The sequence below is a fragment of the Streptomyces sp. NPDC089915 genome, from assembly GCF_040684675.1.
Taxonomy (GTDB): Bacteria; Actinomycetota; Actinomycetes; order Streptomycetales; family Streptomycetaceae; genus Streptomyces.
Genome location: NZ_JBFBGN010000042.1, coordinates 1 through 52,465, shown reverse-complemented (window position 1 = coordinate 52,465; position 52,465 = coordinate 1). Strand labels below are relative to the sequence as shown.

The following is a 52,465-nucleotide window of genomic DNA, read 5'->3' as shown; positions in this document are numbered from 1 at the left end:
GGCGCCGCTGTGGGCGGCCGCCGGCCGGAGGTCCTCAGGACCCCTTCGTCTCGCTCCCGCGCGGGCGGGCGGTACGGGGTTCCGTCCGCTCGCGGGGGCCGTCTCCCGGTGCCTCGCCGACCCGGTGCTCGTCGTCGGGGCGGCCGGGCGGTGGCGGAGCCGAAGGGGCCCCGTCCCGGGTCAGGCGCAGCTGATGCCCACACAGACCGTGTTGAGGAGGGTCAGGATGCCGACGCAGGCGCAGGTGTCGGCGAAGGCGCCGTCGGCGCCGACCGGGTCGGTCTCGGGAAGGGCGTGCAGGTCGGCCAGCAGTTCGAAGTCGCGGGTCTCCATGGCTTTCTCCTTCTCTGTGAGGTGGCGGCAGGTTCCCTGCCGTCAGCCCGGCTGCTGGATGGTCCAGTGCCGGGAGTCCGTGTGGCGGGTCCTCAGCAGGAACGCGAGGATGCCCGCACTGCCGTCGCTCCAGCTCGTCGAGACGTCCCCGTACTCGGTGGGGAAGACGACGTGGCCGTCGCGGTGGGCCCGTTCGGTCGCGATGAGGCGGGCCAGGTCCTCGGCCATCGCGTGGTAGGCGGGGTCGGCGGTGGCCGAGGCCAGGTCGAGGAGGAAGTCCCCGTTGCCCGCGAGCCCGTGGCACTGGGCGAGGGGGGCGCGGGAGGCGCGCTCCACGACGGCCCGGGCGGCACCGCGGGCGAGTTCGCCGTAGCGGTCGTCCCCGGTGGCCTGCCAGAGCCGGAGCAGGAAGGTGCCGATGCCCGCCGCGCCGTGGCACCAGTACGGGGCCGTCGGCGGGTCGCCGGCCTGCGTCGGCCACTGGGCCGCGCCGCCGACCCGGACCGCCGCCGCCACCAGTTCCTCACCGGCCGACACGGCCAGGTCGAGGTACTCGGCGCGGTCCGTGACGGCGGCGGCTTCGAGCAGGAAGTATCCGATGCCGGACGTCCCGTGGGCGAAGCCGAGGTAGCGTTTGCCGGCCTCGGAGGCGAGGGCGGATTCCGCCGGGACGGGCCAGCTGACGCCGGAGGGCGCGGGCCGTGCCGCGGCGGCCAGCCGGTCGGCGGCCTCGGTGACGAGTCCGGCGAACCGGGGGTCTCCGGTGCGGTGCCACAGGTGGGCGGCGGCCAGTCCGCTGCCGGCCTGGCCGTGGGTGATGTCGTGGCTGAGCGTGGGTTCCTGCGGGGCCAGGGCCAGGGCCGTCGCGTGGTCCGCGAGGGCGCGGTCCTCGACGGCGCGTGCGGCCTCGTACAGGGCCCAGGCGGTCCCCCGTCCGCCGAAGTGCAGGCCGGGCCGGATGGAGCGGGTGTCCGTCCGGTCGGCGATCCAGCGGCCCGCGGTGGATATCGCCTCGGGGAGGCGGGGGTCGTCGGTGAGGCGGTGGTAGCGGGTCAGGACGGCGAGTACGCCGGCCGCGCCCTGCTGGACCGTACAGGGGTCCGCCTCCCCCGCCTTGGTGGACACGGGCCACAGCCGCGGCGCGTCCTTCGGGGTCATCGAGTCGAGGAGGTGGTCGACGATGCCCGCCACCGCGGCCCGCGTCGCGTCGGGCGGCGGCGGGGCGGCGGCGGGGCGCGGCGTGCTCACGCGCACGGTGGTGCGCAGGGCCGCGCGGGCGGTGGCCGGGTCCCAGCGGTCGGCCGGGTCGTCCCTCATCAGTCCGAGGATCATCTCGGGCAGGCCGTCGGGCAGGGGGAACGCGGCGCCGGCGGCGGCCAGCCATTCGGCGAGCCGCTGGTCGGCGGTGCGGCCGGCGGGGCGTTCGGGCAGCTGGTGGGGCACCTTGCCCATGAGGACGAGACACACGGCGGCGCCGAGGCTGTAGTAGTCGGCCGTCGGGGAGACGGGGGCGTCCGCCAGGCGTTCGGGCGCGCTGAACCCGGGGGTGCCGACGGTCGTGGGCAGGGCGGTGTCGCCCTTGAGGACGGCGAGTTCGAGGTCGATGAGGCGCAGTTCGCCGTCCGGGCGGACCATGATGTTGCCGGGGGTGAAGTCCCTGAGGACGCAGCCGTGCGCGTGGGCCGCGGCCAGGAGGTCGATCAGGCGGCCCGCCTGGGTGAGGGCGTCGGCGCGGTAGCGTTCGGCGCCGACGTCGCGGAAGTGCTCGGCGACCCAGGTGCGCAGGGGTATCCCCGGTATCTCCTCCTGGGCGAGGAACAGGTGTCCGGCGTGGTCGAACACGGCGAGGGGTTCCGGGGCCAGGCCGGTGCCGCCGAGTTCCTCCAGGGCTCTGGCCTCGGCGCGCAGCCAGTCGCGGACGTCGCGGCCCGTGGCGTCGGTCTCCACGTGCGGGCGGGCCTCCTTGATGACCACCGGCGCGCCCGTGGTGACGTCCGTGCCCCGGTAGACGCCGCCCTTGTTGGTGTGCCGGATCGCCTCCCGGACCGAGAAGCGGCCGCCGAGCAGGACCGGTTCCTTCGCCGCCTCCCGCGCGGGGCGCGGGGCCGGCACCGACGCGGGGAAGGGGCTGACCGCCCAGGCCGGGGGCGCGTACTGCCCGGCGCGTACGTCCTCGACGGGGTTGCCGTCGGGGTCCTCGACGTACCAGACGAGCAGTCCCTCGTCGGAGAGCCTGCGCCGGCCGACGAAGGCGCCGTAGCGGTAGTGGACCAGGCTGTTCGCGGCGTAGGGCTGGTCCGAGAGGATCCGGGGACCGGGCAGTCCGGCCGTGGCCGTGTGCAGTGCGAGCGCGATCCGGGCCGCGTCGGTGTCGGAGCCGGGGTAGACGGTGATGAACTTGCCGGAGTTGCCCCGGGGCGTGGCACGGGAGTTGAGTGCGCTCACCTGGTCCAGGGAGCGGGCGAACTTGAAGACCGACCCGTCCCGCAGCAGCACGCCGAGGGCCTGCGTGAGGACGGCCGGCGCGGAGGCGGCCGTCGCCGAGACGTGGAGTTTCCAGCCCTGCTCGGGCAGGGTCGCCGACGGGGGCGTGAGGCGGCACCACATGTCGTCCGTGTCGGTGGTCCAACGCGCGCCCTGGCCCGTGGAGTCCAGGGCCTGTCGGAGGAGTTCTTCGAGGTCGACTTCGGTTGCGTGGCTCGTCATGCCCGTCCCTCTCAACGGCGAGGACCGCTGGTTGGAATATGCCTTCGGTAAGGAAAAACGTACAGCCGGCGCCCGGTCGACGTCACTGGATTCGGCGAGCGCACGGTGTTGTTGGAAGTCCGGATGGTGTCAACCGGCGCGGAAAGGAAGCGCGGGGATGGTGCGCGCGGTGGTAATTCACCGGCGGTCGTTCGGAATTGCGCCTGCAGGGACTCCTGAGAAAGGAAGCAATCCGATTTCGATGGGAGTCGAGGGGTCTGGGCGAACGGTTCGGCGTTCGTGTTTCGCGAGGGACGCTATCAGCGCCTCGCTCACGCCCCACAGCCTTCCCGGTACATCGGCCGCGGTAAAGAGTTCGATTCCGCCAAGGGGCCAACCGGCTGCGTACGCGCCGTTCGGGGCCCCGTCATGATTCTCGATCAGTCGGCTGAGCTGCGTAACGCCGAAGACGCTGAAACGTCAAGGAAACGCGCGACGGCCCCGGAATCGGCTCAAACCTGCGAGCGAGCCGCTCCGGGGCCGCCTGCGGGGGTCAGCGGGGACCGGACAGGCCGGTGCGCTCCAGCGCGCGCAGCACCGCCGCGCGGTCCCCGGCCGTGTACGCGTCCGCGTCCGCGTAGACGTCGTCGAGGACCGCCTCGATCTCGGAGGCGGTGACGCGGTAGGCCTCCGCCGCCTCCAACAGCCGCAGCGCGCGCTCACGGGGCACGCCCCGGTCGGCGTTGACCAGCAGGTCCACGGCCTCCGCGCGCACCGCGTAGCGGCTCATCCCGCAGTCGAGGCCGTCGTCGTCCAGCCCCTGCGGGTAGGGCGCGCGGGCCCAGGCGCCGTCCTCGTACCAGTAGACGCAGCCGAGTTCCCAGCCTTCCAGGAGGTCCCGCAGCCGCTCGAACGGCAGCCAGTCGGGCGCCTGCGCCAGCATGTCGATCGCGGGCTTGTGCCACTTGACGGCGCTGGACTCGTCCTCGCCGTAGAGCGCGTAGCGGCCCCCGCCCATCGGCGCGAGGGTCCACCAGGTGCAGCCGCTGTCGTCGAGGTGGAGTCCCTCGTCGTCGATCCAGGCACCGCTGCGGTGCACGAAGGGCGTGTTCTCCCCCTTCTCACTGGCCTCGAGTACGGCGGTCAGGGCCCAGCGGGCCCAGAGCAGTTCGGCCGCCGGCAGGTCCTCGGGCCGGCCCGGCCTCTCGATCTCCATGTACTGCCGCTCCCTCGTTCCGTGTTCCGTGCCCCGCCATGATCGCAGGGCGGGCCGTCCGCCGCGGAATCCCGCGTCACCGGTCCCGCGGCGGGGCCGGGTCCAGGGCCCTGGTGAGGTGGCGGCGCAGGAGCGGCCCGAGCCCGCGGTCCACCTGGCGGTTCAGTACGGCGGCCAGCAGCAGGGAGAAGAGGAGGCCGGCGGCGACGCAGGGCAGCAGGCCGAGGGACGGGAGGGCCTTCAGGACGCCGCGGCTGACGGGTACGCCCACGCTCTGGTGGACCAGGTAGAAGGGGTAGGTCAGCGCACCGGCGTAGACGAGGGGCCGCCAGGAGAGGTGGCGCAGCCGGCTGAGTGCGGCCAGGGCGAGCAGGACGAGGAAGCCGGTGAGGACGCTCGCACTGAGCACCCAGTTGGACGTGGGGTGCGTGGCCACCCGGTCGTCGAGGACGGTCAGGGTGTAGCACCAGGCGAAGCCGGTCAGCAGCCACAGCAGCAGGTTGGGGCCGAAGCGGTGCATCAGGTGGCAGGCGATGCCCGCCACGAAGAGTCCGGCGTACTGGCTCAGCAGGATCTCGTCGAGGACGGCGGAGTCCAGTTCGCGGCCGACGGACGCCAGGACCAGCCAGAGGAACCCGAAGGCGACGACGCGCAGATAAGTCAGGCCGATGAGCAGCAGAGCGGCCATGAGGAGGTAGAAGCGGGCCTCCACCCAGAGGGTCCAGGCGACGCCGGCGGTGAAGTCCACGCCCAGCGGGCCGGGGATCATCGTCAGGTTGCCGAGGGTGGTGCGCAGGTCCGTGGGTGCCCCGGACCGCTGTCCGGCGAGCACGGTGACGGTGCCCATGGCGACGACGATCAGCACGACCGCCCAGTAGAGCGGGAACAGGCGGGCGATGCGGGAGACGGCGAACTGCGCCGGGGTGCGTCCCCAGCAGCTCATGCAGATGACGAAGCCGCTGATGAGGAAGAACGCCTCGACCCCGAGCCAGCCGTAGCCGCTGACGGCGTGGAGCAGCGGGGCGGCCTGCGGCAGGTCGTGGTGTTCGCCCCAGAAGCGGGGGGTGGGGGTGCCCAGGTAGTGGTAGGCCGCCACCGCGATGGCGGCGAGCAGCCGCAGCCCGTCGATCGCGGCGAGGCGCCCGCCGCCGTCCGGAGCGTCCGCCGACCGCGCTCTCGCGGACCGGCCGGGGCGGAGCGTGGTACGGGCGGCTTCGCGCAGTGCGGACTCGGGCATGGGAGCTCCTGTGGCGGGGCGGACACGGACAGCGGTCCGCCGGTTGGGGAAGGAGGAGGGCACACCGCTCCGGGCCACCGGGCGGCGGGCGCGGGGCGGGGTTAGGCGCCCCCCGGCTACGGGACGGCGGTCAGGGCCGGTTCAGGTGGCTCGGTACCGGGCGGGGGTAGTGCCCCCCCGGCTACCCGCCGGCGGTCAGGCCGGGTTCGGGGTGTCGGGGCCGTTTCCGCGGCGGATGCGCAGGGCCACGGCCGTCACGACGACGGCGCCGGCGGTGGTGAGGACCTCCTCGGTGCCCACCCAGCCCGAGAAGTACAGCGTGCCCAGCAGGGGCGCGGAGGCGAAGGCGAGCGCGGCCGTGCTGCGGATCTCCGCGAAGGCCTGACGGCCCGCCAGGACGAGGGCGGCGACGAGCGGGACGCCGAACCGCCAGGGCAGGACGAGCCCGATGCCGAGCGGGTCGGTCACGACCATGAGGGCCACCAGCAGGACGGCCCAGGCCACCAGGGCGAGCACGCCCGCCCGGCTCCGCACCCGGCGGGCCGGCCGCAGGTCCGGCGGGCAGGCCAACGGGAGGGCCGCGATGAGGACGGGCGCACACAGGAAGCCGATGATGTCCCACCGCAGTTCGGGCGACAGGTGCCAGATCGGCAGGAGGAAGCTCACCGAGGCGGCCGCGGCCCCGGCGGTCGCGCAGAGCACGCCGGGTACGTAGGAGCGCCCGGCCAGCGCGACGACCGCCCCGATCAGGGTCAGCAGGTAGCCGCCGTTCATCAGGCTGACGAGCGGGGCCGCGTTGCCGGCGGTCCCGGCGATGCGCATGACGTACCAGTCGCCGGCGGTGCCGATGAGGTTGAAGGCGGCGTACGCGGCGGTCGTGGCCAGGGCGAAGGGGGCGGCGCTCGCGGAGAGCCGCCCGCCGGCGTGGGCGGAGCCGAGGCCGAGGCGCAGCCGCAGGGCGTGCGCGACGATGTCGGCGGCCTCGCGGAGGCGGGCGCGCGGGCCCGCCTCCACGGTCGCCTCGCGGTAGGCCTCGGCTATCTCGTCGCCGAACGCGCGCCGGAAGCCGGGCGGGTACAGCCGCAGGAGTACGGGGTTCACGCGGTGGCCGCCTTGCCGGCCGCGCCCAGCCGCCGGGTCGCCTCGCGCGCGGTGGCCGCGATCCGCTCGGCCTCGGCGGCGAGGGCCGCCCGCCCGGGGGAGGTCAGGGTGTAGGTGCGCCGCAGCCGGCTGTCGACGACCTCCTCGCGGTGGACCTCGATCAGCCCCTGCTGCAACAGGCGTTCCAGCGCGCCGTACAGCGTGCCGGTCCGCATCTTGACCCGCCCGCCGGAGATGGCCTCCACCTCGCGCGCGATCGCGTAGCCGTGACGTGGTTCGTCCGCGAGCGCGGTGAGGAGGAGCAGGGTCGGTTCCTGCATCGCACGATCACTCATGTGATCACTATATGTCAGTCACCGGCATATGTAGCCAGGGGGAGGTGACGGCCCCTCACACCAGCCTTCGCCTCACCTCGCTCTTGAGCACCTTGCCCACCCTCGAGCGCGGCAGGTCCGGCCAGATCTCCACCTGCTTGGGCGCCTTGACGGAGCCGAGGCGCTCCTTGCCGAAGGCGATGACCCCGGCCCCCTCCAGCGCGGCGCCCGGGCGGAGTTGGAGGACCGCCGTCACGCGTTCGCCCCACCGGTCGTCGGGCAGGCCCACCACCGCGCAGTCGGCGATGGCGGGGTGTTCCATCAGGGCCTGCTCGACCTCGGCCGAGTACACGTTGAACCCACCGGTGATGATCATGTCCTTGGCCCGGTCGACGACGTGCAGGAACCCCTCCTCGTCCAGGAACCCGATGTCGCCGGTGTGGTGCCAGCCGAACCGGGAGGCCTCGGCGGTGGCCGCGGGGTCCTTGTAGTAGCCGGCCATCACCAGGGAGCCGCGCACCACGATCTCCCCGCGCTCCCCCGCCGCCACCGTGCGGCCGTCCTCGCCCATGACGGCCACGGTGACCAGCGGGCCGGGCCGGCCCGCCGCCGAGAGCCTGTGGGCCAGGACCCTGCCGTCCGGGTCCACGTGGTCGCGCGGGTGCATCGTCGCGATCATCATCGGAGCCTCGGTCTGCCCGAAGAGCTGCCCCAGCACGGGCCCCATCAGCCCGATGGCCTCCTCCAGCCGGGTCGGGGACATCGGCGCCGCCCCGTACCAGAGGCACTGGAGCGATGAGTAGTCCGTGGTCGCGGCCCGCTCGTGGTCGAGGAGCGCGTAGATGACGGTCGGCGGGAGGAAGGTGTGGGTGACGCGCTCGCTCCCGATCAGCCGCAGGAACTCCCCTACATCGGGTGTGCTCATGACGAGGATCCGCCCGCCGAGGGCGAGGACGGGGAAGCACAGCACCCCGGCGGCGTGGGTGAGGGGCGTGAGCGCGAGATACGTCGGGCGGCCCTCGAAGGGGTAGCCGATCAGGGTGAGCGCGGTCATGGCCTCCAGGTTCCCGGCGGTGAGCATCACCCCCTTGGGCTCCCCGGTCGTCCCGCCCGTGCCGACGAGCATCGCCAGGCCCTCCGGCAGGGGCCGGGCGGCGTCCGCGTCCGGCCCGTCCGCCGTCCACCGCTCCAGCGACGGGTACCCCTCGACGCTGTCGTCCAGGCACACGAAGACGGTCACCTTCGGCAGGTGCGGGGCCATCTCGGCGACCTGCTCGGCGTACGCGGGGTGGAAGACCAGGCAGCGGCAGTCGAAGAGGTCGAGCAGCTGCCGGGTCTCGGCGGCCGTACCGCGCGGGTTGACGGGACACCAGACGGCGCCGCGCCGGGCGATGCCGAACATCGTCGCGAACGCGGTGACGTCGTTGTGGGAGAGGATCGCGACGGATTCGCCGGGCGCGACGCCGGAGCGGGCCAGCGCCCCGGCGACCGCGTACGAGTGGTCCTGGACCTCCGCGTAGGTCATGGTGCGACCGGGCCCGGCCAGGCACACCGCGCCGGCGCCCAGCGAGGCGCCCTTGTCCAGGTGGTCGACGGGGGACATCACGCGTGGGCCGTGACGATCGGGTCCATCACCAGGCCGAAGTTCTTGAGCACGCCGAGCAGTTCGCGGTACCCGAACGCCTGGCAGGCCGAGGCGAACCCGGCCCGGCGCGGCGGCTGCTGGAGGAGCGAGTAGGCGGCGTACGCCTGGAGGAGGCCGGTCTGCTTGTAGTTGGAGTTGCCGTGCAGCGCCACGTGGACGCGGCCGAGCGGGCCGGAGGCGTACACGGAGTCGATGGAGGTGTTGGTGCGGGGGTTCTCGCGGGGCGGCATGTCGGCCTGGAGCCCGGAGGCGATCTCGGAGAGGGCCGCCTCCTGGGCCTCGGGGTCCAGGGGGCGGATCCGCTCCTCGAACATGGCGGTGGTGGCGATCACCCCGTCCATCACGGCGCGGTCCATGACCCCGCCGGTGACGGTGCAGGTCGCCACGCGCGGGTCGTCCTTGAACCAGACGGGGTGCAGGGTGCCGCCCCAGGGCACGGTCAGGGCGGTGCCGTGCCGCCCGGGGACGACGCACTCGCGGGTGGCCTGGTGGTCCCAGGCGACGTACTCGTTGTCGACGAGGTGGTACCAGTCGGCCTTGAGGATCGTGAAGATGGTCTGTGTGGAGGCGTACGTGGGAAAGCCCTTCCACAGCACCAGCATGTCGAGGGTGTCCAGGCCGGGGCCGGCCTCCAGGGCCACGTTCGCCGCGATCTCGCCGGTGGTGTACATCTGCGCGATGCCGGGAGAGAGCAGGAGCCCGGCGTCGGCGAAGCGCCGGCCGTACTCCCGCCGCGCGAGCAGCGTCCAGTCCTGCTCGCCGGTGGTGTCCAGGAAGTGGCAGCCGGCGCGCAGCGCGGCCTCCGCGGTGTCGGGGCCGTACTTGATGAAGGGGCCCACGGTGGAGCAGACGACCCGGGCGCCGCTGAACAGGGCGGTGAGCGAGTCGACGTCGTGGGAGACCTCGGCCACCTCGTAGTCGGCCGTCTCGATGCCGGGGATCCGCTCGACGACCTCCCGGACCTTCTTGGCGTCACGGCCGGCCGCGATGAAGGGGACGCGGTACTCGCGCAGGTACTCGCAGATCAGTCGGCCGGTGTACCCGGAGGCGCCGTAGACGACGACGGGCCTCTTGGCGGGGCCGGTCCGGCCCGGCCGGCTCTCGGCCGTCTCGGTCGCCTCGTTCACGTCGTTCATGTCGGTGCTCTCGTCCACTCGGGTGCCGGCGGTCAGGTGGGTGGTGTTCTGCGTCATCGCGGTGCTCACATGCCCATCCCGCCGTCGACCGGCAGGCCGGCGCCGTTGACGAACCGGGAGGCGTCCGAGGCCAGGAAGACCACGGCGTCGGCCATGTCCGCCACCTCGCCGAGGCGCCCCGAGGGGGTGAGCGCCACGACGGCCCCGACGGCGGCCTCGGGCCCGTCGAACAGGCCGAGCCCGGAGGTCTCGACGGCCAGCTTGACGCCCATGTCGGTGGCGACCAGCCCCGGGTAGACGCAGTTGACGCGCACGCCGTAGCCGAGGCGGCCGGACTCGGCGGCGGCGACGCGGGTGAGCCGGTCGACGGCGGACTTGGTGGCGGAGTACCCGGCGATGCCGGGGAAGGCGATGGTCGCGGCGACGGAGGCCACGTTGACGATCACCCCGCCGTCACCGCCGGCCGGGCCGCCGCGGCGCATCGCGCGCAGGCCGTGCTTGATGCCGAGCATGGTGCCGATGACGTTGACGTCGAGCATCCGGCGGATCTCGTCCGGGTCGGTGTCGACGAGGAGCTGGGTCACCTCGACACCGGCGTTGTTGACGACCACGTCCAGGCCGCCGAGCTCCGCGGTCGTGTGCGCGACGGCCGCCGCCCACTCCTCGTCGCGGGTCACGTCCAGTGCGGTGGCGGCCACGCGTGCCCCGGTGTCCGCGGCGATCTCGGCGGCGGTGCGCTCGACGGCGTCCTTCAGGACGTCGCCGAGCATCACGGACGCCCCCGCCGCCGCCATCGCCCGCGCCATGCCGGCGCCCAGCCCTCGCGCCGCCCCGGTGACGAGTACGCGCCGGCCCGTCAGATCCAACTGCCCCATGATGCCTGTCCCTTCACGTCGGAAGTGATGCGCGGCACAACGTAGGACCGGTTTTGGACGATCGTCAAGAGATTGTTGGACGCTCGTCCAGATTTTCTTGGACGCTTGTCAAGACGGCGGTGTTGGCTAAACTGCGACCTCACAGTGCCCATGCGGAGGGGGAAGCGGCACGATGGCCGTTGCCGACCGGCAGGGCGAGCGCATCACGCGCCGTCAGGTCGACAAGTTCGAGGAGCGGCGCCGCGAACTGGCCGGCGCCGCGCTGCAGACGCTCTCCGAGCTGGGGTACGCGCGCACCAGCCTGCGCGAGATCGCCCAGAACTCCTCGTTCTCGCACGGCGTGCTGCACTACTACTTCCGCGACAAGGTCGACCTGATCACCTACTGCGTACGGCAGTACAAGGCCGACTGCGTCCGCCGCTACGACCGGATCGTCACCGACAGCGACACCGCCGGGGACCTGCGGGCGGGCTTCACGGCGGGGCTCGCCGAGACGCTGGTGGAGGACGCCGCCGTGCACCGGCTCTGGTACGACCTGCGCTCCCAGGCGCTGTTCGAGGAGTCGTTCCGCGCGGACGTCCTGGAGATCGACGCGACGCTCCAGGACATGATCTGGCGGATCGTCACCCGCTACGCGGAACTCTCCGACGCACGGGTCTCCCCCTCACCGGCCGCGACGTACGCGATGCTGGACGGCCTCTTCCAGCAGCAGCTTCTGCACCACCTGGCGGGGGACGAGGAGGCCCGCACCCGACTCGCCCACGACGCGGGAACCCTGCTGGCCCTGGCGGTGCCGGAGGGCGGCTGAGACCGGGGCCGGGTGAGGGGCCGGCGCTCCCGCCCCTCCCGGCCACGGCCGTACGGGGTGGGCTACTCGACGAAGAACGAGTCGTGCCGGACGAAGAACTCCGTCCGCTCCTCGTCCGAGGCGTCCGCGAGGGCGGCGAGGCCCTCGAAGTACGCCTCGCGCGGAGCACCCGGGGCGAAGATCATCAGCATCTCGGCCGGGGCGTCGGAGTCGTTGCGGAAGGCGTGCAGGCCGCCCTGCGGCACGAAGAGGAAGTCGCCCTTCTCCGCGTCGACCCAGTCCTTCCCGTCGAACACCCGGACGGTGCCGTCGAGGATGAAGAAGGACTCCGACATGGCCTTGTGGAAGTGCGGCTTGGGACCGCCGGCGTGCGCGCTCATCTCCACCCGGTAGAGGCCGTACTCGCCCCGCGTGGACTCCTTGGTGGCCAGGTAGTGGATCGCGTCGCCACCGGCGGTCCCGAGCTCGGGCGGAGTCCCGGCGGTCCGGAAGACTGCGCTGGCCTCCCCCTCCTCGCGGTGGTACACCTGCTCCGGATACTGCGGATACGACATGGGGTTCCTCCCCCGCTCCGTAACGCCCGCCGGACGGCGGACACCTTGATCAACACCGCCCGCCACCCGGTATTCCTACGCCCGGCGACGGCTAGGGGGCGGGGAGGAACTCCGCTACGAGGGTGGCGAGTTCCTCCGGGGTGAGGATGCGGATGCCCAGTTCCTCGGCCTTGGTGCGCTTCGAGCCCGCCTTCTCGCCCGCCACCAGGAGGGTCGTGCGCTTGGACACCGACGACGAGGCCTTGCCGCCGGCCCGTTCGATCAGCTCGTTCATCTCGTTCCGGGACAGCTCCGCGAGGGGGCCCGTCATCGAGCCGGTCACCACGACGGCCTCGCCGGCCAGCGGGCCGCCCGTCGCCGCGGCCGGGGTCTCGGCGTCGGCCGGGGCGGCCACCGGCTTCTGCGGGTCGGTGATCTGCGTGCCGACCCGCTGGGCCTGGAGCTTGTCGAGGAGCGGGGCGAGTTCGACGAGTTCGGCCGCGATGACGCGGGCCTTCTCGGTGCCGATGCCGTCGACCTCCGCCAGCGCGTCCGCGTCGGCGGCCCGGATCGCCGCCATGGAGCCGAAGTACGCGGCGATACGGCGGGACATCGTGCGCCCGGTGCCGCGGACGCCGAGGGCGCAGAACACGCGGTTCAGCGCGGCCCCGCGGGCGGTCTCGATCGCGGCCAGGAGGTTGGCGGCGCTGGTCTCGCCCATCCGCTCCAGGGCGAGGAGCTGCTCGCGGGTGAGGGTGAACAGGTCCGCGATGTCCTTGACCAGGCCCGCCTCCACCAGCTGGATCGCCCGCGTGCCGCCGAGGCCCTCGATGTCGAGCTGGTCCCGGCCGGCCGCGTAGATCACCGAGGCGACGGCCTGGCAGCTCCGGCCGCGCACGCACCGCCACCGCTGCTCCGAGGTGTCGATCGCGTCGCCGCAGCGGGGACACGCCTCGGGGAAGACGATCGGGCTCTCGGCGCCGGTGCGCTGGTCGGCGAGCGGTGCCTCGACCCGGGGGATGACGTCGCCGGCCCGGTAGACGAACACCTGGTCGCCGACCATGAGCCCGCGGCGGGTGATGTCGGACGGGTTGTGCAGCGTGGCGTAGGTGACCGTCACCCCGTCGATGACCACGGGCTCCAGGACGGCGCGCGGGGCGATGATCCCGGTCCGGCCGACGTTCCACTCGACCGCCAGCAGACGCGTCACCTTGTGCTCCGCCGCCAGCTTGCGGGCCACCGCCCATCTCGGGGCGCGCGAGCCGTTGCCGGCCTGCCGCTGGTCCTCGGCGTCGTCGGCCTTGACGACGACGCCGTCGATCCCGAAGGGCAGTTCACCGCGCAGGCCCGCGATCACGTCGATGCGCTCCTGTGCCTGCTCCAGGGTCTCGCACCGCATCGGGGCGGCGGCCGTGCTCGCGGCCGTGTTCGCGCCGAGCGCGGCCAGCCGCTCCAGCAGGGCGAGGTGGCCGAGGCCGTCCGGGCCGATCGCGCTGTAGGCGAAGAAGGTGAGCTCGATCCGGTACGGGCGGTCCTTGGCCCGCAGGGTGCCGGCCGCGCCGCTGCGCGGGTGCGCGAAGGGCGCGGCCTCGTGGGCGAGCCGGATCCGGTTGGCCTCCTCGAACTGGGCGGTCGTCAGGAGCACCTCGCCGCGCAGCTCGATGTCGACCGGTTCGGTGAGTACCGGGGGCAGACCGAGGACGGCGTCGGCGGCGTGGGTGATGTCCTCGCCGGCCAGGCCGTCACCGCGGGTGAGGAGCCGGACGAGCTTTCCGGCCTGGTAGCGGGCGGCCACCGCGAGGCCGTCGAGCTTGGGCTCCACGCACCATCCGGCCACGGGGCGCCCCAGACGCCGTTCCAGTCCGGCGGCCCACTCGGCGAGCTCGTCGGCGTCGAAGACGTTGTCGAGGGAGAGCATCGCCGCCGAGTGCGGCACGTCGCCCTGCACGGCCCCGCCCGCCACCTTGCCGGTGGGCGACTCGGCCAGCACCTCGTCGGGGTGGGCCTCCTCGTAGGCCGCGATGGCGCGGAGCAGCCCGTCGTACTCGTCGTCGCCGAGCGGGGTGGTCCCGTCTCCGTAGTACGCGGCCGACGCCGCCAGGGCGGTGGTCACGGCCTCGGCGTAGGCGGCGGGAGAGAGCGTCGGGGCACTGTTTTCGGTCATGAAGGTCATCATGCTGCCCGGCACTGACAACGCGGCCGCCTGCCGCGCCCCGTCCCGCCCCGGCACGCGTCCGGGCCTTGGGGAGCCGCCCGGGCATCCGTCGTGACCTGCGAAGACGTCGCCCGTCCGCGATGTGGCACGTTCCCGCCGCCGGGCTTGGAGGGGGGTACTGTCGTCCGGTCACGGACGGCAGTCGGCCGTCCGTCCAACCCAGGGGAACCGACATGACTGATCTGAACTCGCTGCGGGCGAGCCTGGCGTCGGGCGGGCACGAGTTCGCCGACACCCTGGCCTTCATCGCCGCGCACTACGAGTACCGGCCGCAGGCGTTCCGCAACGGGGCGCTGGAGAACGCCGCGGGCGAGAACGAGGGTTCCTGCAAGACCCTGGGTCTGGCCCTGCTGGAGGGCCTGAGCGACCAGGAGGCGCTGCTGGCCTTCGGCGAGCACTACCGCAAGGTGGTGGCGACGCCGGAGGACACCGACCACGGCAACATCCGCAACCTCGTGGCCCACGGCCTGGCCGGTGTGAGCTTCGCCGGACAGCCGCTGGTCCGCAAGGGCTGAACAGCCCCCTTCGGGGTGACGCCGGTCCTTCCCCCGCGCGTGCCGGCCGGGATGCGGCGGGTGGGCGTGGTGGGGTGGGCCGGCGGGGCGGGGTGGTGGTTCTCGGTCGGGTGGAGGCGCCGGTGGACGTCACGCGCAGGCGGCTGCTGAGCGCCCTTTCCGCCGCCGGCGTCGCGCCCGTCCTGCCGGGGCGGACCGAGGCTTCCGCGGCGGGTGCGGACGCCCCGTGCGCACGGCTGCTGGCCAATCTGGCCGGCCTGCTCGCCGGCACCGCCGCCTCCAACCGCCGTCCCGAGACCCGCGGGCTGCTCGACGGTTTCGCCCGGGCGGCGCGGCGCGATCTCGCCGCCATGGACGGGGCCCGGGGCCCGGAACTGTTCGCCGGGCTGCCGCTGGGGGATTCCGAGGCGCGGCTGGAGGAGTCGTACCGCAGGCTCTTCGGGATCGCCCTGGCCACCCGCGTGCCCGGCCGCCGGGAGTTCGCGGCCCCGTCCGAGGCGGCGGCCGTACGGCTGCGCGTGCTCGACGGGCTCGTCCGCCTGTACGAAGAACACTACGGCGAGCGGGCCCGGCCCAGCTACGGCAACTGGTTCACGTGGGAGATCGGCATCCCCCGGCACGCCGGCCGGACCCTGGCCCTGCTCGCCCCGGAGGCCGCCGCACACCGCCCCGGGCTGCCGGCGGCGTACGTCGCGGCGATGGACCGGCGGCTGGAGCACGGCGTCGGCGGCGACGTGGACCTGGACTCGCGGTTCCACACCGCCGCCAACCTCGCCGACATCACCACCAACCGCATGGTGCAGGGCGCCCTCCTCGGCGACCCCGCCCGGATCCGCAAGGCCGTCGCCGACCAGCTGACGGTGTTCGCGCCCCTCGACCCGTACGCCCCGAGGCACGGCGTCACCGACGGCTTCCACCGCGACGGTTCGTTCGTGCAGCACGGTTCCGTCGCCTCCACCGGCTCCTACGGCACGGCGCTGCTCACCCGTGTCGTGGAGGCGCTGGGGCTCCTCGACGGGACGGGCCTGGGGCCGGGTCCGGAGGCGGTGGCGACGGTGGCGGGCTGGATCCGGGACGGCTTCGCCCCGCTGGTCTTCGAGGGGTGGCTCACGGAGACCGTCACGGGCCGGGCCCTCACCCGGCCCCAGGGCGGCTACGCCACCACCCGCGTACTGTGCGAGGCCGTGCTGGGACTGTCCGCCCTCGCCTCGGGCGCCCCGGCGCAGGCGCTCCGGGCCTACGCCAAGCATCTGGGCGCCTCCTGCCGGGTCGACGGCGACCCGGCCGCCTTCGCCTCGCCCCTCGCCTTCGCCCGATACGCCGGCCTCCTCGCCGACCCCTCGGTGCGGGCGGCGGACCTGGCGCCCAGGCGCGGCAGCTTCGCCTTCAACGCCATGGACCGCACCGTCCACCGCCGCCCCGGCCACGCCTTCGTGCTGGCCCGCAGCTCGACGAGGACCAGCAAGTACGAGTACCTCAACGGCGAGAACCTCATGCCGTGGTTCCAGGGTGACGGGGCGCACCGCCTGTACCTGTCCGGCGAGGACCAGGGCCCCGGCCACGGCCTCGGCCACTACGCCACCGTCTCCCCCTACGGCCTGCCCGGGGTGAGCGCCCCGGTGGAGCGGCGGCGGACGGTGCCCGAGCTGTACGGCGGGGCCCTGTACTACGACGACCCCTCGCACGCCCTGGCGTTCACGGCCTCCTCCGCGTCGCAGAACGCCTACGTGTACTTCCCGCGCGGCACCGCGGCCTGGTCGGGCGGGACGGTGCTCGGCGCGTACGGGGTGGCGGGACTGGTGCAGAGCGACGACGCGGCGTTCCGGGACCGGGCGCTGCTGCCGTCCGGCTTCGCCGTGTACCGCGACGCGACGTCGACGAAGTCGTGGTTCCTGTTCGACGAGGAGATCGTGGTGCTGGCGGCGGACGTCGGGGACCGCGCCGGGCGGGCGGTGACGACGACGGTCGACGCCCGCACGGCGGATCCGGCCGACCGGATCCTCCTCACCGGCGCCACCCGCGACGGCCGCCCTTACGGGGGACCGGCGGCGGGGCCGGCCGCGTGCGACCTGCGCTGGCTGCGGCACGCGAACCCGGCCCGGGGCACGGCGGTCGGCTACCTGTTCCTGGACTCGCCGCCCGTACGGGTCACCCTGGGCCCGGTCACCGGCAGCCCGCGGACCCTGCGCCTGGCGAACCCGGACGGCCCGGTCACCCGCCGGGTGTTCACGGCGGCCTTCGATGTTCCGGCGGGCGCGCCGCCGCTGTGCGCGGCGTGGGCGCTGGTGCCGAACGCGGACGAGGACCGCATGCGCGGCTACGGGAGGCGGGGCGGGCCCCTCCGGGTCCTGGCCAACACCGCCCGCCTCCAGGCGGTGGCGCACACCGGCCTCGGGCTGCTCGCCGCCAACTGCTTCGCCCCCGGAGCGCACGGGACCGCCGCCCTGCGCCTGGACGGACCGGCCTCGGTCATCGTCGCGTACCGGCCGGCGGACGCGGAGCCGGGCACCGTACGGGTCGCGGTGTCCGACCCGACCACCGAGCGGGCCGCCGTGCGCCTGCTGCTGCCGGGCCGGTGGCTGCGGCCGGTGGGCGGGGACCCGCGGGTGCGCGTCCGCCCGGCCCGGACGGGCACCCGCCTGGAGGTGGACACCCGCCGGGCCTACGGCCGGACCTTCACCGTCACCCTCCGGCCCGGCGGGCGCCCCTGAGGTGCCGCCCGGCCCATGCCCGCACCCCGAACGGTCGCCCCGACGGCCCCGCGGGGGCGGCGGCGGGAGACGGCCACCCCGGTCAGGCACAGCAGACCGCCCAGCAGGGTCAGCCAGGCCGGCACCTCGCCGAGGAGGACCCAGCTCAGGGCGACGACGACGGCCGGTACGGCGTAGGTGGTCGCGCCCAGCCTCCCGGCGGGCATCCGCGCGAGGGCGTAGGTCCAGGCGGTGAAGGCGAGGGCGGTCGGCACCACGCCCAGGTAGACCATGTTCAGGGTCGCGGGGAGCGGGGCCCGGGGGATCTCGGCGACCAGCCGCCCGGTGAAGGGCAGGCACGCCACGGCTCCGGTGAGGCAGCTGAAGGTGGTGATCTGCAGGGGCGTCCCGAACGAGAGCGCGGGCTTCTGCGCGACGACGCCCGTCACGTACGCGACCGCCGCGAGCAGGCACAGGGCCACCCCGAGCAGGGAGGTCGCGCCGTCGCCGCCGGAGGACATGGACAGGCCGACGACCACGGCCCCGGCGAAGGAGACGGCCATGCCCGTGAGCAGTCCCGGCGGCAGGGCCTCGCCGAGCAGGCGCGCCGCGAGGAGCGCCATCAGGATCGGTCCGGTGTTCACGAGCAGGGAGGCGGTGCCGGCGTCGACGAGGCGCTCGCCCCAGTTCAGCGCGACGGTGTAGCCGGCGAACCAGACGAGTCCGGAGACCAGGATGCCGCGCCGGGCGCCGCGCGGGGGCAGGCCCTCGCGGCGCAGGAGGAGGAGCGTCACGAGGGTCAGCGAGGCGGCGAGCAGCCTGCCGAGGGCGAGGGCCCCGGGCGAGTAGGCGGCTCCCGCGCTGCGGATGGAGACGAAGGCGGACGCCCAGGCGAGCACCGTGAAGCAGACGGCGCCGCCGGTGAGGAGGCCGGGCGGCAGGGCACGCTGAGGTGTCTTCATGGCTCCGACCCTACACCCAACACTTCGGCATTCGCCGAAGTATTTCGCCTGCAACTTCGCGGGGTGAGGCCCTCCGCTAGCCCCAGGCCCGCGCAGTGAGCCCCAGCAGCTCCCCGAAGGCCGCCTCCCCCGCCTCCGTCACCAGCAGCCCCCGGCCGCCGCCCTCCGGGCGGGCCACCCACCCCTCGCCCAGGGCCCGCGCGCACAGCCGTGCCCCGACGAGGCCGCCCAGGTGGCGGCGGCGCTCGGTCCAGTCCAGGCAGGAGCTCACGAGCGGCCGCCGGCCCGCGGCGGCCGCGTCGACGCCCGCCCGGCGGCACCAGTCGAGTCCGGCGCCGGTCAGCTCGAAGACCGCGTCCGTGCGCAGCAGCCCCCGTTCCCCCATCGCGTCCGTGACCGCCATGCCGAGCCGGCCCGCGAAGTGGTCGTAGCAGGTGCGGGCCCGGGCCAGCGGATCGGGCGCGGCCACCACCGGCACGGTGTGCGCCGCGTCCCGGCCCGGGACGGCGTAGGAGGCCAGTTCGTCCACCAGGCGGGCGGTGGCGGCGTCGGCGATGCGCACGTAGCTGTGGCGCCCCTGCCGTTCCGTCACGCAGATCCCCGCGTCGAGGAGCCGGGTCAGGTGCCCGCTGACGGTGGAGGGGGCGACCCCGGTGATCCGGGCCAGCTCGCCGGCGGTCCAGGCGCGGCCCTCCAGCAGGGTCATGCAGATGGCGGCCCGGGTCTCGTCGGCCAGGGCCGCGGCCAGCGAGGCGAGCCGGGCGGCGGGAGCCGGGGAATCCGCCGGTCCGGGTGCGGAGGTGTGATCCATGCTTCCAGAGTGCCTCATCATTTCGGCATCTGGCGAATGATCGGTACCCGGGCTTCACCACGGATTCGCCGAGTTTCACGGTCTACGTCAAGGGCGCGCCGGCCTACGACACCTACAGCTACACGGGTACGCCCAACCAGCCGTCGGACACCGGACTGCACGCGTCGCCGGCCGCGAGCGGGCGTCCGGCGACGATCAGCCACTACCTGGTCTGCGGGAAGCCGGCCTCCTCCGTCGTGCCTCCCGGGTCGTGCGAGGCGTCGGGGCCGCTCTCCGCGTACGTCCACGGCACCGACGTCACCGCGTACGTCCCCAAGGGCGCGTGCACCAGGCCGCAGTTCTTCGAACACCCCGTGACGACGGACGGGGAACTCGACTCGGCCGCCGAGGACTGCTCCACCGGGATCATCCTGGCCCCCGCGGAGTTCAGCGGCCTCGGCGGCGTCGGTGGCGCAGGGAACCCACACCGGTGTGATCACCGGCGAGTTCGGCGGGGACGCCCTGACGGCCGTGGCCCTGCCGACGGCCTCGGGCGCCGGAGCGACCCCGGCCATCGGCAACTGGGTCACCTGCGAGACCGGCGGCGGGTTCCAGATGGGACTGGACCCGCACACGCTGATCGCGTACCAGTCCCCCAACGGCGGGCACGCCATCGCCCTCATGGTCAATGACGGGGCGACCCGGATGGTCGCGGTGGACCTGACCAGGATGCTCGACGGCACGACGGTCCCGGCGACGGGCAACGTCCGCGACGGCGGGACCCTTCCCGCGACCGTCCAGACCTTCATCGCCCTGCCGTGACCGGCGCGGGATGGACCGTCCGGGCGAGCCGAGGAGACCGTGGGGACGTGCGACCCCCACGGTCTCGTCTTCTTTTCACCGCCCGGCCGGTGCATCCGCCGGAGGGGACCGGACGGAAGGGTCCGTGTCAGTCGACCTGACGCCGCCGGCACCGTCAGGTGAGTGCCCGGCGGCCGATCGCCCGGGAGTGGCCCATGACCGTCGCCGTCGTCCTGTTCACGTCCGATCTGCGGGTGCACGACCACCCGCCGCTGCGCGCCGCGCTGGAGGGCGGCGGGGAGGTCGTGCCGCTGTTCGTGCGCGACCCGGCCGTGGACCGGGCCGGCTTCGCCGCGCCCAACCGGCTGGCCTTCCTCGCCGACTGCCTCGCCGACCTGCACGCGTCCCTGCGCTCCCTCGGCGGCCGGCTCGTCCTGCGCACGGGCGGGACGGTGGCCGAGGTGTGCCGGGTGGTGCGGGAGACCGACGCCTCCGAGGTGCACGTGGCGGCCGGGTACTCGGCGTTCGCCCGGGCCCGGGAGACCCGGCTGCGGCGCGCGCTGGAGGCGCAGGGGTGCCGGCTGCGCGTCCACGACGCCGTGAACACGGTGGTACCCCCGGGCGCGGTCGCGCCCCAGGGATCCGGCCACTTCTCCGTCTTCACCCCCTACTTCAGGCGCTGGAGCGACGAACCGCCGCGCACTCCCTGGCCCGCTCCCCGGGCGCTGCGGGTCCCGTCCGGGCTGGGGTCGCAGGACGTCCCGAGCCGCTCGGAGGTGTCCGGTGTGTCGGCGGGGCTGGCCACCGGGGGTGAGGGGCAGGGGCGCGCGGCCCTGCGGTCCTGGCTGTCGGAGCACGTCGGGAGCTACGAGGAGCGGCACGACGACCTGGCGGGGGACGTCACCTCCCGGCTCTCGGCGCACCTGCACTTCGGCACGCTGTCGGCGTCCGAGGTGGTGTTCCGCGCCCGCGGCCACCAGGGGCCCGGCGCCTCGGCGTTCGTCCGCCAGGTGTGCTGGCGGGACTTCCACCAGCAGGTGCTCGCCGCCCGTCCCGAGAGCGCGCTGGAGGACTACCGCCCGCGCGGTGACCGGTGGCGGCGCGGCAAGGAGGCGGAGGAGGACCTGCAGGCCTGGCGGGAGGGCAGAACGGGGTACCCGGTGGTCGACGCGGCCATGCGCCAGCTCGCCCACGAGGGGTGGATGCACAACCGCGGCCGGCTCATCACCGCCTCCTTCCTGGCCAAGACCCTCTACGTCGACTGGCGTGAGGGCGCCCGCCACTTCCTGGACCTGCTGGTGGACGGCGACGTGGCGAACAACCAGCTCAACTGGCAGTGGGTGGCCGGCACCGGGACGGACTCCCGGCCCAACCGGGTCCTCAACCCGGTCCTGCAGGGCCGCCGTTACGACCCGGACGGGGCGTACGTCCGGCGCTGGGTGCCCGAGCTCGCCGGGCTCCGCGGCGCGGCGGTCCACGAACCCTGGCGCCTGACCGGGCTGGAGCGGGCGGCCTACGACTACCCGGATCCGCTGATCACCCTCGCGGACGGGCTGGCCCGCTTCCGGTCGGCCCGGCAGGGCGACTGATCCGCCGGGCCCGGCGAATCGCTGCGCGAACGCTGCGAGTTGATGCGCCCGCCGCGGGCCCCTGAAGCTGATCGCGTCGCGTTCCGCCCGGCTCCGCCGGGGCGCGGCGCACCGAGGGGGAGTTCCATGGCAGCGCCGACGCAGGGTGGCGTCTCCGACGCGGCGATCGCCTCGCTGCTCGTCGAGGACGACGAGCGGTGGCTCCCGCTCGCCCACCGGCGCTGGAGCCCCCTCGTCCACGCGCACGCCTGCCGCGCCCTGGGCGACTGGCGGGAGGCGGAGGACGTCGCCCAGCAGGTGTTCGTGGCGGCGTGGCGCGGGCGGTCCGGGTTCCGCCCGGACCGCGGCACGCTGCCGGCCTGGCTCCTGGGGATCGCCCGGCGCAAGACGGCGGACGCGCTCAGCGCGCGGACCCGGCGCAGGCAGGCCGTGGCCGGCGCGGCCGCCCTCGCGGCGCGGGACACGGCCGAGGGGCCCGAGCGGGCCGTCGAGCGGCTCGTGGTCGCCCGTGAGCTCTCCCTCCTGCCCCCGGTCCAGCGCGAGGTGCTGGCCCTGACCTATTACGCGGACCTCACCCAGGTCCAGATCGCCGCCCGCACCGGGATGCCGCTGGGCACGGTCAAGAGCCACGCCCGCCGGGGCATGCGCAGCCTGAGGCAGCGCGCGGCCGCCGCCACCGGGGAGGTCTCCGGTCACGCGTAGCGGGCGGCGATCAGCTCCAGGGCCTCGCGCAGCCCGTGGGGGCGGCTGAGGCCCGCGGTCACGGCCCGTGCGGTCCAGCCGGGGCCCGCGAGCAGGACCAGGGGCGTGGTCCGCGCGCCCCTGAGGCCGAAGGCGGTGGCCGCCGTGTGCCGGGCCAGGGCGCCGTCCGCGGTCGCACGGGACTGGGACCACAGCACGACCGCCGCCGGACCCGACCGGCGCACCGCCGCCTCCAGGGCCTCGGCGGGCACCGCCGCGCCGAACATCCGGGCCGGCAGGCCGCGTTCGGCGAGCGCCGCCGCCAGCGCCTCCAGCGCGAGCGTGTGCTGCTCCCCCGGCAGGCAGGCCAGCACCACCGGCGCCGCCCCGCTCGCCCCGGCGGGCGGGGCGGCGACCGCCGCCCGCCTGAGCGCGGTCGACACGTGCCAGGACAGCAGGTGCTCCACCGCCACGAACCGGTCGTCGGTGGCCTGCCAGGTGCGGCCCACCGCGTGGAGCGTCGGCACCATCACCTCCTCCCAGGCGGCCACCAGCCCCCGGGCCTGCACCGCCTCCCGCAGCAGGGCCTCCATCGCGGGGCCGTCGAGCCGTACGGCCGCCCGCGCCAGCCCCCGGGACTCCCGGCGGACCCCGCCGAGGGCCGGCCCGCCGCCCGGAACCGGCATCTCGCCCGGAGGCACGGCGGGTACGTCCGCGCCGGCGCGGGGGCGGGAGGCCAGGGCGGTCCGGGCCGCTTCGGCGGGCGGGACGCCCGAGGAGGTGAGCCGGCACATCTCCTCCAGCATCGCCACGTCCTGCGGCCCCCACCGCCGGTGCCGGCCGTCCTCGCGCACGGCGGGACCGATCCCGTAGCGCTGCTCCCAGGAGCGCACCGTGGTCGGCGAGACGCCCAGCCGCCGCGCCACCGCACCGGTCGAGACGCCGGGGGCGGCTTCGGACATGCCGGCCATCGTACGGTGCGCGTCCCGCCCGTCCCGCGCGCTCAGCCCGCCTCCGGACCGGGCGGGGGCGGGGACGGGAGGGTCCAGAAGCGGTCCATGGTGGTCAGGACCAGCCGGCACACCGTCTCCGGGTCGGCGCTGGCGAGGGGTTCGCGGGCGGCGACCGTCCGCATCAGGCCGATGCCCAGCAGCCACGCCATGGCCAGATCCGCGCGCAGGGCGCCGTCCGGCGAGGGGGTGAGGCCCGCGAGGACCTTCTGGTACTCGCCGCCCAGCTCCCGCAGGGTCCCCGTCGCCTCGTCCCCCCGGCCCACCGACCGCAGGTACACCTCCAGGGAGCGGTCGGCCCCCGAGCCGCTGCGGGTGAGCATCGAGCGCAGGGCCGTCTCGAAGAGGTCCTCGGGCGCGGTCGCGTGCAGCTGTTCCAGGCTGCCCCGGGCCACGACCTCGGTGAGCAGCCCGTCCTTGGAGCCGAAGTAGCGGAACAGGAGCGCCTGGTTGGCGCCGGCCCGCTCGGCTATGGCCCTGACCGTGGTGCGTTCGTAGCCCCGCTCGGCGAAGAGCTCGGCGGCTGCGTCGAGCAGCCGCCGCCGGGTGGCGGCGGCGTTGCGGGGGCGTTCCGCGGGCTGTGCTTCGGGGGGTGCGTCCACGCTGTCGGTCCTCTCGGAAGGCCCGTCAGGATAACGGCCACAAAGCGTCGTTGACCGGCCGGATGGCCCGTCCTAGGTTGTAAGCAGCTGCTTACACACCAGGAGCCGACATGACGACCTCAGGGACCGCCCCCGTCGCCTATCCCTTCAACACCGCCGAGGGACTCCAGCTCGCCGAGGAGTACGAGCGCGTCCGCGACCGGCCCGGCCTGTTACGCGTGCGGATGCCGTACGGCGAGCCCGCCTGGCTGGTCACCCGGTACGCGGACGCCCGCCTCGTGCTCGGCGACGCCCGGTTCAGCCGTGCGCAGGGCGCCGCGCACGACGAGCCCCGCCAGTCCGAGGGCCGCACCGACAGCGGCATCCTCGGCATGGACCCGCCCGACCACACCCGGCTGCGCTCGCTGGTGGCCAAGGCCTTCACCGTCCGGCAGGTGGAGCGGCTCCGCCCCCAGGTGCGGGCGCTGACCGCCGAACTGCTCGACGGCCTGGAGGAGGCCGGCCCGCCGGTCGACCTCGTCGACCGCTTCGCGCTGCCGCTCCCGGTGGCCGTGATCTGCCGCATGCTGGGCGTACCCGTCGAGGACCGGCCGCGGTTCCGGGTGTGGAGCGACGCGGCGCTGTCGACCAGCTCGCTCACGGCCGAGGAGTTCGAGGCCAACCTCGAAGAGCTGCGGGCCTACATGGCCGGGCTGATCGAACTGCACCGCCGCGACCCCCGGGACGACCTGATGACGGCGCTGATCGAGGCCCGCGACGGGGACGGAGACCGCCTCTCCGAGCTGGAGCTCGTCGACCTGTGCGTGGCGGTGCTGGTGGCCGGGCACGAGACCACGGCCTCCCAGATCCCCAACTTCGTCCTCACCCTGCTCGACCATCCCGAACAGCTCGCGCTGCTGCGCCGGGACCCCTCCCTGATCGCCCCGGCGGTGGAGGAGCTGCTGCGCTTCGTGCCGCTGGGCAGCGGGGCGGGCCAGGCCCGCTACGCCACCGAGGACGTCGAGGTCGGCGGCACCCTCGTCCGGGCCGGGGACCCGCTGCTCGTCGCGATGGGCGCCGCCAACCGCGACGCGCTGCGCTTCAGCGCGCCCGGGGTCCTCGACATCCGGCGCGCCGCCAACCAGCACCTCGGTTTCGGCCACGGCGTCCACCACTGCCTGGGGGCCCCGCTGGCCCGGATGGAACTCCAGGAGGCCCTCGGGGCGCTGCTGGCGCGCTTCCCCGGGCTGAGGCTCGCCGGGGACCTCACCTGGAAGACCGAGATGCTGGTGCGCGGGCCGCGCGTCATGCCGATCGGGTGGTGAGCGGCGTGACGTGGACCGTACGGGTCGACGCCGGGCTGTGCCTGGGCTCGGGCATCTGCGCGGGCACGGCCCCCGAGGTGTTCGTCCTGGAGGAGGACCGCGCCCGGCCGCTCGCCGAGCGGGTCGCCGCGCGGGAACGGATCCTGGAGGCCGCCGACATGTGTCCGGCGCAGGCCATCACGGTGCACGACGGCACCGCCGTGATCGGCCCCCGCCCCGACTGACCGCTCGGTGTCAGGACGGCCCGGGGTGGACGGTCACCGCGTCGCCGGTCCGGACCTCGCCGGGCTCCAGCACCTCCAGGTAGACGCCGACGCAGGAGAGCCGGCCGAGGTGGAGCACCGGCACCCGGTGTTCGCGGGCCACGGTGCGCATGATGCCCGGGTCGGCGGGGAGTTCGCCGTGGGCCAGGTTCGGGACGGCGCAGCGGGGGGTGGGCACGGTGACCCGGAACAGGGCCCGGCCGATCCGCAGCGTGCCGCCCGTCCAGCCGTCCTCGGGGAACCCGGGGCCGCCGGGGAGGTCGACCACCAGGTTGGGCCGGAAGCGCCGGGGGTCGAAGTCGCCGCCGGGGTGGGTCCCCCGGAGCCGGCGCAGGCTGTTGGCGGTGACGAGGTGGACCCGGCCGAAGTCGAAGAAGGTCCCGGCGGCGACCCGTCCGGCCGTGATCTCCTCCCCCGTCCCGTCGACGGAGGCGCTCGCGCGCAGGGCCTCGGGGAGCCCGCCCTCGTAGGCGGGGACGGCCCGTTCGAGGAGCCCGCTCCCGGTCGGCTCGTCCGAGACGCGGACGGGCCGGTCCAGCAGGCCGGAGAGGCGCTCGTCCAGTTCCGCCGACCCGGCCCGCAGCACGTCGCCGCCGGGCAGTTCCACCTTGGCCTCCCCCGGGCCGGCCGAGCCGCTCCGGCAGTGCAGCAGGCGGCCCCACTTGCGCGGGTGCTTGGCGCTGCCGACGGCGCCCGCCCCGTCCAGGACCGCGAAGGCCCGGTCCCCGTCGAGCCCTCCCTCGGTGACGCGGACGCTCGTGAGCGCCTCGCCGAGCATCGACTTCACCGGATACCTGCGCACCGCCACCAGAGTTCCCATGGGGGGATTATCCGATGGGCTTCCGGCCCGGGGGAGGTGGTCAGTTCGCGCAGTTCGCGACGGGGACGTCGCCGCCGGCGCAGTTGGTGGGCTGGTTGCCCCTGACGAGGGTGGTCGTGAGCGTGACGCTCCCGCCCGTGTTGAGGACGCCGCCGGGGGCGACGGCGGCGGTGTTGGCGTTGACGATGGTGGAGGTGACCGTCGTCGTGCCGCCGCCGACGTTGGCGACGCCGCCGGCCCGGTGGGCGGTGTTCTCGTTGACGATGCTGCGCGTGATGGCCAGGCTGCCGTCGTTCGCGGCCGCGCCGCCGACGCCGCCGACGGCGGTGTTGCCGATGATCCGGCTCGTGGAGATGGTCATGGTGCCGTCGTTGGCGACGCCGCCGCCGTTGACGTTGGCGGTGTTGTTCGTGATGGCGCTGTTCTCGATCGTGGTGGTGGAGCCGGTGCCGCCGCCGATCCCGCCCGAGAAGTTGGCGTGGTTGCCGCGGATGGTGCTGCCGGTCACCTTGAGCGTGCCGCGGTTGGCGATGCCGCCGCCGAAGTCGGGTGCGTCGCCGTTGGTGACGACGGCGCCGGCGAGCGTGAGGCTGCCGCCCGGGGCGACGGCGAGGATGCCGAAGGAGGGGGCCGTGGCGGCGCGGGTGAGGGTGCTGTGGCGGGCGTTGACGGTGATCGTGCCGGTGACGGCCGGCAGCGGGGTGGTGAGGGTGTAGACGCACCCCGGCGCCAGCAGCAGGTCGCCGCCGGAGCCGTTGGCGGTGGTGATGGCGGCGGCCAGGGCGGCCGGGCTGCACGGGACGTTCGTGGCCGCCGACGCGGGGGCGGCGGTGGCCACGACGGTCAGGACGGCGCCGGTGCACAGGGCCTGGGCGATGAGCACCGATGCGGTGCGGGTGCGTGCGGGGAACATGGGCGGTCGGCTCCTTCGGGTCCCGGACTCGCGGAGGTGCCCCGGGCGGCGACGGTGATGCCTGCCCGTTCCGGGCCCCGTCGGCCACCGCCCGGGCCGCGCACTCCCCTCGGACGGGGTACCCGCTGTGCGCCCGACAGCGGACAGCCGGCACCGAGCGTGAGGCTCGGGCCGGGCCTGCGGGCCGTACGGGTGACGGCGGGGGACGCACGGGGGCGTGCGGCGAGGCGGATCGATTCGGCGCGGCACGCCCCTTCTAGGGTCGGGCCCGCACCAGCCTTGATCATCATCTTCGGAAGGGATCCCCCATGAAGCTGCGCAGCACCCTGGGCGCCTGCCTCGGCGCCGTCACCCTGGTCCTGTCCATGACCGGCTCGGCCCAGGCCGCCGAGGGCTACTTCCACTACAAGTACGTCGACGGCTGGGGCCAGGAGCGGGTCGTCACGCTGCACGACCCGCAGAGCGGCCACTGCATCAACCTCCACGCCGTCGGCGACGACGACGAGGTGCCCGGCTACGGACCGCACAACCAGACCGACACCCCGGTGACCGTCTACCTCGGCGCGAGCTGCAAGGGCGCCAGCTGGCGGCTGAAGGCCAACGGCAATCCGGCCAAGGACACCCTCGAGGTCCGCTCCGTCCGCTTCGGGGACCCGGTGAAGTAGCCCGCGCCGGCGGACGCCCCGCCCGTGAGGACCACGGGCGGGGCCGTCCGACTCACCGGGCCGGGGCGGCGGCCGCCCGAGGCCGAACTTCGTTCATCGTGCACGCATCACGTGCCACCATGTGGGCTGCGGACGAACCGTCCGTTCAGCACTGTGAGTTGAAGGAGTGCCTCTTGACCACCGACCTCAGGCGCGGTGCCACCCCCCGGTTCTTACTCTCCCTGGTCGCGGCACTCTGCGCGATCATCGCGACCGGCACGCTCGGCGCCGCGCCCGCCGCGGCCGCCGCGGCCGCCGACCAGCGGCACCCGGTCTACGCCATCGCGCACCGCGTCGACACCCTGGCCGGCGTGGACGCCGCGCTGAAGCACGGCGCCAACGCCATCGAGATCGACGTGTGCGCCTGGTGGAACCCGAACGAGTGGCGGGCCTACCACGACTGCTCCTCGGCCGGCGACAACCGGCTGGGTCCGAGCTTCGATTCCATGATCGACCGCATCCTCTCCCAGGCCGGCGCCGGACACCGGCTCTCGCTGGTCTGGCTGGACATCAAGGACCCGAACTACTGCGGCGAGCAGGAGAACCGCGGCTGCGCCGTCGCCGGACTGCGCGACAAGGCGCAGCGGCTGACGGCGGCCGGGATCCAGGTGCTCTACGGGTTCTTCGAGTACCACGGCGGCAGCACCCCGGACGTCGGCGGCCGGGGCTGGAAGAGCCTGGAGGGCAGGCTCGGCGGCCTGGAGGGCATCACGACGACCGGGACCCGCGACCAGGTCCAGGGCGCGTTCAACCGCTCCGGATCCGGATTCCCGGCCGGCCGCCGGGTGATGGACTACGGCGACACCGACATCACCAATGGCTTCGGCAACTGCACGGAGGCCACCTACAACACGTGCGCCGAGCTGAAGAAGGGCGCCGGGGACCGTGACGCCGGACGGCTCGCGGCGACGTTCTCCTGGACCACCACGTACAACGACCCGTGGTACGTGGACAAACTGCTGGGCGACGGGCGCGTGGACGGCATCATCGCGGGCTACGGCGCCTTCACCGGAGTGCGCGAGTACGACGACACCTGGCAGTGCGCCAACGCCGTCGGCCTCGTCCGCGACTGGGTGGGCCGGCACTCCGGCACGCACCGCATGGCCGTTCCGGGCGACCGCCTGTTCCGCTGACCCCGGACGTACGGCCCGGGAACGCGGTCCGGGCGGCCCCCTCGTGACGGGGGCCGCCCGGACCGCCTCGCCGACCCGGACCGCTCAGTCGAGGTACAGCGCCCAGACGGGGGTGGGGTACGGCCGGAACGCGCAGCTGTACGGGAGCCCCTTGGCCTCCCCCGCCGCCCGGCATTCCGCCTCGGTCCAGAAGTAGCCGACGGGCCTGCGCCCCGCCGGGCCCGCGGCCGTGGCGCCGTCCGCGACGAGCGCGTTCCCCGGGCCCGGAGCGGTCAGTACGTCACTCTCACCCATGGTGTTCCCCTCTGCCGATCGAGGTGCTCCTGTCCCGGGTGAGCCTCTCGCGAAGCGCTCAGCGCCCGGTGGTGGACGGGTCGAGCCCGGCCTGAGCGCCGGCCTCCGCGTCCTCGGGCTCCCAGCGCAGGAGGTCGCCGGGCTGGCATTCGAGCACCTCGCAGAGCGCGGCGAGCGTCGCGAAGCGCACGGCCTTGGCGCGGCCGTTCTTCAGGACCGCCAGGTTGGCGGGGGTGATCCCCACCCGGTCCGCCAGCTCGCCCACGGACATCTTCCGCCGGGCCAGCATCACGTCGATGTCGACGGCGATCGGCATCAGATCACCTCGTCCAGCTCGGCCCGCATCCGCGACGCCTCGACGTCGCGCGCGACGGCCTGGGAGAGCAGCATCCGCAGCACGAGCACGATCAGGGCGACCCCCAGGATGGCCAGGCCGATCCCGCCCATGATGACGGTGACGCCCGGATCCTCCCGCTGGCCCGGCGCGTTGACGATCGTGACCGCGAACCACAGCAGCGCCGCGCCCACGATCGCGCCGATCACCCCGTCCACGTACCGGAAGGCGGCGTGGGAGAACACCGTCCCCCGGCGCACCATCGCGACCAGCCGCCATACGCAGACCAGGGCGACCTGGGCCGACACCATGCCCAGCATCGTGATCACGCGGAACGAGGTCAACGGGAGCGACCCGTCCTCCGGATCGGTGGCCAGCGCCCACACCATCCCGCCCTGCACGAGCACGGTACCGGCGAGCACCACCGCGAGCACGGCTCGCAGCGTGTAGATCGTCAGCTTTCCCACAACCCCATCCCTCCATCGACTTACGATGGGAATCTATCGAAATTCGATAGATGGGGCAAGGCGGGCGACGACCCGGCGCTTGACGCGGTTCCCCCACGGGGTGGGCCTGACGCATCCGGAACGGGACAACGGCCGGCCCCGGGGGTTCCCGGGGCCGGCCGCTTCGGTGTGGTGGCTGCGGGCGTACCAGCCGGGGCCGGGGGTGGCCTCGGCCGTGCCGGCCACGCCGAGCGCGAGGGCTCCTGCGGGGCAGAGCCGCACAATGGGTCTGGGCCAATCCGCCGACCGGACCCCGGCCCGGCCCGTCACCTCAGTCGACGACCCGCACCGACTGGGGACCTCCGACGTAGGACACCCCGCGGCCGGGCACCAGCGTGGTGATGAACCGGTCGCAGTTCGTGCCGAGGTAGACGCTCACGTTCTTGTCCGTCTCGTTGGTGACGTTGGTCGCCCGGACCTGGAGGGTGAGACAGACGTGGTCCGGCGGATTGACGATGCCGAAGTCCTGACCGGCGCCGTTGAAATGCCCGATCCGCCCCGTGGCGGCCTGTGCGTTGGTCGCCAGCCCCGTGACCAGCACGGTCGCCGTGCAGACCGCCAGGCCGAGACGGCCGAGACGCGGGAGCGCATGACGGAGAGACATGTGGGGTTCCTCTTCCCTCGGGTGGAACGCGAACCCCTCAACGATCTCCCTCCGCATATCCCCGTGGAACGCCGATGCCTCGAATGCAGCAAGCAAAATCGTTCGCTCGTTCGCCCGTTGGGGAATGGAAGGCGCCGGGTGACCGGGCGCGGCGGCGCGGCGTTGTCCCGGCATGGACGAAGACTTCCTGAACGTGCTCATCGACGCCACCGCCGATACCCGCATCAAGCTGGTGACCGCCGACGAGGCACGCGCGATCATGGTCCTCCTCGGCGCCCTCGAGGACTCCGCCTGCTCCCGCGACGTACGTCTGGCGGCCACCGAGATGCGCTCCCGCCTCTGCTCGCGGCTCGCCACCCCCGGCGATCCCCATCGCCCGGCTCCCGCCGTGAAGGTCTGACGGGCCCGGGGCCGCCACCCGACCGGAGCGGGCACGGGATGTCGGGTGCGGCAGGCTTGTCCCTTCCTAGGTTGGTGGTCGAAAGGGAAGGAGGCCGGAGTTGCTGGATCGGCTCAACCAGGCCATGGAGCACGTCGAGGCGCATCTGGACCGGCACCTGGAGGTGTCGGAGCTGGCGCGGATCACGGTCACGTCGGAGTACCACTTCCGGCGGCTGTTCTCCTCGCTGGCGGGGATGCCGCTGTCGGAGTACGTCCGCCGCCGGCGGCTCACCGTCGCCGCGGCGGAGGTGCTCGCCGGGGAGCCGACCCTGCTGGAGATCGCGGTCCGCTACGGCTACACCTCGGGGGAGGCCTTCGCCCGGGCGTTCCGCGCCGTGCACGGCGTGGGTCCCGGCGAGGCGCGGCGCGGCGGCGCGACGCTCAACGCGCAGCCCCGGCTCTCCTTCCGCCTCACCGTCGAAGGGAACAGCACCATGCGATACCGCATCGTGGAGAAGGAAGCGTTCAAGGTCGTGGGCAGGAAGGTCCGCGTCCCGATCATCTACGAGGGGGTCAACCCGCGGATCGCCGAGCACATCCGGAGCATCCCCGCCGAGACGATGCTGCGGATCGCCGGCCTCTCGGACCAGGACCCGGAGGGGGTCGTGTCGGCGACGGTACGGCTCGACGGGTTCGCGGAGGGCAGTGAGGTCGACTACTACCACGCCGTGGTGAGCAGGGCCGCCGAGCTGCCCGAGGACCTCGACGTGCTGGACTGCCCGGCCGGCACCTGGGCCGTGTTCGAGAACAGCGGCCCGTTCCCGGAGGCGCTGCAGCGGATGTGGGGCGACGTGGCCGCCCAGTGGATGCCGTCGAACCCCTATGAGTACCGTCCGGGGCCGGAGATCCTGCGCACCCGCGCGTCCCGGGAGGACCCGGCGCGGTCCGACGCCCAGCTGTGGGTCCCGGTGACGCGGACCGCCACCGGCTGAGCCGGCCCCGGCTCAGGCCGGGTGGTGGTCGGGTACGGCGCCGAGTTCGACGCCGTGCTCCAGCAGGGCCTTCATCGAGCACAGCACGGTGGTGAAGCCGCCGACGGTGTCGTTGAGCCATCGGACGGCCTCGTCCCCCGAGCCGTGGAAGCCGGTCTCGGTGACCTCGACGAAGGTGGTGTCCGCCGATCGGGGGGTGAAGCGCAGCTCGACGGTGGTCGGCCGTTCCCGGTCGCCCCAGTCGAACCGGATCAGGCGGCCCGCCTCCACCTCCCGGACGCTCACCTCGATGCACACCCCGTACGTCTCCCACTCCCAGCGCAGCCCGGCCCCGGCGGTCATGGGGCCGGTGCTGGCGCTGTACCAGAAGCGGGAGGTGAGGGCCGGGTCGGCGAAGGCCCGGAACGCCTCGTCGGCGGGCCTGCGGACGAGCATGCAGGCGTATGCGGCGGGGGCCTCGGTGAGGTGCAGGTTCTGCATAGTCATGATCATGCGCCTTCGAGGCCCCCGCCGCCCGTCGCCGTTCCGTCCGCCGGCGGCGTCAGCGGCCGGCGGGGGCGCCCGCAGGGGCGAAGCGGACGGGGTGGGACACCGAGCGCGGGCCCCGGACCCGCGTCCCCAGCACCCTCACCTCGCAGCCGGGCGCGACCCGGCAGTCGACCGTGCGCCCGTCGTTGGCGGTGAAGGCGGCCGAGAGGGCGACCTCCTCGTCCAGCCGCCCCTGGTCGTCGGTGGCGGGCGGACGCCCCCGGGTGCGGCAGCCCTCGGCCTCCGCGGTGCCGGCGGCGCACTCCAGGACCACCGAGTGGTACTGCGGTTCGTAGCCGCGCCCGGTGACCCGCACGGACTGCCCGTCCGCCAGTCCCTCGGACGGATCCACCCGGACGGTGGGGGCGGCTTCCAGCGCGCCGTGGGGCCGGAAGGACAGCGGGACGGTGGTGAGGACGGCGCCGGTGTTGTCCGTCAGGGCCAGCCGGCACGGGTGCGCGGCGGTGGCGGTACGGCAGTCGAAGGTGCCCGCTCCGGTGGCGAGCTGTGCGTAGAGCTTCTTCGGCGACACCCCCAGGGTGCCGTCGGGCAGCACGCGGAACTGCCGCCCGGTGTCCTCGTCACAGGCCCCGGCCACCGTGTCCGGGGCGCACATCTCCACCCACACGTACGCCTTGGGCGGACCGCCCTTGACCGAGAACCGGGCGATGTCCCCGTCGAGCAGCCCGGTGGTGCGCTGCACCGCCAGCTGCGGCGCCCCGGGCGCGGCCTCGGCCGCCCCGCTCGCCCCCAGCCCCGCCCCGGCCAGGGCCACCACGAGCCCGGCCCTCCCCAGAACCCCCCACAGCCGCATTCCGCGTCCCCTTCCGTCGTCCGTCGTCCGTCTGCCGTCGTGCCGGTCGGTCGAAGGGATCCTCCTGTCCCCCGGCCGCCCCCACAAGGTCGCGATCGAGCCGCTGCCGCGAGAGCGCGGCGCGGCGGACGCCGGAGTCGCTGCCGGCCCGGGGCCCGCGGCGGCCGTACGGTCGGGGCCTGGAGCGAGGAGGACGTCCATGCGCAGGGTGACCTATTCGATGGGGGTCTCGCTCGACGGCTACATCGTCGGGCCGGACGGCGGGTTCAACTGGTCGGAGCCCGACGAGGAGCTCTTCCGGTTCTACACGGACGAGCTCCGGGGAATCGGCGTCCACCTGATGGGGCGGCGGCTGTACGAGACGATGCTGTACTGGGAGACCGCCGGCCGGGATCCGTCGCTCGGCGCCCCCATGCTCGAGTGGGCCGAGCTGTGGAACCCGCTCCCCAAGGTGGTCTTCTCCACCACCCTGCCGGAGGTGCGCGGGCAGGCCCGGCTGGCCTCGGGCGGGCTGGCGGAGGAGATCGCACAGCTGCGGGCCTCCCCGGATCCCGGCGAGATCGCGATCGGCGGCGCGACCCTGGCCGCCGAGGCGGCCGCGCTGGACCTGATCGACGAGTACCGGCCCAGGGTCCACCCGGTGCTGGTCGGCGGCGGCGTTCCGTTCTTCCCCCGGGAGGCGCGCCGGGTGGACCTGGAACTCATCGGGAGCCGGACCTTCGGCTCACGGGTCGTCTGCCTCGGCTACCGGGTGGTGCGCTGACCCGGGCCCGGTCAGGCGGCGCCGGAGGGTGTCGCCGCCCGGGCTCGGAGCAGCTTCTTGTCCGGTTTCCCCGCGTCGGTGAGCGGCAGTTCGTCGACGAAGGAGAAGCTCGCGGGCTCGTACATGGCGCCCTTGCGCTCGCGCACCAGGGCACGCAGCTCCGTCTCGCCGACGTCGGCGCCGGGCGTGCGGACGACGGCCGCGTGGACCCGTTCCATGAGGTTGGCGTCCGGGACCCCGAGCACGGCGCTCTGCAGGACCTGCGGGTGGGAGTTCAGCACGTCCTCCAGTTCCACCGTGTAGACGTGGCCTCCCACCACCACGATCATGTCCTTGAGCCGGTCCACGATGGTGAGGTATCCGTCGGCGTCGACGAACCCGATGTCACCGGTGTGCAGCCAGCCGTCGCGCAGTACCTCCGCCGTGAGCTCGGGCTGCTTCCAGTAGCCCTCCATCACGTGCGGGGAGCGGACGCAGATCTCCCCGTGCTCGCCCGGGGGCAGGTGCCGTCCGCCCGCGTCGAGGACGGCGACCTCGACTCCGTCCATGGCCTTCCCGGCGGTGCGCAGCAGTTCCGGGCGTGCCGGGTCGTGGTCCTCGGGCAGGAGCATGCTGATGCCGCCCGCTTCGTTCTGGCCGTAGAACTGGTGCAGTACGGGGCCGAAGCGCCGGACCGCCGCCGCGAGCCGGGCCGGGGAGGAGGCGCAGCCGCCGTAGGTGAGCACGCGCAGGCCGGAGGTGTCGGTGCGGTCGATCGCCGGGTGGTCCATCAGCTGGTAGAGCAGCGGCGGCAGCAGGAACATGTGGGAGATGTGCTCGCGCTCCATGGCGGCGAGCACCGCCCCGGGCTCGAACTCGTCGAGCAGGACGACGCTCCCGCCGCGGTGCAGCGTGGCGTCCGCCATGAGGCCGGCGGCATGGGCGAGGGTGGTGCACACCAGCGCCCTGATCCGCGTCTCCTCGGACCAGTCCGGTCCGATCGACGACCACTGGCCGAAGGTCGTGCAGATGGCCTTGGGGTGGCCGGTGGTGCCGCCGGTGTGGCGGATGGTGCAGATGTCCTCCGGTCGCGCCTCGCCCTGTAAGGGCTCGGCGGACTCCCCGGCGGCGAGCATGACGAGGTCCGGTTCCGTGTCGGTGCCCCCGCCGAGGAGCAGCACCCGGTCCAGGCGCACCCGGCGGGCCAGGTCGGCGGCGCGCTCGCGGTGGGCGGGGTCGGCCAGCAGCGTCCCGGTCTCGACGTCGCGCAGGATGTCGGCGTGCACATCGGCCGAAAGACCCGCGTAGAGATGGTTCACGGCGCAGCCGAGCAGCCCTGCCGCGTAGCGGGCGGCGATGGTCTCGGGGAGGTTGCCGGAGAGCAGGGTGACGGTCTGGCCGCGCCGCACCCCCCGGGAGCGCAGTGCGCGGGCCGTGCGGTGGACGAGGTCGCGCAGTTCGCCGGCGCTGACGCGCCGGTCGTGGTGGACCAGGGCCTCGCGGCCGGGGTCCTTCGCCAGGGCGTCGAGGATCTCCTCCACGTGGCTGCGGAAGTGTTCGCCGGTGGCGTCCATACCACTCCTATTGGTTGACTTGAGCAACTAGCGGCAGGTTAACCGCCGAAGATCCACAAGCCCAAGCCGGACGCCGACATCCGGCCACTCTCCGCTCAGCGGTCACCCTCGGTACGCGAGCCGCCCGCACACGTCCGCGACCAGCCCGTCCGCGCTGTCCAGTGCGGCGGACAGGGCGGCCGGGGACGCGCCGAGGGCGGCGAACAGCCCTTGCGCCCGCACGGAGAAGTCCGCGGGGGCCACCGCGAGCTCCCCGGCCTCCCGGACGGCGCCCTTCTCGTTCAGCACCCAGCGGCCCGCGTGGGCGTGCAGCCCCTGCACGAGGAGCCCGACCGCGCGGAAGAGGCAGCCGGCGACCTGGAAGGCGTCCCCCCGAGAGGCCCCCTTGCGGGCGTTGGCCAGGCAGAAGGGGGCCTCCCACAGCGTGTTGGCGACCAGGGCCGCGCGCAGGGGCTCCGGATACCGGGCCGCCTCCCGCCGCAGGGCCGCCAACTCGCCCCCGGAATCGGCGAGAACGCGGCCGAGGGCGACCTCCCCGACGTACGCGTGCGAGTACACCCCGAGCGGATGGCCGGCCTGGACCCCGACCTCGAAGCGCCCGGCCCGGCAGTCCTCCCAGATCCGGTGGACGCGGTCCAGGTCCCGGTAGATCCAGTCGACGGCCCGGCCGTCCACCGTCAGCCACGCCCCGCCGTCCACCCAGGGCCCCCAGCCGCCGGGTTCCGTCACCTCCACCGGCACACCGGCGAACTCGGCGGCGAGCCGCCGCAGGGCGTCGGTGTCCAGCGGCGGCCGGTAGTACAGCCCGAGGTCGAAGTCCGACCCCGGATGGTGGGTCCCCCTCGCCCGGCTGCCGCCCAGACACACCCCGGCCACGCCACCGACTCCGGCGAGCCGCTCCGCCATCTCCCGCAAACGGTCCATGACCCGAGAGTCTGGGGAAACGGCGCGGGCGGCGCGACTCCTTTCCCGCCGCCGGGGCGTACCGTGACCCCATGGAGCAGCGCATCACCCTCGTCACCCTGGGGGTTTCCGGCCTCGCCCGCGCCAAGTCCTTCTACCAGGCCCTGGGCTGGCGGGGGCAGGAGGTCGAGGAGACCGTCTTCTTCCAGGCCGGCGGCCTGGGCCTCGTCCTGTGGGACCGGGGCGCGCTGGCCGCGGAATGCGGCCTGGAGCCCGGTCCCGGGGGCGGATTCGGCGGGATCGCCCTGTCCCACAACGTCCGTTCCGACGCGGAGGTCGACGCCCTGCTCTCGGCGGCGCGCCGGGCCGGCGCGACGATCACCAAACCGGCCGCCGTGAACGCCGTCGGCTTCTACTCCGGCGCCTTCACCGACCCCGACGGCCACGCCTGGGAGATCGCGCACAACCCCGCGTTCCCCTTCAACGAGGACGGCTCGATCACCCTCCCCGACTTCGGCGGGAGTTAGGCCGCCCCGGCGGACTCCGCACCCGGCCGGGGCCCGCGCGCCCGGTGCCTCAGAGGGCCCTGACGTCCGCGGCCTGGGGGCCGCGCTGGCCCTGCTGGACCTCGAACTCCACCCGCTGGTTCTCGTCGAGGTTCCGGTAGCCGGACCCCACGATCGCGCTGAAGTGGACGAACACGTCCGCGCCGCCGCCGTCAGGCGAGATGAACCCGAAGCCCTTCTCCCCGTTGAACCACTTCACCGTTCCCTGAGCCATGTGTCCGGACCTCTCGACGACCAACTCGGGCCCCCTGCCGGGAGCCTGGATGGCATCACTGCCCCACCCGCGCACCGGTTACGCATCAACCCGGCCCGCACGGCCGGGCACCCGGCCGGTACCGTCGTCCCGGACACGCCGACGGACGGAACGCACATGGCCAGAATCGACTACGACGGCGCGACCGCGGCATCGTTCCGCGCCGCCCGCGAGATCCCCCGGAGCGGGCTGGGCGCCTGGGAGGAGGCCGTGCGGCGGCATCTGAACCCCGTTCCCGGCATGACCGTCGTGGACGTCGGCGCGGGCACCGGCGCGTTCGCGACGGCCTTCTGCGACTGGTTCGGGGTGCGGGTGGTGGCCGTCGAACCCTCCGGGGCCATGCGCGCGCTGATCCCCCCGCGCGCCGGCATCGCCGTCCGCGCGGGCCACGCGGCGGCCCTGCCCCTGCCGGACGCCGGCGCCGACGCGGCCTGGCTGTCCACGGTGACCCATCACGTCCCCGACCTCGCGGCGGCCGCCCGGGAGATCCGGCGGGTACTGCGCCCCGGCGCGCCGGTACTCGTCCGCAACGCCTTCGCGGGCCGCTACGAGCGGCTCCGCATCGTGCGCTGGTTCCCCGAGACCGCCCGCACCCTCGACACGTACCCGTCGGTCGAGGAGACCTGCGAGGCCTTCGCCTCCGCCGGATTCACCCGGGCCGCCCTGGAGTCCGTCCCGCAGAGCGACCTGTCGAGCCTCGCCGAGCTGCTGGAGCGCGCCGACACCCTGCGCACGGCCGACACGCTGATGCGCGGGCTCACCGAGGAGGAGTTCGCCCGGGGCAAGGAGCGCCTGCGCGAGGCGGTGCTCGCCGGCCGGACGCCGCGGGGCGCGGACCTGACCTCCTCGCTGGACCTCCTCGTCCTGCGGTGAGCGGGCGCACCGCCTTCGCCGGCTAGGAGGGCGGGGCCGGGCGGCGGAGGGTGAGGAGGGCCAGGGCGACCTTCATGCCGGTGGACACCGTCAGGGCCTGGAGGAAGGGCATGCCCGTGAGCCACAGGGCCACCATCATGACCGTCAGGACCAGGAACGCGGGGAGCAGGTTGGTCCGCAGGACCACCGACCTCAGCCGTCCGACCCTGCCCCGGCGTTGATCCGCCGGCCCGGCCGGGCGCGTCGTCAGGCCCTGTTCGTCGGCTCGTGGCATCGGCGGCCGCCCTTCGCTCGCGCTCGTCCCCGCCTCGAGCCTGCGGCGCGGCCGGGCGGACCGCCACCGGCGGCGGCCGCGCGCGCCGCCGTCCGGCGTACGGGTTCACCCTCGGCCGCCGCGCCGGGCCGCCCGTACAGTGTCCGCGGCGCGGCACGGAGCACGGCCTGAGGGGGATGTCCGACATGGTGTACGAGGCGGGGACGAAGGGGCGCGCCGATGTGGCGTCGGCGCTGCGGTTCGCGACGGAGCTGTGCGCGTGGGTGGCCGCGCCGTGGGCGCTGGCCTCCTGGTCGGTGGCGGCGGCGGTCGCCTCGGTGGTGCTGCTGATCGGGCTGCCGACGGTGTTCGCCACGCCCGGGGACAAGAACCAGGTGATCGTCCCCGTGCCGGGGGCGGTCACCGTCGGGCTCGTCCTGCTGCAGCTCGTGGCCGCCGTCGCCGCCTCCTGGGCGGTGTGGCCGACCTGGGCGGCGGCCGCGGTGACGGTGCTCGCCGTCGCCTGCCTGTGGACGGAGCGCCCGCGCCGGCGCCGGCTGCTGCGCGGGACGGGCTGACCGCGGGCGAGGGCGGGCGGCGCGTCCCTGCTCCCCGCGCGGACGGCCGCGCGTAGCCTGGCGGCAGCCCGAGTCGGGCGGGAAGGCGAGGGCGCTCATGGCCGAGGCGCGGGACGACCGGTACGACGTGGTGGTCGTCGGGGCGGGGGCGGCGGGGCTGGCGTGCGCGTCGGACCTCGGGGCGGCCGGACTGCGGGTGCGCCTGCTGGAGGCCGAGGACACGGTGGGCGGACGCATCCGCACCGACCGGGTCGCGGGCTTCACGGCCGACCGCGGCTTCCAGGTGTTCAACACCTGCTATCCGCAGGTCAGGCGCCGGTTCGAGCTGCCCGCCCTGTTCCTGCGGCCGTTCACGCCCGGGGTGCTGGTGCACACCGACTCCGGCCGGCTGCGGCTCGCCGATCCCACCCGGCGCCCGCGCGACGGCGTCGGCCTCCTGACGGGCGGCCGGGTGAAGCCGCGCGACGTGCTGGCCTTCGGCGCCCTGTCGGCCCGCGCCCTGCTCGCGCCCGCCTCACGGATGCGGGCGCGGCCCGACGTCAGCACCGGGAGGGCCCTGGCCGACGCGGGCTTCTCCGAGGAGTTCGTCGAGACGTTCTTCCGGCCCTTCCTGTCGGGCGTCTTCCTGGAGGACTCCCTGGAGACCTCCGCCCGCTTCTTCCACCTGGTCTGGCGCAGCATGCTGCGCGGCACCCTCTGTCTGCCCCGCGACGGCATCGGCGCCGTGCCGGCGCAGCTCGCCTCGGGCCTGGCCCCGGGGGTGGTGCGCACGTCGTCGCCGGTCTCCGGGCTGACGCCGGGCGGTGTGGTGCTCGACGGCGGGGAGCTGCGGGCGCGGGCCGTGGTCGTCGCCGCCGGGGCCGGTGCGGCGGCCCGCCTGCTGCCGGGGCTCCCGCCGGCCGAGGGCCGGACCGTCACCACCCTGTACCACGCGGCCGAGCGCTCCCCGCTGCCCGAGCCGACCCTGCTGGTCGACGCGCGCCGCCGGTTCCTCAACTCGTGCGTCCTCACCGAGGTCCAGCCCGGCTACTCCGCCGACGGCAGGGCCCTGGTGTCGACCTCGGTGCTCGGCGCCCCGGGTCCGGCGGAGGAGGCCGCCGTCGTCTCCGCCCTCGCGGAGGCGTACGGCACGGACACCGGGACCTGGGAGCCCGTGCACCGCGTCACGGTGCGCGGCGCGCTGCCCGCGATGCGCCCGCCCCTGCCCCTCACCCGCACCAGCCGCCTCGCCCCGGGCCGCTACGTGTGCGGGGACCACCGCGCGACGGGATCGCTCCAGGGAGCGCTGGCCTCGGGGGCGCGCGCGGCCCGCGAGGTACTCGCCGACCTCACGGCCGCCGGGGCCGGATGAGGATCGGGTTCTTCACGTACGGGGTGAACCGCCGGTGGGGCGTCCGGGTGGACGGGACGGACCTGCGGGAACCCCTGGTCGAGGCCGTCCGGCCGGTGGGGCCGTACGTCTTCGAGCGGGCCGCGTACGAGCGGGCCCTGGCCCGGCCGCTTCGGCTGCGGGAGGATCCGTTCGCCTAGGGGGCGGTCGCCTGTGCAGGTACCCGGGGGTCGGTGAAGCGGGCGCGGGGTGAGGTGTCGCGCAGGCGGCGGTCCAGGAGGACCACGGAGGTGAAGCCCGTGGCCCCCGGCGGGGCGGTTTCCCCGATGCCGGACAGGAGGGCCGCCAGGCCCCGTTCGTGGGTGGCGAAGACGCGGGGCGACGTCAGGCGGCGGCGGGCGTGCTGGCCGGAGAGGGCTTCGCGGGACCCGACGTCGAGGAGGACCATGTGCGCGGGCCGCCCCGCCCGCCCGGCGCTGCGGGTGAGCCAGCGGCGCAGCCAGGTCCGGGTGCCGCAGTCGTGGATGAGCAGCGGCTCCGGGCCGCGCATGGCCGTGCGTATCCGGCGCATGTGGTGCAGCCGCGCCAGGGGCCGGTACAGGGCGTAGGGGAGCCAGGAGGGCAGGGCCGCCTCGCAGTCGGCGCGGGTGGCGCGCGGGTCGAGGACGGCCGCGGCGGGGGCCCACGCGCGCAGCAGGGTGCTCTTCCCGCTGCCCGGGAGTCCGGCTATGACGACGACCGCGTCCCGCGGATAGGACAGGCGTATGCCCGTGTCCGTCCCGCCCCGCAGGTCGACCGTTCCCCGCGGGGTGATGTCGCGGACGGCGCCCGCCTCCGTCCGCGCGGTGCTGCGCATGCCCACGTGGGCCTCCTGTTCGTCCGCCCGCCGCCCGTCACCACGGCGGTGACCGGCCCTCCATCGTCGTCGACCTTATCCGCACGCCCCTCACAAGGGAGAGTCATAGAAATGTCTAGATTGAGCAATACGTCATGTCTCCACCGGTTTCAGGGGTGATCGGGCACCAGAGTGTGGCTCCTCGGCAGGACGCCGGGAACTGCTCGGAGCCCGTCCGGCCCGTACGGGGCCGTGCCGTGCCGCCCGTTGAAGGAGCCATCCGCATGTCCGCTTCCGTCGCCACCCGTCGTACTCTCGCCGCCGTCCTGGCCGTGGGCGCCCTGATCGGTGCCGCCGCCGTGCCGGCCGCGGCCGCCGACGACCACCGGCACGGCCACCACGGCGCGCACTCCCCCGTCGTCATCGGTGACGTCGAGAACGCCGGCCGCGGCCAGGACAACCGCGCCCTGAACGGCGAGTGGGTCGAGGTCAAGAACACCGGCCGCAACCCCGTCAACCTGCGCGGTTACACCCTCACCGACCAGCAGGGCAACCGCTACCGCTTCAACGACCTGCGCCTGGACGGCGGTTCCGCCGTGAGGGTGCACACCGGCAAGGGCCGCGACAGCCGCCACGACGTCTACCAGGACCGCCGCCGGCAGATCTGGGACGAGCGCGACACCGCCACGCTCCGCGACGCCCGCGGCAACGTCGTCGACACCGAGTCGTGGGGCCGCCGGGGCCACCACCACCACGGCTGATCCCCCGCGGCGGTTCCCGCACCCACCCCGTACGGGAACCGCCGCGGACCGGATCACGGCGTGCCGCGGCGAACCGGCCGGGGCACGCCGTACCCGTGCGCCGGGCGGGTTCGTACCCTGGAGGCATGCGTACGCGTCCCACCCTGGACTGGACCCCCACCGAGGAGCCGCCGCCGGGCACCACCGACCCGCGGCCGGTCGCCGACGCGCTGCGCGCCGGCGGCGTGCTGGTGCTCAGCGGGGCGGGCCTGTCCACGGAGTCCGGCATCCCCGACTACCGCGGCGAGGGCGGGAGCCTGAGCCGCCACACCCCGATGACCTACCAGGACTTCACCGCGAGCGCCGGGGCCCGGCAGCGGTACTGGGCGCGCGGCCACCTCGGCTGGCGTTCGTTCGGCCGCGCCCTGCCCAACGCCGGGCACCGGGCGGTGGCCGCGTTCGGGCGGCACGGGCTGCTCTCGGGTGTGATCACCCAGAACGTCGACGGGCTGCACCAGGCCGCCGGCAGCGAGGACGTCGTGGAGCTCCACGGGAGCCTGGGGCGGGTCGTGTGCCTGTCCTGCGGGGCCTTCAGCCCGCGCCGTGAGCTGGCGCGGCGACTGGAGGAGGCGAACGCGGGCTTCGCGCCCGTGGCGGCGGGGATCAACCCCGACGGGGACGCCGACCTCACCCGGGAGCAGGTCGGGGACTTCCGCGTGGTGCCGTGCGCGCGCTGTGGCGGGGTCCTCAAGCCGGACGTGGTGTTCTTCGGCGAGAGCGTTCCGCCGGCGCGCGTCGAGCACTGCCGGCGGCTGGTGCGGGAGGCGTCCTCGCTGCTGGTCCTGGGCTCCTCGCTGACGGTGATGTCCGGGCTCCGGTTCGTCCGCCAGGCGGCCCGGGAGGGGAAGCCGGTGCTGATCGTGAACCGGGACCGGACCCGGGGCGACGCGCAGGCCGTCACCCGTGTCGCGCTGCCGCTCGGAGCGACCCTCACCGCGCTGGCCGAAGGGCTGGGCGTCCCGCTCGACGAGGGATGAGCCCGGCCCGGGGATCCCGGGGGGGCCGTCACGGCCGCGGACGGCTGGGGCGCTCCTCGGCCGGCGCGCCGTCAGCCGGCCGCGGGGCGGGCGGGCAGCCGGGTGCCGCAGCCGGTGCAGTAGCGGGCGTCGACCTCTATGGCGTGCCGGTGGCACTGGACACAGACCAGGTGCACGGCGCACTCCGGGGGCGCGGAGGCGGCGGGAGCGGCAGGGGCGGCGGAGGCGCCGGCTGCGGGCGCGATGCTCATCCCCCGGCGCCTGCGGTGGACGGTCAGCACGACCAGGCCCTTCGGCCCGGCCAGCAGCGCCCGGGCGGAGCCGCGCGGCAGCAGGGCCAGGAAGCCGGCGGACAGGTGCGACTGGGCGCCGTCCAGGGTGAGGATGCCCGTTCCGGAGACGACGACCAGCATCACGTCGACCTCGTCCTCGGTGTACTGCGCGCCGCCGGTGCCGGGCAGGTGCCGCACCAGGTTGGCGTCGAGCTGCCGGTCGTCGCCCCGCAGCCGCCACAGGGCCCCGCTCTGCCCTTCGGCCACCGCCGCGAGCAGCCCCGCGACCGTGGCCGTCTGCGTCTTGTGCTCCACCTCCATCAAGGTGCCCTCTCCACGTCCGGCCCGCGTTCCACCCCCCATGATCCCGCACACCCGCCCCGGCACGGGACCGGGACGGGCAGGGATCACCCGCACAGGGGGCTCGCGAACACGTGCGCCACCGCCACGGGCGGTTCACCGGCCCTCGGCGGCACCGGCCCCGGCGTCAACGGCCCTGGAGGGTCCGTACGTTGTCGCCGAAGGTCCAGTTCCGGGACCCGTCCCAGTTGAGCGACCAGGTCATCAGGCCCTTGAGCCGCCCGCCGTAGGAGTTCCACGCCTGGGAGACCAGGCCCGGGCCCATGTAGCCGCCGCCGGCGCCGGATTGGGCCGGAAGGCCGGGGACCTGCTTGTCGTAGGGCACCTTGATCGTGGTGTTCTGGACGACGAGGCCCCGGTCGAGGCAGTCCGTCTGCGCCTTGAAGCCCGCGACGGTCCCCGCGGAGTAGGAGTCACCGGCGCAGCCGTACATGCTGCCGTTGTAGTACTGCATGTTGAGCCACCACAGCCGGCCGTTGTCCGCGTACTTCTTGACGATGGGCAGGTAGGCGCCCCAGATCGAGCCGTAGGCCACGCTGCCGCCGGTGACGTAGGCGGTCTCGGGGGCCATCGTGAGGCCGAATCCGGCGGGCATCCGGTCGAGTACGCCGTCGATGATGCGGATCAGGTTGGCCTGGGACGGGGAGAGCCGGCCGATGCTGCCGGAGCCGACGAGGCCGGTCTCGATGTCGATGTCGATCCCGTCGAAGTTGTACTTCTTGAGGAGGGGGACGATGGTCTCGACGAAGCGGTCGGCCACCGCGGCCGAGCCGAGGTCGATGCCGGCGGCCGCGCCGCCGATGGACATCAGCACGGTCAGGCCGTCCTGTTTGGCCTGGCACATCTCGGCGGGGGTCGGTACCTTCACGGTGCTGTCCATGCCGTCCTCCCACAGGACGGTGCCGTCCGAACGGATCACCGGGAACGCGGCGTTGACGACGTTGTAGCCGTGGGCGCGGATACGGGCGTCGGTGAGGGGGATCCAGCCGAGGGGCGGGTGGACGCCGTTGGCGGCGCCGTCCCAGTTCTCCCAGTATCCCTGGAGGACCTTGCCGGAGGGCTTCGGCCGTACGGCGCAGGTGTCGGGTGCGAGCGGGCCGGGATGCGGCGGGCCGGCCGCCGCGGCGGGTAACGGGGCGAGCAGGGCCGCGGCGAGGCCGAGGCCGAGCAGGCGGAGGGTCCGACGGATCATGAGGTGCTCCCTTCGCGCCGTCCGCACCCGGGGGGCGGACGTGCGGGCAGGCCGGAATGACCGGGAGTGATCCGCCTCAACGTAGGTTTGGTCCAGACCATCCGTCAAGGGTCGCGGCAGGAGCCCGGCAGGGCCGGCCGGGCCAGGCCCGGCCGGTCCGCCGCCACCGCCGCCGCCGCGTCAGCCCGCCAGGGACCGGACGGCCTGCCGTTCCAGGTCCAGGGAGCGGTCCACCTGCCGCGCGCACGCGTCGAAGAGGGCCCGGCGCTCACCCGGACCGGCGTCCGGGGCGGTGTCCCGGGCGAGTGCGGCCAGCTCCGACCAGTGCCCGGAGGACTCCCTGAACAGCGCGGCGGCCTCCGCGCGGCCGACGAGGTCGAGGAAGTCGGCGTACAGCGGCCGCGTCGCGCCCGGGGCGGTCCACTCCTCCTCCAGGCAGGCGTACAGCCGCCCGGTGCCCGCGCGGAGCGCCTCCGGGGTACCGCCGAACCGGCGCTCCCAGCCGGCGGCGGTGCTGCCGTCGCGCAGCTGCGCGGCGAGCCTCTCCATGCCGCTGAAGCCGAAGTTGACGTCGAACGCGTTGCCCAGGACCGGGCCGGTGAGGTGCGTGACGGTGGAGGCGATCGCCCCCGCCACGTCGGGCTCGCCCTCGGGCGGCCCGGTGGGCACGATCAGCTGGTGGCGGCCCTTGCGGTGCGCGGTCCAGGCGGCGCCGAACTCCTCGCGGTCGATCCGGTACGGGGTCTCGGCCCCGTCCTCGACCAGCAGGTCGTCGCCGTCGTACCCGGCGATGACGACGGTGTACGGGTCGGTGCCGGTCATCTCGGCGTCCGGGTCGGAGCCGTGCCAGGGCAGGGCGGAGCGGTCGACCACGCAGAAGGCGGGCTGCCCGGCGTCGAGCGCGGCCCGGACCCGGCCCCAGCGGGGGTTCATCGCCCGGGTGGCCTCGTAGGGAACCCCGAGGCGGCCGAGGGCGACCTGCACCCACGGCTCGGGGTGGGCCTGGGCCACGATCGTGAGGATGGGCAGCCTGCCCTCGTACTCGAACACGAAGTACATGAAGCCGACGCCGCCGGCCAGGCCCGCCACGAGCTCCTCGTCGTGGACGCTGCCCAGGGCGTGCCGGATCAGCGAGGCTTCCCGGTGGCGTCCGGTGCCGAAGTCTTCATATGCGAGCACGGTCATGAGGCCACCCTAACCGTCGAAAAGGGCAGCTCAGCGCAGAGCGGGGTGGTCCGCCGTCAGCACTTGAGACCGGTCGAGGCGGCCGTGGAGGCCTCGTCCAGCTTCAGGATCTGCGGCTGGAGCTTGGTGAGCGCGTCCTTGCCGGTGGTGTCGCCGGGCAGGGCCTCGTAGCCCTTCTTCAGGTTCTCCGCGGCGTCCTTGACCGCGTCCTGCTCCGCCTGCTTCATCTTGGCGAGGTTGCTCTTGACGTTCCCCCAGTCCTTCTGGACGGCGTCGTAGGCGTCCTTGACCTGGTCCTTGGTCGCGGAGGTCGGGTTCAGGGCCTTCAGCTTGGCGTTGTCCGCCTTGAGGGCGTTCAGATCCGTGCACAGGTCGGCGGCGGCCTTGGTGGCCTGCTCCGCGGCCGAGTTGTCGTTGCTGTTGTCGGAGCAGGCTGCGAGTCCGAGCGCCGCGCTGACGCAGAGCACGCCGATCACGGGGAAGCGCTTCATGGGAGGCCTTTCTCACAGGGGCGGGACCGGACGTACGCGATCTTTCTGTACGCACGGCCAAACTATGCAGAAAGAGGACGTAACGCATCTGCACGGATACCGTTCGGAGTCGCCCCCCAAGGAGCGTGCGCGCCGGTTCGCGGGGTGCATCCGGTGCTAGACGTGGTGGCTTCGGACACCGCGGCGGCGGCCTGACCGTTGCCGTCCGCCGCTATGCGGGGCCGGGGAGTGCGGAGCACGGCGGCACGCCTCACCCCGCTTCGCCGGTGAGGCAGGCGTGACACAGGCACCGGTCCGGGTGCGGGGCGTTCGGCGCGATCTCGGCCCGGTAGAGGGACGCGTACCGCTCCAGCGCCGCGGAGACCTCCGCCGCGTAGTCCGCCGAGCCGAACCCGCTTGCCCGTCGGGCCTCTTGCAGCCGCTCCAGGACCCGCGGCGTGTGGACGAGTTTCGGCCGGAAGCCGTACAGGTCGCGCGTCGCCATGTCGATCACGATCCACCGTCCGGTGTGCCGCTCGCGTCCCACGGACGTGATGCGGTCACCCCCCGGGCCCCAGTAGGCGTCGGCCACGTACACCTTCGCCCCGCCCTTGAAGCTCTTCGTGCCGGGGCGCAGCTCCCGGCCTCCCGGCCCGCACCGGCGCCATGCCACCACGTTCGCGGCCACCATCCAGACCGGCTCGCGCCACGGGCCGTTCGACGGGTCGTTCGACGGGTCCATCCGCCCTCCCCTTCCAGCGGACGCGCGTCCTCGTCCGGACGGCTGATCAAAGGCGGTGGTCCCGGTCGACGGCTTCGGCGGTCCAGAGGACGCGCGGGGGCACGACCCGCGCGCACAGCGGGTGGCCGAGGGCGTCCGTGAGGCCGAGGCGTCCGACCAGCAGCCCGCCGCGGGCGGCGTCGTGCAGGGTCTCGGCGGGGACTGCGTCGAGGAGGAGTTTCGCCCGGCGGAACATGGTGAAGGCGCCGGACTCCTCGACGGTGCCCCAGGACAGGTAGACGAACCTGCCTCCCGGCCGGCCCTGTACGTAGGGGCCCCTGACGTCCGTGCCGGAGGCGGAAGGGGCCGTGGTGCACTCCAGGGTCCAGGTGGCGCGGGCGGCGTCGCCGGGGTACGGGTCGAGGAGGCCGGCGCGCGGGTTCCGGTGCTGGACGGCGACGTGGACGTTGCGGTACACCTCCCCGCCGGCGTCGGCGGGCGCCCCGGCAGGGCAGGTGAGGCCGGGCAGGTCGTGGCCGTCGATACGGATCCGCAGACCGGTCATCGCGGCTCCCTTCCCCGAGTCCCGCACGCGTCGTCCTCCGGGCCCACGGTCTCACGGACGGACGGCGCGCCGTCCGGCACGCCGCGGGCATCCGGGGGCCGGCCACTCCCCCGGCCGACCTCGTCCGGGACCTGGCGGCGGGCTTCCGACCGCCACAGCCCCTCGCCGCCGTGCGCCAAGGACGCGCCGGATTCCCCGGCGGCCTCCTCCAGGTAGTCCAGCCGGGCCCGCGCCAGGCTCAGGCGGCCGTTGGGGCCGCCCCGGACGAGGTGGGCGTCCTCGTCGTCCTGCCCGTCGTCCTCCCATCCGCACTCCGGGCAGATCTCGAAGTCCGCACGGCGCTCCAGCGTTCGGTGGAAGCAGCACGGACACGCGACGGGCGCGTGCGCGGCCTCGTGCGCGGGGCGGGTGGGGGGTTCTCCGGCGGGCACGGCCATGGATGCTCCTACTCTTCCGGTTCCCAGTCGCGGAGCAGGTCGAAGAGGCCCGCGTCCCCGTCGATCCGTACGGAGCCGGCCGGGATGCGGTCGTAGACGAAGAGGATCAGTTCTCCGGCCGTGCCGTGGACGGAGACACCGGCCGCCTCCGGCTCTTCGCCGGGAGCGGCGGTGGCGGGCAGACGGCGGGCCCGTGCGCCGTCGCCGTCGACGGTCAGCCGCCAGGAGCGGCCCTCGGCGGCGTGGAAGTCGAAGGCGGTGGGCTTGTGCGGCCAGGCGCCGCTCGTCGCGACGCAGGTGGACAGGAACTCGTCGACGCCGTCGAGCGCCACGTCCCGCGGCAGCGGCTGCGGGGCGGCCGCGGTGAGCTGGGCGTCGTAGGTGTGCACCGCGGTCTCCTGCACCCGGTGGCGTGCCACGCCGCCGGCGGTCCGCGGCGACTGCGACGCACCCCACCACGTCCAGCACCCCCGTTCCGGACCCGCCTCCCGCAGGGCGCCCAGCAGCGCCCGGGTCGACTCCTCCAGCCAGGCCGACAGCGCCTCCCGCTCGCGCGGCACGACCAGCGCGGCGCGCGCCGCGACCGCCTCGGCCGGGGGCCCGGCGGCGGGCCCCGCACCGACGATCTCGGCCCAGAACCGGTCTCCCCCGCCCAGGTGCCGGGCGAGGTCGAGCAGGGTCCATTCGGGACAGCCGGGCACCTGTGCGCCGAGGTCGGGCGCGGTGGCGACGGCGGCACGGAAGGCGGCCGACCGTTCGTCGATCAGCCTCAGCAGGTCGGAGTGTTCGAGTTCGCGTTCGTGTTCCACTGCGGCTGTCTATCACTCCGCTCGGGTTCCCGGACAGGGATTTTTGACATCAACCACAGATGACTGATTATCAATTGTGGTTGAATCTTGGGGGGGTTCCCCCGCACGGTCCTCGCCCGCAGCACCGTTCCCTCCACCTGAGGAGTGTCTTGCCCAGACCGTCTCGCGGCCTCGCGGCCGCCGTCGCACTCGCTTCCCTGGCCGTGCTGCCGCCCGGCGCGTCGGCCGCGGCGGACGATTCGAGCGGCGCGGCACAGCACATGCCGCTGGGGCCCGCCGATCTCCAGACCGTCGCGCAGGCCCCCCAGACCCTGGCGCCCGGGGTCACGTACCGGAAGTTCGTCCAGGGCCAGGCCTCGGACCTGTGGTCGGTCGAGCTGGAGATCCCGCGCCCGGGCGGCAAGAGCTGGCAGCTCGGCAACCGGACGTACGCCGACGCCCTGGTCAGGGACCTGGCCGCCCAGGGGTTCACGGGCCGGGTCGACTCCTGGCAGGTGCCCGTCCTGACGGGGGGCGGCGGATTCCTATACGAACACAGGGTGCGGGTCGGGCAGTTCGACCCGAACGGCCGCGCCGACGCGGACCGGCTGAAGGGCCGGCTGGAGTCCGCAGGCCACTCGGCCCGCACCGTCTACACGGCCCAGGACGGTTTCCCCAGCACCGGGCCGTGGCAGGTACGGGTCGTCACGGTGGACCCCACCGCGGCCGTCGCCTTCAAGGCCGTACACGGACAGGACATCCGCACGACGCAGTCGGTCCGCGACATGGCCGCGGCGGCCGGAGCCCTGGTCGCGGTCAACGGGTCCGAGTTCGACATCGACTCGCCGGGCAACGAGAACTTCTCGGGCCACGACGGCGACCCCGAGGGCCTGTACGTCCAGGGCAACAGCCTTCTCAGCGAGGCGAACAACGGCCGCACCGCCCTGCTCCTGGAGGGTGCGGGCGGCCGGGTCCGCGTCGACGAGATCACCTCCAGGACCCAGGTGACGGCTCCCGACGGCGAGGTGCGCCAGGTCGACGGCATCAACCGCGTGCCCGGCCGGATCCGGGGCTGCGGCGGAACCGGCGACGACCGCCGCCTCGACGGCAAGGGCGCGAATCCCGAGGCCAGGCCGTGGCGCGGGATCATGTGCGTCGCGGACGACGAGGTCGTGGTCTTCCGGCCCGAGTGGGGGGCGTCGACCCCGCCGCCGCGACCGGAGGCGACCGGCGGCGTCGATGTGGTCATGGACGGCAACTGGAGCGTCAAGGAGATACGTCCGGCTGGCGGGCCCATCCCCGCGGGCGCCAGGGTCATGCAGGGCATCGGCGCCGGGGCGGACTGGCTCCGCGCGCACGCCGTCGTCGGCCAGGCCTTCAAACCCGGCACCGGCATCACCGACTCCCAGGGCAGGCCGGTGACCAGCCCGACCCTGTCCGCGGTCGCGGGCGGCGGCCCCGCCCTGGTCCGCGACGGCGAGGTCATGGTCAACACGGTGGCCAACGGCATGCACGACGCCGTGTACGGCACCCCCACCCGAGCCGTCATCGAACGGCACCCCCGCACCCTCGCCGGCGTCACCGCGGCCGGCGAACTCCTGCTGGTCACCATCGACGGACGTGACCCCGCCACCAGCGTCGGCGTCACCGTCCAGGAAGCCGCCGAGGTCATGAAGTGGCTCGGCGCCAAGGACGCGCTCAGCCTCGGCATCGGCGGCGACACCACCCTCATCGCCAACGGCACCCTGTACAACCGCCCCATGGACAGCTGGACGGCGAGCGCCCCCACCGAGCGCAAGGTCGGCAACGCCGTCGTCGTCGTGCAGAAGTAGTCGTCACGGCCCCCCCCGGCATGGGGGGGCTGCGGCGGCGCCCGGCCTAGAACCGCGCGTCGGCGGGGGCCACGTCCGTGTCACGGGCCAGGCCGCGGAAGGCGTTGCGCGCCCCGGACAGGCCCGAAGTGGCCAATCGCGGAGCCGCACCCACCGAGCGCGCCGGGTGCGGGACGCCGCCCCGCGAGGACGGGCCCTCCGCTACGGGAGCAGCTCGGCCACCAGGCGCAGGGCCTCCGGCAGTTCCCGGCGCATCCCGCCCGTGCTGGGGAAGTGCCCGCCGGACGGCGTCAGCGTGGCGGTGGCCCCCAGTTCGGTGACGAAGCGCATGACGTGCTCGCCCGTGCGGGCGCCCGTCACCGGGTCGTCCGCCGCGTGCAGCACCCTGAAGGCCCTCGCGGCCGCCCGGATGCGCGCCCAGTCGAACTCCGGCTCGAAGAAGCCGGCGAGCGCGTCGTACCCCACCTCGCCGGACATCGAGGCCACGAACACCGCGCCCGCATAGGGCCCCTCGGCCTCGGTGTCGTGCTCCTGGAGGAGCCTCAGCAGGTTCACCCCGCCCAGGCTGTGGCCGACGAGCACGGTGTCGGCGGGCCGGCCCACGGCCTCCTCCCCCAGCGCCTTCAGCCACGCCCCGGCCTCCGGAGCCTCCGGGTCCGGGAAGTCCGGCACCCGGACCTCGTGCCCGGCGGCCCGCAGTTCCTCCGACAGGTACGGGTACCAGTGGTCCCCGCCGCGCATCCCGTACCCGTGCGCGATCACGATCTTGCCCATGTCTCCCCCTTGAGCCTCGAGATTTCAAAACGCTACGGAGCGTTTCGATAAAAGTAGCACGGCGCCCCCTGCGGGTCCAGCACCCTGCCCGCCCTGACTACGCTGTCGCCGTGGCAACCAACCCCTCACCACGCACCGGTGGACGGATCCGCAACGACGAGGCCCACGAGGCCGTCCTCGACGCGACGACCGACCTCCTCGAATCCGGCGGCTACGGCGCCCTGACCATCGAGGGGGTCGCCCGCCGGTCCGGCGTGGCCAAGAGCACCATCTACCGGTGGTGGAAGACCAAGGGCGACCTCGTCATGGAGGCGTACACCCGCACCACCGCCCACCGCGTCCCCTCCCCCGACACCGGGACGCTCACGGGCGATCTCACGGCGCTCCTGCGCGACCTCTACGCCATCGCCCACCACCCCGCACGCGCCAAGGCGCTGCGCGGACTGATGGCCGAGGCGCAGCTCGACCCCGCCTTCGCCGAACCGTTCCGGGCCTGGATCGAAACCCGGCGCGAGGTCCTGGCGGAGGTCTACGGCCGGGCCGCCGCCCGCGGCGAACTCGCGGAGGACCTCGACCTCGCGCACGCGACCGACCTCGTCTACGGCCCCTTCTGGTACCGCCTGCTGGTCGGCCACGCCCCGCTCGACCCCGCGGACGCCCCCGCCCACGCGGCCCGCATCCGCACCGCCCTCGCGGCGCGGGGGGCCTGACCGGCGCGCGCGCCAACGCGGAGACGCCCGGCCGGGGATTCCCGGCCGGGCGTCTTCGTGTGGTGCTGGTGTGTTTCCGCTGGTGGTTTAGTACCAGTGGTTGTTCTGCCAGAAGTTCCAGGCGGCGACGGGGCTGCCGTAGCGGTC

At 74.2% G+C, this 52,465-nt stretch carries 60 protein-coding genes; 22 read left to right on the top strand and 38 right to left on the bottom strand.

Going from position 1 to position 52,465, the window contains the following annotated elements:
• Nucleotides 1-180 precede the first annotated feature (180 nt).
• From AB0O29_RS15765 to AB0O29_RS15725, 9 genes are all read right to left on the bottom strand, one after another.
• Nucleotides 181-333, bottom strand: coding sequence for a VenA family class IV lanthipeptide (locus AB0O29_RS15765; protein ID WP_365151887.1), 153 nt, complete (start codon nucleotides 331-333; stop codon nucleotides 181-183).
• Between the two features lie 42 nt (nucleotides 334-375).
• Entirely contained in the window at nucleotides 376-3,039 is a 2,664-nt protein-coding gene (lanL, locus tag AB0O29_RS15760) for a class IV lanthionine synthetase LanL (protein ID WP_365151885.1), read from the bottom strand.
• Between the two features lie 532 nt (nucleotides 3,040-3,571).
• On the bottom strand, nucleotides 3,572-4,234 hold the full coding sequence (locus AB0O29_RS15755; RefSeq protein ID WP_365151883.1) for a hypothetical protein: 663 nt from the start codon (nucleotides 4,232-4,234) through the stop codon (nucleotides 3,572-3,574).
• A 76-nt stretch (nucleotides 4,235-4,310) separates the two neighbouring features.
• A complete protein-coding gene (locus tag AB0O29_RS15750; protein ID WP_365151881.1) occupies nucleotides 4,311-5,471 on the bottom strand; it encodes an acyltransferase in 1,161 nt (386 codons plus the stop codon).
• 195 nt (nucleotides 5,472-5,666) lie between these two features.
• Nucleotides 5,667-6,572, bottom strand: coding sequence for a hypothetical protein (locus AB0O29_RS15745; RefSeq protein WP_365151879.1), 906 nt, complete (start codon nucleotides 6,570-6,572; stop codon nucleotides 5,667-5,669).
• On the bottom strand, nucleotides 6,569-6,907 hold the full coding sequence (locus AB0O29_RS15740) for a helix-turn-helix transcriptional regulator (protein ID WP_365151877.1): 339 nt from the start codon (nucleotides 6,905-6,907) through the stop codon (nucleotides 6,569-6,571). Before AB0O29_RS15740 ends, AB0O29_RS15745 begins: the two co-directional genes overlap by 4 nt.
• 55 nt (nucleotides 6,908-6,962) lie before the next feature.
• On the bottom strand, nucleotides 6,963-8,489 hold the full coding sequence (locus tag AB0O29_RS15735; protein WP_365151875.1) for an AMP-binding protein: 1,527 nt from the start codon (nucleotides 8,487-8,489) through the stop codon (nucleotides 6,963-6,965).
• Nucleotides 8,489-9,736, bottom strand: a complete 1,248-nt coding sequence (locus tag AB0O29_RS15730) for a DUF5938 domain-containing protein (protein ID WP_365151873.1) — start codon at nucleotides 9,734-9,736, stop codon at nucleotides 8,489-8,491. The genes AB0O29_RS15735 and AB0O29_RS15730 overlap by 1 nt, the downstream gene beginning before the upstream one ends.
• Nucleotides 9,733-10,542, bottom strand: a complete 810-nt coding sequence (locus AB0O29_RS15725; protein ID WP_365151871.1) for an SDR family NAD(P)-dependent oxidoreductase — start codon at nucleotides 10,540-10,542, stop codon at nucleotides 9,733-9,735. The genes AB0O29_RS15730 and AB0O29_RS15725 overlap by 4 nt, the downstream gene beginning before the upstream one ends.
• Nucleotides 10,543-10,714: 172 nt before the next feature.
• Between AB0O29_RS15725 and AB0O29_RS15720 the strand changes: the two genes are divergently transcribed.
• Nucleotides 10,715-11,350 (top strand): TetR/AcrR family transcriptional regulator, encoded by a 636-nt coding sequence (locus AB0O29_RS15720; protein ID WP_365151869.1) that lies wholly within the window; start codon nucleotides 10,715-10,717, stop codon nucleotides 11,348-11,350.
• Between the two features lie 62 nt (nucleotides 11,351-11,412).
• Here the strand turns inward: AB0O29_RS15720 and AB0O29_RS15715 are convergent, their stop codons facing one another.
• Both AB0O29_RS15715 and ligA read right to left on the bottom strand, forming a co-directional pair.
• Nucleotides 11,413-11,904: a cupin domain-containing protein gene (locus tag AB0O29_RS15715; RefSeq protein ID WP_365151867.1), complete on the bottom strand. Its 492-nt coding sequence runs from the start codon at nucleotides 11,902-11,904 to the stop codon at nucleotides 11,413-11,415.
• Nucleotides 11,905-11,995: 91 nt separating this feature from the next.
• Nucleotides 11,996-14,047 carry an NAD-dependent DNA ligase LigA gene (gene ligA, locus AB0O29_RS15710; protein WP_365151865.1) on the bottom strand — a complete coding sequence of 684 codons (2,052 nt, stop codon included), beginning with the start codon at nucleotides 14,045-14,047 and terminating at the stop codon, nucleotides 11,996-11,998.
• A 224-nt stretch (nucleotides 14,048-14,271) separates the two neighbouring features.
• Here ligA and AB0O29_RS15705 point away from each other — a divergent pair, with 224 nt between their 5' ends.
• Together AB0O29_RS15705 and AB0O29_RS15700 are read left to right on the top strand one after the other, a co-directional pair.
• Nucleotides 14,272-14,613, top strand: coding sequence for a HopJ type III effector protein (locus tag AB0O29_RS15705; protein ID WP_365151863.1), 342 nt, complete (start codon nucleotides 14,272-14,274; stop codon nucleotides 14,611-14,613).
• A 122-nt stretch (nucleotides 14,614-14,735) separates the two neighbouring features.
• Complete coding sequence (locus AB0O29_RS15700; RefSeq protein WP_365151861.1) at nucleotides 14,736-17,324, top strand: polysaccharide lyase family 8 super-sandwich domain-containing protein; 2,589 nt, start codon at nucleotides 14,736-14,738, stop codon at nucleotides 17,322-17,324.
• Here the strand turns inward: AB0O29_RS15700 and AB0O29_RS15695 are convergent.
• From AB0O29_RS15695 to AB0O29_RS15685, 3 genes are all read right to left on the bottom strand, one after another.
• Nucleotides 17,276-18,265 (bottom strand): DMT family transporter, encoded by a 990-nt coding sequence (locus tag AB0O29_RS15695; RefSeq protein ID WP_365151859.1) that lies wholly within the window; start codon nucleotides 18,263-18,265, stop codon nucleotides 17,276-17,278. The two genes, AB0O29_RS15700 and AB0O29_RS15695, sit on opposite strands and share 49 nt — an antisense overlap.
• A gap of 76 nt (nucleotides 18,266-18,341) precedes the next feature.
• Nucleotides 18,342-19,076 carry a helix-turn-helix domain-containing protein gene (locus tag AB0O29_RS15690; RefSeq protein ID WP_365151857.1) on the bottom strand — a complete coding sequence of 245 codons (735 nt, stop codon included), beginning with the start codon at nucleotides 19,074-19,076 and terminating at the stop codon, nucleotides 18,342-18,344.
• 202 nt (nucleotides 19,077-19,278) lie between these two features.
• Nucleotides 19,279-19,476, bottom strand: a complete 198-nt coding sequence (locus AB0O29_RS15685) for a hypothetical protein (RefSeq protein ID WP_365151855.1) — start codon at nucleotides 19,474-19,476, stop codon at nucleotides 19,279-19,281.
• Between the two features lie 47 nt (nucleotides 19,477-19,523).
• On the opposite strand from AB0O29_RS15685, the gene AB0O29_RS15680 reads away from it, so the two are divergent.
• The 3 genes from AB0O29_RS15680 (at nucleotide 19,524) to AB0O29_RS15670 (ending at nucleotide 22,147) form a co-directional block, all read left to right on the top strand.
• The gene (locus AB0O29_RS15680) at nucleotides 19,524-19,877 is read left to right on the top strand and encodes a hypothetical protein (RefSeq protein WP_365151853.1); all 354 of its coding nucleotides are present in this window, start codon (nucleotides 19,524-19,526) and stop codon (nucleotides 19,875-19,877) included.
• Nucleotides 19,878-20,071: 194 nt separating this feature from the next.
• The gene (locus tag AB0O29_RS15675; protein WP_365151851.1) at nucleotides 20,072-21,445 is read left to right on the top strand and encodes a deoxyribodipyrimidine photo-lyase; all 1,374 of its coding nucleotides are present in this window, start codon (nucleotides 20,072-20,074) and stop codon (nucleotides 21,443-21,445) included.
• Between the two features lie 126 nt (nucleotides 21,446-21,571).
• A complete protein-coding gene (locus AB0O29_RS15670) occupies nucleotides 21,572-22,147 on the top strand; it encodes a sigma-70 family RNA polymerase sigma factor (protein WP_365151849.1) in 576 nt (191 codons plus the stop codon).
• Here AB0O29_RS15670 and AB0O29_RS15665 read toward each other — a convergent pair.
• Both AB0O29_RS15665 and AB0O29_RS15660 read right to left on the bottom strand, forming a co-directional pair.
• The gene (locus AB0O29_RS15665; RefSeq protein ID WP_365151847.1) at nucleotides 22,138-23,088 is read right to left on the bottom strand and encodes a MerR family transcriptional regulator; all 951 of its coding nucleotides are present in this window, start codon (nucleotides 23,086-23,088) and stop codon (nucleotides 22,138-22,140) included. The two genes, AB0O29_RS15670 and AB0O29_RS15665, sit on opposite strands and share 10 nt — an antisense overlap.
• A gap of 41 nt (nucleotides 23,089-23,129) precedes the next feature.
• Nucleotides 23,130-23,738 carry a TetR family transcriptional regulator gene (locus AB0O29_RS15660; RefSeq protein ID WP_365151845.1) on the bottom strand — a complete coding sequence of 203 codons (609 nt, stop codon included), beginning with the start codon at nucleotides 23,736-23,738 and terminating at the stop codon, nucleotides 23,130-23,132.
• Between the two features lie 110 nt (nucleotides 23,739-23,848).
• On the opposite strand from AB0O29_RS15660, the gene AB0O29_RS15655 reads away from it, so the two are divergent.
• On the top strand, nucleotides 23,849-25,042 hold the full coding sequence (locus AB0O29_RS15655) for a cytochrome P450 (RefSeq protein ID WP_365151843.1): 1,194 nt from the start codon (nucleotides 23,849-23,851) through the stop codon (nucleotides 25,040-25,042).
• A 5-nt stretch (nucleotides 25,043-25,047) separates the two neighbouring features.
• Nucleotides 25,048-25,266, top strand: a complete 219-nt coding sequence (locus tag AB0O29_RS15650) for a ferredoxin (RefSeq protein ID WP_365151841.1) — start codon at nucleotides 25,048-25,050, stop codon at nucleotides 25,264-25,266.
• Nucleotides 25,267-25,276: 10 nt separating this feature from the next.
• Here AB0O29_RS15650 and AB0O29_RS15645 read toward each other — a convergent pair whose 3' ends face one another.
• On the bottom strand, nucleotides 25,277-26,125 hold the full coding sequence (locus tag AB0O29_RS15645; RefSeq protein ID WP_365151839.1) for an MOSC domain-containing protein: 849 nt from the start codon (nucleotides 26,123-26,125) through the stop codon (nucleotides 25,277-25,279).
• A 40-nt stretch (nucleotides 26,126-26,165) separates the two neighbouring features.
• Complete coding sequence (locus tag AB0O29_RS15640) at nucleotides 26,166-27,038, bottom strand: hypothetical protein (RefSeq protein WP_365151837.1); 873 nt, start codon at nucleotides 27,036-27,038, stop codon at nucleotides 26,166-26,168.
• 308 nt (nucleotides 27,039-27,346) lie between these two features.
• Here AB0O29_RS15640 and AB0O29_RS15635 point away from each other — a divergent pair, with 308 nt between their 5' ends.
• Together AB0O29_RS15635 and AB0O29_RS15630 are read left to right on the top strand one after the other, a co-directional pair.
• Complete coding sequence (locus AB0O29_RS15635; protein ID WP_365151835.1) at nucleotides 27,347-27,703, top strand: hypothetical protein; 357 nt, start codon at nucleotides 27,347-27,349, stop codon at nucleotides 27,701-27,703.
• A 173-nt stretch (nucleotides 27,704-27,876) separates the two neighbouring features.
• A complete protein-coding gene (locus AB0O29_RS15630; protein ID WP_365151833.1) occupies nucleotides 27,877-28,875 on the top strand; it encodes a glycerophosphodiester phosphodiesterase family protein in 999 nt (332 codons plus the stop codon).
• 84 nt (nucleotides 28,876-28,959) lie between these two features.
• Here AB0O29_RS15630 and AB0O29_RS15625 read toward each other — a convergent pair whose 3' ends face one another.
• From AB0O29_RS15625 to AB0O29_RS15610, 4 genes are all read right to left on the bottom strand, one after another.
• Nucleotides 28,960-29,169 (bottom strand): hypothetical protein, encoded by a 210-nt coding sequence (locus tag AB0O29_RS15625; protein WP_365151831.1) that lies wholly within the window; start codon nucleotides 29,167-29,169, stop codon nucleotides 28,960-28,962.
• Between the two features lie 58 nt (nucleotides 29,170-29,227).
• On the bottom strand, nucleotides 29,228-29,485 hold the full coding sequence (locus AB0O29_RS15620; protein ID WP_365151829.1) for a helix-turn-helix transcriptional regulator: 258 nt from the start codon (nucleotides 29,483-29,485) through the stop codon (nucleotides 29,228-29,230).
• Nucleotides 29,485-29,970, bottom strand: a complete 486-nt coding sequence (locus tag AB0O29_RS15615) for a DUF2975 domain-containing protein (protein ID WP_365151827.1) — start codon at nucleotides 29,968-29,970, stop codon at nucleotides 29,485-29,487. The genes AB0O29_RS15620 and AB0O29_RS15615 overlap by 1 nt, the downstream gene beginning before the upstream one ends.
• Nucleotides 29,971-30,280: 310 nt before the next feature.
• The gene (locus tag AB0O29_RS15610) at nucleotides 30,281-30,613 is read right to left on the bottom strand and encodes a hypothetical protein (protein WP_365151825.1); all 333 of its coding nucleotides are present in this window, start codon (nucleotides 30,611-30,613) and stop codon (nucleotides 30,281-30,283) included.
• A 172-nt stretch (nucleotides 30,614-30,785) separates the two neighbouring features.
• On the opposite strand from AB0O29_RS15610, the gene AB0O29_RS15605 reads away from it, so the two are divergent.
• Nucleotides 30,786-31,013: a hypothetical protein gene (locus tag AB0O29_RS15605; RefSeq protein WP_365151823.1), complete on the top strand. Its 228-nt coding sequence runs from the start codon at nucleotides 30,786-30,788 to the stop codon at nucleotides 31,011-31,013.
• Between the two features lie 100 nt (nucleotides 31,014-31,113).
• Nucleotides 31,114-31,986, top strand: a complete 873-nt coding sequence (locus AB0O29_RS15600; RefSeq protein ID WP_365151821.1) for an AraC family transcriptional regulator — start codon at nucleotides 31,114-31,116, stop codon at nucleotides 31,984-31,986.
• A gap of 12 nt (nucleotides 31,987-31,998) precedes the next feature.
• Here the strand turns inward: AB0O29_RS15600 and AB0O29_RS15595 are convergent, their stop codons facing one another.
• Together AB0O29_RS15595 and AB0O29_RS15590 are read right to left on the bottom strand one after the other, a co-directional pair.
• Nucleotides 31,999-32,472, bottom strand: coding sequence for an SRPBCC family protein (locus AB0O29_RS15595; protein ID WP_365151820.1), 474 nt, complete (start codon nucleotides 32,470-32,472; stop codon nucleotides 31,999-32,001).
• Nucleotides 32,473-32,527: 55 nt separating this feature from the next.
• A complete protein-coding gene (locus tag AB0O29_RS15590; protein WP_365151818.1) occupies nucleotides 32,528-33,328 on the bottom strand; it encodes a neocarzinostatin apoprotein domain-containing protein in 801 nt (266 codons plus the stop codon).
• A 199-nt stretch (nucleotides 33,329-33,527) separates the two neighbouring features.
• Here AB0O29_RS15590 and AB0O29_RS15585 point away from each other — a divergent pair, with 199 nt between their 5' ends.
• Nucleotides 33,528-34,091 carry a dihydrofolate reductase family protein gene (locus AB0O29_RS15585; RefSeq protein ID WP_365151816.1) on the top strand — a complete coding sequence of 188 codons (564 nt, stop codon included), beginning with the start codon at nucleotides 33,528-33,530 and terminating at the stop codon, nucleotides 34,089-34,091.
• 11 nt (nucleotides 34,092-34,102) lie between these two features.
• Here AB0O29_RS15585 and AB0O29_RS15580 read toward each other — a convergent pair whose 3' ends face one another.
• Nucleotides 34,103-35,644: an AMP-binding protein gene (locus tag AB0O29_RS15580; protein ID WP_365151815.1), complete on the bottom strand. Its 1,542-nt coding sequence runs from the start codon at nucleotides 35,642-35,644 to the stop codon at nucleotides 34,103-34,105.
• Nucleotides 35,645-35,746: 102 nt separating this feature from the next.
• Complete coding sequence (locus AB0O29_RS15575; protein ID WP_365151813.1) at nucleotides 35,747-36,568, bottom strand: nucleotidyltransferase domain-containing protein; 822 nt, start codon at nucleotides 36,566-36,568, stop codon at nucleotides 35,747-35,749.
• 71 nt (nucleotides 36,569-36,639) lie between these two features.
• Between AB0O29_RS15575 and AB0O29_RS15570 the strand changes: the two genes are divergently transcribed.
• On the top strand, nucleotides 36,640-37,074 hold the full coding sequence (locus tag AB0O29_RS15570; protein ID WP_365151811.1) for a VOC family protein: 435 nt from the start codon (nucleotides 36,640-36,642) through the stop codon (nucleotides 37,072-37,074).
• A 49-nt stretch (nucleotides 37,075-37,123) separates the two neighbouring features.
• Here AB0O29_RS15570 and AB0O29_RS15565 read toward each other — a convergent pair whose 3' ends face one another.
• A complete protein-coding gene (locus AB0O29_RS15565) occupies nucleotides 37,124-37,327 on the bottom strand; it encodes a cold-shock protein (RefSeq protein WP_365151809.1) in 204 nt (67 codons plus the stop codon).
• A gap of 156 nt (nucleotides 37,328-37,483) precedes the next feature.
• Between AB0O29_RS15565 and AB0O29_RS15560 the strand changes: the two genes are divergently transcribed.
• On the top strand, nucleotides 37,484-38,239 hold the full coding sequence (locus tag AB0O29_RS15560; RefSeq protein WP_365151807.1) for a class I SAM-dependent methyltransferase: 756 nt from the start codon (nucleotides 37,484-37,486) through the stop codon (nucleotides 38,237-38,239).
• A 22-nt stretch (nucleotides 38,240-38,261) separates the two neighbouring features.
• Here AB0O29_RS15560 and AB0O29_RS15555 read toward each other — a convergent pair whose 3' ends face one another.
• The gene (locus tag AB0O29_RS15555; protein WP_365151805.1) at nucleotides 38,262-38,513 is read right to left on the bottom strand and encodes a hypothetical protein; all 252 of its coding nucleotides are present in this window, start codon (nucleotides 38,511-38,513) and stop codon (nucleotides 38,262-38,264) included.
• Between the two features lie 176 nt (nucleotides 38,514-38,689).
• On the opposite strand from AB0O29_RS15555, the gene AB0O29_RS15550 reads away from it, so the two are divergent.
• The 3 genes from AB0O29_RS15550 to AB0O29_RS15540 all read left to right on the top strand — a co-directional run bounded on the left by AB0O29_RS15550 (nucleotide 38,690) and on the right by AB0O29_RS15540 (nucleotide 40,600).
• The gene (locus AB0O29_RS15550) at nucleotides 38,690-39,070 is read left to right on the top strand and encodes a hypothetical protein (protein WP_365151803.1); all 381 of its coding nucleotides are present in this window, start codon (nucleotides 38,690-38,692) and stop codon (nucleotides 39,068-39,070) included.
• Between the two features lie 97 nt (nucleotides 39,071-39,167).
• On the top strand, nucleotides 39,168-40,421 hold the full coding sequence (locus AB0O29_RS15545; RefSeq protein WP_365151801.1) for an NAD(P)/FAD-dependent oxidoreductase: 1,254 nt from the start codon (nucleotides 39,168-39,170) through the stop codon (nucleotides 40,419-40,421).
• Nucleotides 40,418-40,600 carry a hypothetical protein gene (locus AB0O29_RS15540; RefSeq protein WP_365151799.1) on the top strand — a complete coding sequence of 61 codons (183 nt, stop codon included), beginning with the start codon at nucleotides 40,418-40,420 and terminating at the stop codon, nucleotides 40,598-40,600. Before AB0O29_RS15545 ends, AB0O29_RS15540 begins: the two co-directional genes overlap by 4 nt.
• On the opposite strand, the gene AB0O29_RS15535 is transcribed toward AB0O29_RS15540, so the two are convergent.
• Nucleotides 40,597-41,256 (bottom strand): AAA family ATPase, encoded by a 660-nt coding sequence (locus AB0O29_RS15535; RefSeq protein WP_365151798.1) that lies wholly within the window; start codon nucleotides 41,254-41,256, stop codon nucleotides 40,597-40,599. The genes AB0O29_RS15540 and AB0O29_RS15535 overlap by 4 nt on opposite strands.
• 263 nt (nucleotides 41,257-41,519) lie before the next feature.
• On the opposite strand from AB0O29_RS15535, the gene AB0O29_RS15530 reads away from it, so the two are divergent.
• Together AB0O29_RS15530 and AB0O29_RS15525 are read left to right on the top strand one after the other, a co-directional pair.
• Nucleotides 41,520-41,996 carry a lamin tail domain-containing protein gene (locus tag AB0O29_RS15530; RefSeq protein WP_365151796.1) on the top strand — a complete coding sequence of 159 codons (477 nt, stop codon included), beginning with the start codon at nucleotides 41,520-41,522 and terminating at the stop codon, nucleotides 41,994-41,996.
• A gap of 125 nt (nucleotides 41,997-42,121) precedes the next feature.
• The gene (locus tag AB0O29_RS15525) at nucleotides 42,122-43,012 is read left to right on the top strand and encodes an NAD-dependent protein deacetylase (protein ID WP_365151794.1); all 891 of its coding nucleotides are present in this window, start codon (nucleotides 42,122-42,124) and stop codon (nucleotides 43,010-43,012) included.
• A 71-nt stretch (nucleotides 43,013-43,083) separates the two neighbouring features.
• Here the strand turns inward: AB0O29_RS15525 and AB0O29_RS15520 are convergent, their stop codons facing one another.
• The 8 genes from AB0O29_RS15520 to AB0O29_RS15485 form a co-directional block, all read right to left on the bottom strand.
• Nucleotides 43,084-43,599, bottom strand: a complete 516-nt coding sequence (locus AB0O29_RS15520) for a hypothetical protein (protein ID WP_365151792.1) — start codon at nucleotides 43,597-43,599, stop codon at nucleotides 43,084-43,086.
• Between the two features lie 172 nt (nucleotides 43,600-43,771).
• Nucleotides 43,772-44,833: a chitinase gene (locus tag AB0O29_RS15515; RefSeq protein WP_365151889.1), complete on the bottom strand. Its 1,062-nt coding sequence runs from the start codon at nucleotides 44,831-44,833 to the stop codon at nucleotides 43,772-43,774.
• Nucleotides 44,834-45,016: 183 nt separating this feature from the next.
• Entirely contained in the window at nucleotides 45,017-46,021 is a 1,005-nt protein-coding gene (locus AB0O29_RS15510) for a BtrH N-terminal domain-containing protein (RefSeq protein ID WP_365151790.1), read from the bottom strand.
• Between the two features lie 56 nt (nucleotides 46,022-46,077).
• Nucleotides 46,078-46,512 carry a hypothetical protein gene (locus tag AB0O29_RS15505; protein ID WP_365151788.1) on the bottom strand — a complete coding sequence of 145 codons (435 nt, stop codon included), beginning with the start codon at nucleotides 46,510-46,512 and terminating at the stop codon, nucleotides 46,078-46,080.
• Between the two features lie 250 nt (nucleotides 46,513-46,762).
• A complete protein-coding gene (locus AB0O29_RS15500) occupies nucleotides 46,763-47,233 on the bottom strand; it encodes a hypothetical protein (protein ID WP_365151786.1) in 471 nt (156 codons plus the stop codon).
• 46 nt (nucleotides 47,234-47,279) lie between these two features.
• Nucleotides 47,280-47,777, bottom strand: coding sequence for a DUF5990 family protein (locus AB0O29_RS15495; RefSeq protein WP_365151784.1), 498 nt, complete (start codon nucleotides 47,775-47,777; stop codon nucleotides 47,280-47,282).
• Nucleotides 47,774-48,214 carry a CPCC family cysteine-rich protein gene (locus AB0O29_RS15490; RefSeq protein ID WP_365151782.1) on the bottom strand — a complete coding sequence of 147 codons (441 nt, stop codon included), beginning with the start codon at nucleotides 48,212-48,214 and terminating at the stop codon, nucleotides 47,774-47,776. The genes AB0O29_RS15495 and AB0O29_RS15490 overlap by 4 nt, the downstream gene beginning before the upstream one ends.
• 8 nt (nucleotides 48,215-48,222) lie before the next feature.
• On the bottom strand, nucleotides 48,223-49,023 hold the full coding sequence (locus AB0O29_RS15485; protein WP_365151780.1) for a maleylpyruvate isomerase family mycothiol-dependent enzyme: 801 nt from the start codon (nucleotides 49,021-49,023) through the stop codon (nucleotides 48,223-48,225).
• Nucleotides 49,024-49,172: 149 nt separating this feature from the next.
• Here AB0O29_RS15485 and AB0O29_RS15480 point away from each other — a divergent pair, with 149 nt between their 5' ends.
• The gene (locus AB0O29_RS15480) at nucleotides 49,173-50,834 is read left to right on the top strand and encodes a phosphodiester glycosidase family protein (RefSeq protein ID WP_365151778.1); all 1,662 of its coding nucleotides are present in this window, start codon (nucleotides 49,173-49,175) and stop codon (nucleotides 50,832-50,834) included.
• Between the two features lie 201 nt (nucleotides 50,835-51,035).
• Here the strand turns inward: AB0O29_RS15480 and AB0O29_RS15475 are convergent, their stop codons facing one another.
• Nucleotides 51,036-51,608, bottom strand: coding sequence for an alpha/beta fold hydrolase (locus AB0O29_RS15475; RefSeq protein ID WP_365151777.1), 573 nt, complete (start codon nucleotides 51,606-51,608; stop codon nucleotides 51,036-51,038).
• A gap of 110 nt (nucleotides 51,609-51,718) precedes the next feature.
• Between AB0O29_RS15475 and AB0O29_RS15470 the strand changes: the two genes are divergently transcribed.
• Nucleotides 51,719-52,318 (top strand): TetR/AcrR family transcriptional regulator, encoded by a 600-nt coding sequence (locus AB0O29_RS15470; protein WP_365151775.1) that lies wholly within the window; start codon nucleotides 51,719-51,721, stop codon nucleotides 52,316-52,318.
• The last annotated feature ends 147 nt before the right edge of the window (nucleotides 52,319-52,465 follow it).

Coding starts and splice junctions, on each gene's coding strand:
- AB0O29_RS15765 (WP_365151887.1), bottom strand. CDS start 333: ATGGAGACCCGCGACTTCGAACTGCTGGCCGACCTGCACGCCCTTCCC.
- lanL (WP_365151885.1), bottom strand. CDS start 3,039: ATGACGAGCCACGCAACCGAAGTCGACCTCGAAGAACTCCTCCGACAG.
- AB0O29_RS15755 (WP_365151883.1), bottom strand. CDS start 4,234: ATGGAGATCGAGAGGCCGGGCCGGCCCGAGGACCTGCCGGCGGCCGAA.
- AB0O29_RS15750 (WP_365151881.1), bottom strand. CDS start 5,471: ATGCCCGAGTCCGCACTGCGCGAAGCCGCCCGTACCACGCTCCGCCCC.
- AB0O29_RS15740 (WP_365151877.1), bottom strand. CDS start 6,907: ATGAGTGATCGTGCGATGCAGGAACCGACCCTGCTCCTCCTCACCGCG.
- AB0O29_RS15735 (WP_365151875.1), bottom strand. CDS start 8,489: ATGTCCCCCGTCGACCACCTGGACAAGGGCGCCTCGCTGGGCGCCGGC.
- AB0O29_RS15725 (WP_365151871.1), bottom strand. CDS start 10,542: ATGGGGCAGTTGGATCTGACGGGCCGGCGCGTACTCGTCACCGGGGCG.
- AB0O29_RS15720 (WP_365151869.1), top strand. CDS start 10,715: ATGGCCGTTGCCGACCGGCAGGGCGAGCGCATCACGCGCCGTCAGGTC.
- AB0O29_RS15715 (WP_365151867.1), bottom strand. CDS start 11,904: ATGTCGTATCCGCAGTATCCGGAGCAGGTGTACCACCGCGAGGAGGGG.
- ligA (WP_365151865.1), bottom strand. CDS start 14,047: ATGACCGAAAACAGTGCCCCGACGCTCTCTCCCGCCGCCTACGCCGAG.
- AB0O29_RS15705 (WP_365151863.1), top strand. CDS start 14,272: ATGACTGATCTGAACTCGCTGCGGGCGAGCCTGGCGTCGGGCGGGCAC.
- AB0O29_RS15695 (WP_365151859.1), bottom strand. CDS start 18,265: ATGAAGACACCTCAGCGTGCCCTGCCGCCCGGCCTCCTCACCGGCGGC.
- AB0O29_RS15690 (WP_365151857.1), bottom strand. CDS start 19,076: ATGGATCACACCTCCGCACCCGGACCGGCGGATTCCCCGGCTCCCGCC.
- AB0O29_RS15675 (WP_365151851.1), top strand. CDS start 20,072: ATGACCGTCGCCGTCGTCCTGTTCACGTCCGATCTGCGGGTGCACGAC.
- AB0O29_RS15670 (WP_365151849.1), top strand. CDS start 21,572: ATGGCAGCGCCGACGCAGGGTGGCGTCTCCGACGCGGCGATCGCCTCG.
- AB0O29_RS15665 (WP_365151847.1), bottom strand. CDS start 23,088: ATGTCCGAAGCCGCCCCCGGCGTCTCGACCGGTGCGGTGGCGCGGCGG.
- AB0O29_RS15655 (WP_365151843.1), top strand. CDS start 23,849: ATGACGACCTCAGGGACCGCCCCCGTCGCCTATCCCTTCAACACCGCC.
- AB0O29_RS15645 (WP_365151839.1), bottom strand. CDS start 26,125: ATGGGAACTCTGGTGGCGGTGCGCAGGTATCCGGTGAAGTCGATGCTC.
- AB0O29_RS15640 (WP_365151837.1), bottom strand. CDS start 27,038: ATGTTCCCCGCACGCACCCGCACCGCATCGGTGCTCATCGCCCAGGCC.
- AB0O29_RS15635 (WP_365151835.1), top strand. CDS start 27,347: ATGAAGCTGCGCAGCACCCTGGGCGCCTGCCTCGGCGCCGTCACCCTG.
- AB0O29_RS15625 (WP_365151831.1), bottom strand. CDS start 29,169: ATGGGTGAGAGTGACGTACTGACCGCTCCGGGCCCGGGGAACGCGCTC.
- AB0O29_RS15620 (WP_365151829.1), bottom strand. CDS start 29,485: ATGCCGATCGCCGTCGACATCGACGTGATGCTGGCCCGGCGGAAGATG.
- AB0O29_RS15610 (WP_365151825.1), bottom strand. CDS start 30,613: ATGTCTCTCCGTCATGCGCTCCCGCGTCTCGGCCGTCTCGGCCTGGCG.
- AB0O29_RS15605 (WP_365151823.1), top strand. CDS start 30,786: ATGGACGAAGACTTCCTGAACGTGCTCATCGACGCCACCGCCGATACC.
- AB0O29_RS15595 (WP_365151820.1), bottom strand. CDS start 32,472: ATGACTATGCAGAACCTGCACCTCACCGAGGCCCCCGCCGCATACGCC.
- AB0O29_RS15590 (WP_365151818.1), bottom strand. CDS start 33,328: ATGCGGCTGTGGGGGGTTCTGGGGAGGGCCGGGCTCGTGGTGGCCCTG.
- AB0O29_RS15585 (WP_365151816.1), top strand. CDS start 33,528: ATGCGCAGGGTGACCTATTCGATGGGGGTCTCGCTCGACGGCTACATC.
- AB0O29_RS15580 (WP_365151815.1), bottom strand. CDS start 35,644: ATGGACGCCACCGGCGAACACTTCCGCAGCCACGTGGAGGAGATCCTC.
- AB0O29_RS15575 (WP_365151813.1), bottom strand. CDS start 36,568: ATGGACCGTTTGCGGGAGATGGCGGAGCGGCTCGCCGGAGTCGGTGGC.
- AB0O29_RS15570 (WP_365151811.1), top strand. CDS start 36,640: ATGGAGCAGCGCATCACCCTCGTCACCCTGGGGGTTTCCGGCCTCGCC.
- AB0O29_RS15565 (WP_365151809.1), bottom strand. CDS start 37,327: ATGGCTCAGGGAACGGTGAAGTGGTTCAACGGGGAGAAGGGCTTCGGG.
- AB0O29_RS15560 (WP_365151807.1), top strand. CDS start 37,484: ATGGCCAGAATCGACTACGACGGCGCGACCGCGGCATCGTTCCGCGCC.
- AB0O29_RS15555 (WP_365151805.1), bottom strand. CDS start 38,513: ATGCCACGAGCCGACGAACAGGGCCTGACGACGCGCCCGGCCGGGCCG.
- AB0O29_RS15550 (WP_365151803.1), top strand. CDS start 38,690: ATGTCCGACATGGTGTACGAGGCGGGGACGAAGGGGCGCGCCGATGTG.
- AB0O29_RS15545 (WP_365151801.1), top strand. CDS start 39,168: ATGGCCGAGGCGCGGGACGACCGGTACGACGTGGTGGTCGTCGGGGCG.
- AB0O29_RS15540 (WP_365151799.1), top strand. CDS start 40,418: ATGAGGATCGGGTTCTTCACGTACGGGGTGAACCGCCGGTGGGGCGTC.
- AB0O29_RS15535 (WP_365151798.1), bottom strand. CDS start 41,256: ATGCGCAGCACCGCGCGGACGGAGGCGGGCGCCGTCCGCGACATCACC.
- AB0O29_RS15530 (WP_365151796.1), top strand. CDS start 41,520: ATGTCCGCTTCCGTCGCCACCCGTCGTACTCTCGCCGCCGTCCTGGCC.
- AB0O29_RS15525 (WP_365151794.1), top strand. CDS start 42,122: ATGCGTACGCGTCCCACCCTGGACTGGACCCCCACCGAGGAGCCGCCG.
- AB0O29_RS15510 (WP_365151790.1), bottom strand. CDS start 46,021: ATGACCGTGCTCGCATATGAAGACTTCGGCACCGGACGCCACCGGGAA.
- AB0O29_RS15505 (WP_365151788.1), bottom strand. CDS start 46,512: ATGAAGCGCTTCCCCGTGATCGGCGTGCTCTGCGTCAGCGCGGCGCTC.
- AB0O29_RS15500 (WP_365151786.1), bottom strand. CDS start 47,233: ATGGACCCGTCGAACGACCCGTCGAACGGCCCGTGGCGCGAGCCGGTC.
- AB0O29_RS15495 (WP_365151784.1), bottom strand. CDS start 47,777: ATGACCGGTCTGCGGATCCGTATCGACGGCCACGACCTGCCCGGCCTC.
- AB0O29_RS15490 (WP_365151782.1), bottom strand. CDS start 48,214: ATGGCCGTGCCCGCCGGAGAACCCCCCACCCGCCCCGCGCACGAGGCC.
- AB0O29_RS15475 (WP_365151777.1), bottom strand. CDS start 51,608: ATGGGCAAGATCGTGATCGCGCACGGGTACGGGATGCGCGGCGGGGAC.